The 56,546-nt window shown below is 66.6% G+C and carries 51 protein-coding genes and 1 pseudogene (2 of these 52 running past the window's edge); 36 read left to right on the plus strand and 16 right to left on the minus strand.

Annotated features, from left to right (window positions below):
* The 3 genes from katG to BMZ43_RS19730 form a co-directional block, all read left to right on the plus strand.
* Nucleotides 1-1,042, plus strand: partial view of a catalase/peroxidase HPI gene (gene katG / locus BMZ43_RS19720; protein WP_064309441.1) — the 3' portion only. The gene continues 1,220 nt to the left of window position 1, outside the view; 1,042 of the gene's 2,262 nt are visible here — the last part of the coding sequence; the start codon falls outside the window, past its left edge; it ends in the stop codon at nt 1,040-1,042.
* 235 nt (nt 1,043-1,277) lie between these two features.
* Entirely contained in the window at nt 1,278-5,273 is a 3,996-nt protein-coding gene (locus BMZ43_RS19725) for a Pls/PosA family non-ribosomal peptide synthetase (RefSeq protein ID WP_093255958.1), read from the plus strand.
* A 67-nt stretch (nt 5,274-5,340) separates the two neighbouring features.
* Nucleotides 5,341-6,264: an SdiA-regulated domain-containing protein gene (locus BMZ43_RS19730; protein ID WP_093255960.1), complete on the plus strand. Its 924-nt coding sequence runs from the start codon at nt 5,341-5,343 to the stop codon at nt 6,262-6,264.
* Nucleotides 6,265-6,279: 15 nt separating this feature from the next.
* Here BMZ43_RS19730 and BMZ43_RS19735 read toward each other — a convergent pair whose 3' ends face one another.
* The 3 genes from BMZ43_RS19735 to BMZ43_RS19745 form a co-directional block, all read right to left on the minus strand.
* On the minus strand, nt 6,280-6,936 hold the full coding sequence (locus BMZ43_RS19735; RefSeq protein ID WP_093255964.1) for a nucleotidyltransferase domain-containing protein: 657 nt from the start codon (nt 6,934-6,936) through the stop codon (nt 6,280-6,282).
* Nucleotides 6,937-7,461: an ankyrin repeat domain-containing protein gene (locus tag BMZ43_RS19740; protein WP_017639794.1), complete on the minus strand. Its 525-nt coding sequence runs from the start codon at nt 7,459-7,461 to the stop codon at nt 6,937-6,939.
* A gap of 275 nt (nt 7,462-7,736) precedes the next feature.
* Entirely contained in the window at nt 7,737-8,828 is a 1,092-nt protein-coding gene (locus tag BMZ43_RS19745) for a hypothetical protein (protein ID WP_093255967.1), read from the minus strand.
* A gap of 278 nt (nt 8,829-9,106) precedes the next feature.
* On the opposite strand from BMZ43_RS19745, the gene selA reads away from it, so the two are divergent.
* Nucleotides 9,107-10,516 carry an L-seryl-tRNA(Sec) selenium transferase gene (gene selA, locus BMZ43_RS19750; protein WP_093255969.1) on the plus strand — a complete coding sequence of 470 codons (1,410 nt, stop codon included), beginning with the start codon at nt 9,107-9,109 and terminating at the stop codon, nt 10,514-10,516.
* Between the two features lie 139 nt (nt 10,517-10,655).
* On the opposite strand, the gene phnE is transcribed toward selA, so the two are convergent.
* The 5 genes and pseudogenes from phnE to BMZ43_RS19770 form a co-directional block, all read right to left on the minus strand.
* A complete protein-coding gene (gene phnE / locus BMZ43_RS26965) occupies nt 10,656-11,387 on the minus strand; it encodes a phosphonate ABC transporter, permease protein PhnE (RefSeq protein WP_231893118.1) in 732 nt (243 codons plus the stop codon).
* A 51-nt stretch (nt 11,388-11,438) separates the two neighbouring features.
* A pseudogene (locus tag BMZ43_RS26970) lies at nt 11,439-12,251 on the minus strand (PhnE/PtxC family ABC transporter permease); the annotation flags it as partial.
* Nucleotides 12,245-13,054 (minus strand): phosphonate ABC transporter ATP-binding protein, encoded by an 810-nt coding sequence (locus tag BMZ43_RS19760; RefSeq protein WP_017639790.1) that lies wholly within the window; start codon nt 13,052-13,054, stop codon nt 12,245-12,247. The gene BMZ43_RS19760 and the pseudogene BMZ43_RS26970, both read right to left, overlap by 7 nt.
* Nucleotides 13,051-13,899 carry a putative selenate ABC transporter substrate-binding protein gene (locus tag BMZ43_RS19765; protein ID WP_064309435.1) on the minus strand — a complete coding sequence of 283 codons (849 nt, stop codon included), beginning with the start codon at nt 13,897-13,899 and terminating at the stop codon, nt 13,051-13,053. The genes BMZ43_RS19760 and BMZ43_RS19765 overlap by 4 nt, the downstream gene beginning before the upstream one ends.
* A 195-nt stretch (nt 13,900-14,094) precedes the next feature.
* On the minus strand, nt 14,095-16,023 hold the full coding sequence (locus BMZ43_RS19770) for a transglycosylase SLT domain-containing protein (RefSeq protein ID WP_093255972.1): 1,929 nt from the start codon (nt 16,021-16,023) through the stop codon (nt 14,095-14,097).
* A gap of 220 nt (nt 16,024-16,243) precedes the next feature.
* Between BMZ43_RS19770 and BMZ43_RS19775 the strand changes: the two genes are divergently transcribed.
* Nucleotides 16,244-18,148: an ATP-binding cassette domain-containing protein gene (locus BMZ43_RS19775; RefSeq protein ID WP_093255975.1), complete on the plus strand. Its 1,905-nt coding sequence runs from the start codon at nt 16,244-16,246 to the stop codon at nt 18,146-18,148.
* A gap of 18 nt (nt 18,149-18,166) precedes the next feature.
* Here the strand turns inward: BMZ43_RS19775 and BMZ43_RS19780 are convergent, their stop codons facing one another.
* Complete coding sequence (locus tag BMZ43_RS19780; RefSeq protein WP_017639786.1) at nt 18,167-18,607, minus strand: universal stress protein; 441 nt, start codon at nt 18,605-18,607, stop codon at nt 18,167-18,169.
* A gap of 414 nt (nt 18,608-19,021) precedes the next feature.
* On the opposite strand from BMZ43_RS19780, the gene fadB reads away from it, so the two are divergent.
* The 6 genes from fadB (at nt 19,022) to BMZ43_RS19810 (ending at nt 26,387) form a co-directional block, all read left to right on the plus strand.
* Complete coding sequence (fadB, locus tag BMZ43_RS19785; RefSeq protein WP_093255978.1) at nt 19,022-21,169, plus strand: fatty acid oxidation complex subunit alpha FadB; 2,148 nt, start codon at nt 19,022-19,024, stop codon at nt 21,167-21,169.
* Between the two features lie 15 nt (nt 21,170-21,184).
* Nucleotides 21,185-22,363 (plus strand): acetyl-CoA C-acyltransferase FadA, encoded by a 1,179-nt coding sequence (fadA, locus tag BMZ43_RS19790; RefSeq protein WP_093255981.1) that lies wholly within the window; start codon nt 21,185-21,187, stop codon nt 22,361-22,363.
* A gap of 72 nt (nt 22,364-22,435) precedes the next feature.
* Nucleotides 22,436-22,687, plus strand: a complete 252-nt coding sequence (locus tag BMZ43_RS19795; RefSeq protein ID WP_026083700.1) for a DUF1653 domain-containing protein — start codon at nt 22,436-22,438, stop codon at nt 22,685-22,687.
* A gap of 149 nt (nt 22,688-22,836) precedes the next feature.
* Nucleotides 22,837-25,443: a type I DNA topoisomerase gene (gene topA / locus BMZ43_RS19800; RefSeq protein WP_064309432.1), complete on the plus strand. Its 2,607-nt coding sequence runs from the start codon at nt 22,837-22,839 to the stop codon at nt 25,441-25,443.
* 58 nt (nt 25,444-25,501) lie between these two features.
* On the plus strand, nt 25,502-26,020 hold the full coding sequence (locus BMZ43_RS19805; protein WP_017639781.1) for a DUF6586 family protein: 519 nt from the start codon (nt 25,502-25,504) through the stop codon (nt 26,018-26,020).
* Nucleotides 26,021-26,150: 130 nt separating this feature from the next.
* Nucleotides 26,151-26,387 (plus strand): hypothetical protein, encoded by a 237-nt coding sequence (locus BMZ43_RS19810; RefSeq protein WP_007162387.1) that lies wholly within the window; start codon nt 26,151-26,153, stop codon nt 26,385-26,387.
* Nucleotides 26,388-26,450: 63 nt separating this feature from the next.
* Here BMZ43_RS19810 and sulA read toward each other — a convergent pair whose 3' ends face one another.
* Both sulA and lexA read right to left on the minus strand, forming a co-directional pair.
* Complete coding sequence (sulA, locus tag BMZ43_RS19815; RefSeq protein ID WP_017639780.1) at nt 26,451-26,951, minus strand: SOS-induced cell division inhibitor SulA; 501 nt, start codon at nt 26,949-26,951, stop codon at nt 26,451-26,453.
* Between the two features lie 184 nt (nt 26,952-27,135).
* A complete protein-coding gene (gene lexA / locus BMZ43_RS19820; RefSeq protein WP_026083698.1) occupies nt 27,136-27,747 on the minus strand; it encodes a transcriptional repressor LexA in 612 nt (203 codons plus the stop codon).
* Between the two features lie 236 nt (nt 27,748-27,983).
* On the opposite strand from lexA, the gene BMZ43_RS19825 reads away from it, so the two are divergent.
* The 3 genes from BMZ43_RS19825 (at nt 27,984) to BMZ43_RS19835 (ending at nt 30,519) form a co-directional block, all read left to right on the plus strand.
* Entirely contained in the window at nt 27,984-28,694 is a 711-nt protein-coding gene (locus BMZ43_RS19825; protein WP_017639779.1) for a TetR/AcrR family transcriptional regulator, read from the plus strand.
* Nucleotides 28,695-28,774: 80 nt separating this feature from the next.
* A complete protein-coding gene (gene nagZ, locus BMZ43_RS19830; RefSeq protein ID WP_093255984.1) occupies nt 28,775-29,767 on the plus strand; it encodes a beta-N-acetylhexosaminidase in 993 nt (330 codons plus the stop codon).
* Between the two features lie 11 nt (nt 29,768-29,778).
* Nucleotides 29,779-30,519 (plus strand): S-methyl-5'-thioinosine phosphorylase, encoded by a 741-nt coding sequence (locus BMZ43_RS19835; protein ID WP_093255987.1) that lies wholly within the window; start codon nt 29,779-29,781, stop codon nt 30,517-30,519.
* A 45-nt stretch (nt 30,520-30,564) separates the two neighbouring features.
* On the opposite strand, the gene mfd is transcribed toward BMZ43_RS19835, so the two are convergent.
* Nucleotides 30,565-34,014: a transcription-repair coupling factor gene (mfd, locus tag BMZ43_RS19840; protein WP_093255990.1), complete on the minus strand. Its 3,450-nt coding sequence runs from the start codon at nt 34,012-34,014 to the stop codon at nt 30,565-30,567.
* A 154-nt stretch (nt 34,015-34,168) separates the two neighbouring features.
* On the opposite strand from mfd, the gene BMZ43_RS19845 reads away from it, so the two are divergent.
* A complete protein-coding gene (locus tag BMZ43_RS19845) occupies nt 34,169-35,611 on the plus strand; it encodes a glyceraldehyde-3-phosphate dehydrogenase (RefSeq protein ID WP_017639775.1) in 1,443 nt (480 codons plus the stop codon).
* Nucleotides 35,612-35,820: 209 nt separating this feature from the next.
* On the plus strand, nt 35,821-37,215 hold the full coding sequence (gene sthA / locus BMZ43_RS19850) for a Si-specific NAD(P)(+) transhydrogenase (RefSeq protein ID WP_093255992.1): 1,395 nt from the start codon (nt 35,821-35,823) through the stop codon (nt 37,213-37,215).
* A gap of 270 nt (nt 37,216-37,485) precedes the next feature.
* Here the strand turns inward: sthA and BMZ43_RS19855 are convergent, their stop codons facing one another.
* From BMZ43_RS19855 to BMZ43_RS19865, 3 genes are read right to left on the minus strand one after another with little or no spacing between them, the layout of a single operon-like run.
* Nucleotides 37,486-38,202, minus strand: coding sequence for a glycerophosphodiester phosphodiesterase (locus BMZ43_RS19855; RefSeq protein ID WP_093255995.1), 717 nt, complete (start codon nt 38,200-38,202; stop codon nt 37,486-37,488).
* 15 nt (nt 38,203-38,217) lie between these two features.
* On the minus strand, nt 38,218-38,508 hold the full coding sequence (locus BMZ43_RS19860) for a phosphodiesterase (RefSeq protein WP_093255998.1): 291 nt from the start codon (nt 38,506-38,508) through the stop codon (nt 38,218-38,220).
* The gene (locus BMZ43_RS19865; protein WP_093256001.1) at nt 38,505-39,056 is read right to left on the minus strand and encodes a PilZ domain-containing protein; all 552 of its coding nucleotides are present in this window, start codon (nt 39,054-39,056) and stop codon (nt 38,505-38,507) included. Before BMZ43_RS19865 ends, BMZ43_RS19860 begins: the two co-directional genes overlap by 4 nt.
* Nucleotides 39,057-39,163: 107 nt before the next feature.
* On the opposite strand from BMZ43_RS19865, the gene BMZ43_RS19870 reads away from it, so the two are divergent.
* The 16 genes from BMZ43_RS19870 (at nt 39,164) to BMZ43_RS19945 (ending at nt 52,803) form a co-directional block, all read left to right on the plus strand.
* Nucleotides 39,164-40,414, plus strand: a complete 1,251-nt coding sequence (locus BMZ43_RS19870) for a lipoprotein-releasing ABC transporter permease subunit (RefSeq protein ID WP_093256004.1) — start codon at nt 39,164-39,166, stop codon at nt 40,412-40,414.
* Nucleotides 40,407-41,108 carry a lipoprotein-releasing ABC transporter ATP-binding protein LolD gene (gene lolD / locus BMZ43_RS19875; protein ID WP_026083696.1) on the plus strand — a complete coding sequence of 234 codons (702 nt, stop codon included), beginning with the start codon at nt 40,407-40,409 and terminating at the stop codon, nt 41,106-41,108. The genes BMZ43_RS19870 and lolD overlap by 8 nt, the downstream gene beginning before the upstream one ends.
* A 7-nt stretch (nt 41,109-41,115) precedes the next feature.
* Nucleotides 41,116-42,357, plus strand: a complete 1,242-nt coding sequence (locus tag BMZ43_RS19880; protein ID WP_093256007.1) for a lipoprotein-releasing ABC transporter permease subunit — start codon at nt 41,116-41,118, stop codon at nt 42,355-42,357.
* 104 nt (nt 42,358-42,461) lie between these two features.
* Nucleotides 42,462-44,702, plus strand: a complete 2,241-nt coding sequence (locus BMZ43_RS19885) for a DNA internalization-related competence protein ComEC/Rec2 (protein WP_093256010.1) — start codon at nt 42,462-42,464, stop codon at nt 44,700-44,702.
* A gap of 48 nt (nt 44,703-44,750) precedes the next feature.
* Nucleotides 44,751-45,386 (plus strand): MotA/TolQ/ExbB proton channel family protein, encoded by a 636-nt coding sequence (locus BMZ43_RS19890; protein ID WP_064309423.1) that lies wholly within the window; start codon nt 44,751-44,753, stop codon nt 45,384-45,386.
* Nucleotides 45,383-45,823, plus strand: coding sequence for an ExbD/TolR family protein (locus tag BMZ43_RS19895; protein ID WP_064309422.1), 441 nt, complete (start codon nt 45,383-45,385; stop codon nt 45,821-45,823). The genes BMZ43_RS19890 and BMZ43_RS19895 overlap by 4 nt, the downstream gene beginning before the upstream one ends.
* Entirely contained in the window at nt 45,820-46,827 is a 1,008-nt protein-coding gene (lpxK, locus tag BMZ43_RS19900; protein WP_064309421.1) for a tetraacyldisaccharide 4'-kinase, read from the plus strand. Before BMZ43_RS19895 ends, lpxK begins: the two co-directional genes overlap by 4 nt.
* Before the next feature lie 14 nt (nt 46,828-46,841).
* On the plus strand, nt 46,842-47,027 hold the full coding sequence (locus BMZ43_RS19905) for a Trm112 family protein (protein WP_059232294.1): 186 nt from the start codon (nt 46,842-46,844) through the stop codon (nt 47,025-47,027).
* Nucleotides 47,024-47,788, plus strand: coding sequence for a 3-deoxy-manno-octulosonate cytidylyltransferase (kdsB, locus tag BMZ43_RS19910; protein WP_064309420.1), 765 nt, complete (start codon nt 47,024-47,026; stop codon nt 47,786-47,788). The genes BMZ43_RS19905 and kdsB overlap by 4 nt, the downstream gene beginning before the upstream one ends.
* A 6-nt stretch (nt 47,789-47,794) precedes the next feature.
* On the plus strand, nt 47,795-48,262 hold the full coding sequence (locus BMZ43_RS19915) for a low molecular weight protein-tyrosine-phosphatase (protein WP_177344834.1): 468 nt from the start codon (nt 47,795-47,797) through the stop codon (nt 48,260-48,262).
* Complete coding sequence (murB, locus tag BMZ43_RS19920) at nt 48,252-49,274, plus strand: UDP-N-acetylmuramate dehydrogenase (RefSeq protein ID WP_064309418.1); 1,023 nt, start codon at nt 48,252-48,254, stop codon at nt 49,272-49,274. Before BMZ43_RS19915 ends, murB begins: the two co-directional genes overlap by 11 nt.
* On the plus strand, nt 49,271-49,849 hold the full coding sequence (gene petA, locus BMZ43_RS19925) for a ubiquinol-cytochrome c reductase iron-sulfur subunit (protein ID WP_017639761.1): 579 nt from the start codon (nt 49,271-49,273) through the stop codon (nt 49,847-49,849). The genes murB and petA overlap by 4 nt, the downstream gene beginning before the upstream one ends.
* Nucleotides 49,846-51,039 (plus strand): cytochrome b, encoded by a 1,194-nt coding sequence (locus BMZ43_RS19930; protein WP_064309417.1) that lies wholly within the window; start codon nt 49,846-49,848, stop codon nt 51,037-51,039. Before petA ends, BMZ43_RS19930 begins: the two co-directional genes overlap by 4 nt.
* Nucleotides 51,036-51,701: a cytochrome c1 gene (locus BMZ43_RS19935; protein WP_064309416.1), complete on the plus strand. Its 666-nt coding sequence runs from the start codon at nt 51,036-51,038 to the stop codon at nt 51,699-51,701. The genes BMZ43_RS19930 and BMZ43_RS19935 overlap by 4 nt, the downstream gene beginning before the upstream one ends.
* A 71-nt stretch (nt 51,702-51,772) precedes the next feature.
* On the plus strand, nt 51,773-52,387 hold the full coding sequence (locus BMZ43_RS19940; RefSeq protein ID WP_017639758.1) for a glutathione S-transferase N-terminal domain-containing protein: 615 nt from the start codon (nt 51,773-51,775) through the stop codon (nt 52,385-52,387).
* An 11-nt stretch (nt 52,388-52,398) separates the two neighbouring features.
* Nucleotides 52,399-52,803: a ClpXP protease specificity-enhancing factor gene (locus BMZ43_RS19945; protein ID WP_017639757.1), complete on the plus strand. Its 405-nt coding sequence runs from the start codon at nt 52,399-52,401 to the stop codon at nt 52,801-52,803.
* A gap of 95 nt (nt 52,804-52,898) precedes the next feature.
* Here the strand turns inward: BMZ43_RS19945 and suhB are convergent, their stop codons facing one another.
* Complete coding sequence (suhB, locus tag BMZ43_RS19950) at nt 52,899-53,714, minus strand: type III secretion system regulator SuhB (RefSeq protein WP_007162415.1); 816 nt, start codon at nt 53,712-53,714, stop codon at nt 52,899-52,901.
* 140 nt (nt 53,715-53,854) lie between these two features.
* Here suhB and trmJ point away from each other — a divergent pair, with 140 nt between their 5' ends.
* From trmJ to iscU, 4 genes are all read left to right on the plus strand, one after another.
* Nucleotides 53,855-54,643: a tRNA (cytosine(32)/uridine(32)-2'-O)-methyltransferase TrmJ gene (trmJ, locus tag BMZ43_RS19955; RefSeq protein WP_017639756.1), complete on the plus strand. Its 789-nt coding sequence runs from the start codon at nt 53,855-53,857 to the stop codon at nt 54,641-54,643.
* A gap of 84 nt (nt 54,644-54,727) precedes the next feature.
* A complete protein-coding gene (gene iscR / locus BMZ43_RS19960; protein WP_017639755.1) occupies nt 54,728-55,225 on the plus strand; it encodes a Fe-S cluster assembly transcriptional regulator IscR in 498 nt (165 codons plus the stop codon).
* A 31-nt stretch (nt 55,226-55,256) separates the two neighbouring features.
* Nucleotides 55,257-56,471 (plus strand): IscS subfamily cysteine desulfurase, encoded by a 1,215-nt coding sequence (locus BMZ43_RS19965; RefSeq protein WP_017639754.1) that lies wholly within the window; start codon nt 55,257-55,259, stop codon nt 56,469-56,471.
* Nucleotides 56,472-56,498: 27 nt separating this feature from the next.
* Nucleotides 56,499-56,546 carry the beginning of a Fe-S cluster assembly scaffold IscU gene (gene iscU / locus BMZ43_RS19970; RefSeq protein ID WP_007162419.1) on the plus strand. Its footprint extends 339 nt past the window's final position, so 48 of the gene's 387 nt are visible here — the first part of the coding sequence; it begins with the start codon at nt 56,499-56,501; the stop codon falls past the right edge of the window.

Raw genomic sequence — 56,546 nt, forward strand, 5'->3', positions numbered from 1 at the left:
AAAGATCTCCCGCCGCTTCCTGGAAAACCCGGACCAACTGGCCGACGCCTTTGCCCGTGCCTGGTTCAAGCTGACCCACAGGGACATGGGTCCCCTGGCCCGCTACCTGGGCCCGGAAACCCCGAACGAAGAGCTGCTGTGGCAGGACCCGCTGCCCAAGGCCGCAGGCGCGCCCCTGGGCGAGGCCGAGGTCAAGGCGCTCAAGGACAAACTGGCCGCGTCCGGTCTGAGCGTGTCCGAACTGGTCGGCACCGCCTGGGCGGCTGCCTCCACTTTCCGCGGTTCCGACAAGCGCGGCGGGGCCAACGGTGGCCGTCTGCGCCTGGCGCCGCAAAAGGACTGGGAGGTCAACCAGCCGGCGCAACTGGCCAAGGTGCTGGGCGTGCTGGAAGGCATCCAGCGTGACGTCCAGGGTCAGGGCAAGCAGGTCTCCATCGCCGACCTGATCGTGCTGGCCGGTAGCGTCGGGGTGGAAAAGGCCGCCCAGGCGGCGGGTCATTCGATCAGCGTGCCCTTCAACCCGGGTCGCGTGGATGCCTCCCAGGAGCAGACCGACGTTCATTCCTTCGGGCATCTGGAGCCCTGGGCCGATGGCTTCCGCAACTATGTGGGCGGGGAGTTCAAGGTCAAGCCGGAATTCCTGCTGGTGGACAAGGCGCACCTGCTGAACCTGACCGCGCCCGAGTTGACGGTGCTGCTGGGCGGCTTGCGCGTGTTGGACATCAACGTGAACGGGGCCAAGCATGGCGTCTTCACCCAGCGGCCGCAGACCCTGACCAACGACTTCTTCGTCAACCTGTTGGACATGGCCACCGAATGGAAGGCTACCGGTCCGGACAAGGCCACCTTCGAAGGTCGTGATCGCCAGAGCGGCGCGTTGAAGTGGACCGGCACCCGGGTCGATCTGGTGTTCGGTTCCCATGCCCAGCTGCGCGCCCTGAGCGAGGTCTACGGCAGTGCCGACGCCCAGGAGAAGTTCGTCAAGGACTTCGTCAAGGTCTGGACCAAGGTGATGGAGCTGGACCGTTTCGATCTGCGTTGATCGCCAAGCGGTAACTGAAAACGCCTCCTCCGGGAGGCGTTTTTTTGGGGGCCGTGCAACCGAACCTCCATTCATCGCCGATCAATGGAAGGCCAGTTGAAAGGCTCATCTTAGAGGTGCTCAGGCTTCGGGGTCGCCAAGTCAGGCCAGCCTTAAGCAAACCCTAAGCGCGCCTTAAGGAGCGCGCGTAACTCGGGAGATACACACTGCGCTAAACACCCAGAGGCTGTCCCCCATGGAAGCGCTTGCCGAACTCTCCCTCAGTCTGGTCGAAGGCCCCATCCGCCCCGATCTGTGCCGCGATGAAGTCCTCGCCGATCTGTTCGAGGCCACCGCGGCGCGGGCGCCCGAGCGGCCCGCCCTGCTCGAAGGCGAGCGCAGCCTGAGCTATGGCGAACTGAACGCCTGGGCCGATCGCGCCGCCTCGCGGCTGCTGGCCGCCGGTGCCGGGCCTGGCCGCGTGGTCGGCCTCTGGCTGCCGCGCGGTATCGAGCTGCTGGTGATGCAGCTGGCCATCGCCAAGACCGGCGCCGCCTGGTTGCCCTGCGATGCCGAAACCCCGGCCGATCGCGTGGCCCTGTGCCTGGAAGATGCCCAGGCGGTGGGCGTGATCACCGGGGCACCCTTCGCCGATCTGCTGGCGCGTCCCGGGCTTGGCTGCTGGACCCCCGACGAGCTGAGCGTCGCCCTGGCCCAGGGCGAGACCCTGCGCCGGCGTGGCCAGGTCTCCCCGGACCACCTGGCCTACCTGATCTACACCTCCGGCTCCACCGGCAAACCCAAAGGCATCGGCATCCGCCAGGACAGCATCTGCCACTTCCTGCGCAGCGAGAATTCGCTGCTCGGCATCGAGGCCGGCGACCGGGTCTACCAGGGTTTCTCGGTGGCCTTCGACATGTCCTTCGAAGAGATCTGGATCAGCTACCTGGTGGGCGCCACCCTCTGGCTGGCGCCGCGGGAGATCACCGCCGACCCCGAGGCCCTGGCCCGCGCCCTGACCGCCCATCGCATCAGCGTGCTGCACGTGGTGCCGACCCTGTTGGCGCTGTTGCCGGAAGACGTCCCCAGCCTGCGCCTGATCAACCTCGGCGGCGAAATGTGCCCCGAACCCCTGGTGGCGCGCTGGAGTCGGCCGCAGCGGCGGCTGTTCAACACCTATGGCCCGAGCGAGGCCACTGTCTCGGCGAGTCTGGCGCAACTGCAACCGGGCGAGCCGGTGACCATCGGCCGGCCGCTGCCCAACTACAGCCTGCTGGTGGTGCACGCCGATGCCAGCCTGCCGCTGGCGCTGCTGCCACGCGATCAGGTGGGCGAACTCTGCATCACCGGTCCGGGCGTGGCGGATGGCTACCTGGGGCGGCCGGAACTGACCGCCGAGAAATTCCTGCCCAATCCCTGGAGCACTGGCAGCCACGACCTCAAGCTCTATCGCACCGGTGACCTGGCGCGGGTCGACGAACACGGCCAGGTGCACTGCCTGGGCCGCGTCGACGATCAGGTGAAGATCCGCGGCTATCGCGTCGAGTTGGGTGAGATCGAGGCTACTCTGGCGCGGCAACCCGGCGTCGGGACCGTGGCCGTGGTGCTGCGCGAAGAGGGCGGGGTGGAGCAACTGGTGGCCTTCCTGGTCGGTGATGGCGGTCCGCTGCCGCGCAGCGACCTGTTGCGGACCGAGCTGGCCGGCTGCCTGCCGCTGTACATGGTACCCAGTCGCTTCGAGTGGCTCGGCGAGATGCCGCGACTGAATTCCGGCAAGATCGACCGCAAGCAACTGCGGGCCCGCCCCCTGGCCATCGCTGCCGTGGCGCCGGTCGCCCCGGCCAGTGGCGCCCTGGGTGCGATGCTGGAGGCCACCGCCGAACTCTTCCCCGGTCAGCCGCTGCACGCCGAGATGGATTTCTTCGACGACCTGGGCGGGCACTCGCTGTTCGCTGCCCGCCTGGTCTCGCGCCTGCGTGACAATCCGCGCTATGCCACCGCCACGGTCAAGGCGGTCTATGCCGGCCGCACCCTGGGCGCCATCGCCGAGGCTCTGGAAGCCGACGCCGCCGAGGCAGGCGCGGCGACGGCCACCGAGGCCTGGGCACCGCCCAGCCGCTGGCGGCGCTGGCGCTGTGGCCTGGCCCAGGCAGTGGCCCTGCCGCCGCTGCTGACCCTGCGCCTGGGACGCTGGTTGGCACCCTTTCTGGCCTTCCCGCTGCTGATCCATTCCGGCACCGCGCTGCCCCTGGCCATGCTCACCGCACTCGGTCTGTTCGTCCTGGCCATCGCCCTGGAATTCGCCGTGGCGCTGCTGGGCAAGCGCCTGACCGGGCGCCTGCAGCCCGGTCGTTATCCGCTGTGGGGCCTGACCTACTACCGCTGGTGGCTGGGTGAGCGCTTTCTCGCCCTGGCGCCGACCTACCTGCTCAGTGGCTCGCCGTTGGCCCGTGGCTGGCTACGGCTGCTGGGTGCCCAGGTCGGTGCCGAGGCCTTCGTCGGCACCCTGACCCTGCGCGTCCCCGAGTTGCTGACCCTGGGGCAGGGCGCCAGCCTGGGCAACGGCGTCAACTTCGAAAACGCCCGGGTGCTGCGCGGCGAACTGCTGCTCGGCGCCGTAACCCTGGGTCGCGAAGCCCAGGTCGGCTCCTATGCCATCCTCGAAGGCGACACCGCCCTCGGAGACGGCGCACGCCTACAGGCCCAATCCGCCCTGCGCAGCGGGCAGCGCGTCCCGGCCGGACGCCACTGGGGCGGCGCGCCGGCCCATGACCAGGGCGCCGCCGGTGCCCGCGTCCTGCCGCCGACCCCGGTGTCCCGTGCCCAGCGTGCCGTACTGAAAGGGCTCTATGCCCTCAGCGGTCTGGTGGTCTCGGTGCTGTTCTTCATGCCGCTGTTTCCCCTGGCGCTGCTGATCGACGAACTGGAAAGCTTTGGTGGACTGCCCTGGTGGCACACCTCTTCGCTGCTGCTCGATGCCCTGCAATACGGCGTACTGGCCCTGCCGCTGGGCGTGGTCAGCGTCGCCCTGACCCTGCTCGGCTGCGCCCTGGCGCGCCGGCTGATCCTGCCGCGGCTGGACGAAGGTCAGTGGTCGGTCGACAGCCTCTTCTACTGGCGCAAATGGCTGGCCAACCTGATCCAGGAGTCGGCACTGCAAAGCCTGCAGGGCCTCTATGCCACCGTTTATTCGGCGCTCTGGTATCGCCTGCTGGGTGCCCGGGTCGGCCGTGATGCCGAGATTTCCACCGCCCAGGGCCCGGTCTCCTCGCTGCTGGAACTGGGCGCCGAGACCTTTATCGCCGATGCCGTGATGCTCGGTGACGAACAGGTGGCCCAGGGCTGGATGACCCTCAGACGCACCTCCATCGCCCGCCGCAGTTTCGTCGGCAACGGCGCCTATGTCGCCGACGGCTGCCACCTCCCTGAGGACGCCCTGATCGGTGTCCTCGGTCGGCTCGACGAAGGCGTGCCCTTGCGCCAGGGCGAAACCTGGCTCGGCTCGCCGGCGGTCCGGCTGCCGGCGCGGGAGACCCTGACCGGCTACCCGGAAAGCCTGACCTTCCGCCCGGCACCCTGGCGCCGGGTGGCGCGTGGTCTAATCGAGGCTCTGCGCATCGTGCTGCCCACCGGCTTCACCGTCGCGGCCGGCTGCGCCATCGCCGAAGCCCTGGTACCGCTGTGGCAGGCCGGTGCCTGGCTGCTACTGCTCGGCGAGACCCTGCTGGCCGGCAGCGCCTTCGCGCTGGCCAGCTTCCTGGTGGTACTGGGGCTCAAGTGGCTGGTGGTCGGTCGTTATCGCCCACGTTCGGCGCCCATGTGGACCTTTTTCGTTTGGCGCAGCGAAGCCATCACCAGCCTCTACGAAACCCTGGCGGTACCCAATCTGCTCGGCACCCTGCGCGGCACGCCCTGGCTGCCGCTGGCGCTGCGCCTGCTCGGCGCCCGCCTGGGGCGCGGCACCTACCTGGATACCACCGACCTCACCGAATTCGACTGCGTGCGCCTCGGTGACCACGGCGAACTCAACGCCCTGGCCGGTCCCCAGACCCACCTGTTCGAAGACCGGGTGATGAAGGTCGGCGAAGTCGAGCTGGGGGCCGGGGTCAACCTGGGGCCGCGCAGCGTGGTGCTCTATGGCGCCCGCGTCGGCGACGACGTGGAACTGGGCCCGCTGTCGCTGGTGATGAAGGGCGAAACCCTGCCGGGTCGCTCGCGCTGGGAGGGTAACCCCGTTCAGCCCCGGCGCTAGGACTGTCACACAACCATAAAGACAGCCCTGGATACTCCGCCCCGTACAACGATGACGGGGCAAGGCGATGACGGCGTGGGTACGACGGATCAGGATCGGACGGACCGGCTGGCTGCTGGGCCTGGCCCTGCTGCTGGCACTGGGGGTGACCCAGGGCCTGCGCAGCAGCCACCTGGACAGCCAGTTGCTGTTCTGGCTTGGCCAACAGTGGCAGAGCGAACCCCGAACCTCCCTGGAACTCGGTCGCTACCGGGTGGCGGTGGAAGCCAAGCCGGTGGCCGGCGTCACCGAGAATCTGTCCGACCTCAGCTATGACCCGGAGCGGGATCGCCTCTGGGCGGTGGTCAACAATCCGCCGGAGTTGCTGGCCCTGAGCCGGAACGGCGAGCTGCTGCAACGTCATCGCCTGGAAGGCTTCGATGATGTCGAAGGCGTGACCTATCTGGGCAACGACCGCCTGCTGCTGGCGGAAGAGGGCGCCAACGCCCTGACCCTGGTAGGCATCCCCGAGGGCGACGATGTGCTCCGGCGCAAGGACTATCGCAGCCTGACCCTGGATCTCTTCCCCCGCGCCAACCAGGGCTTCGAAGGCCTGGACTACGACGCCGCCCGCGATCGGCTGTTCGTGGTCAAGGAGCACTCGCCGCGCAAGCTCTATGAAATCCGTGGCCTGCTCAGGAGCTTCGACGGCGACTTCGCCCTGCGCATCATCGATCGCCAGGCCTGGCTGGACCAGGCGCCCAGCACCGGCGACCTGTCCGCGGTCCATGTCGATCGCCGCACCGGCCACCTGCTGCTACTCAGCGACGAGTCGCGGGTGCTGATCGAACTCGATGACCAGGGCCATACCCTGGATACCCGTTCCCTGGTGGCGCCCTTCGGCGGCCTGTCACGGCGGATCCGCCAGCCCGAGGGTGTCACCCTGGATACCGCCGGCAACCTCTATGTGGTCAGCGAGCCTAACCTGTTCTATCGCTACCAGAAGCGCTGAAACAGGTGCTTGGACTCAAGACTGCTCGATACCGGTGGAGGGGTCGTAGATCAAGCTAACCAGATCGGCCACCTCGGTTAGCGAGCCCCTCATCGCCATCGCTCGATCAAAGCCATGAAAGTGCTTAGGCGCACCTTGGCGCAAAAAGGCAAAAGCCGCTTTCGGACCCGGATAATAGAGTCCCCGCACCGCGAAATAGTCTTCCAGCAGGGAGAACAGCAGCCAGTGAAGCCGATAGTGACCTTCGGCATCGTCGCGTGCTGCCCGGCGCAACATGCGCCGCGCCCACTGTTGCCGGTGGAGACGTTCATCGGTTGACAGCGCTACGGTCTGTTCTGCTACTAGCTCTTCCACCTGGGCAAGCACCTGCTCGCCAAACCGTTCGCGCTGGAACAAGACTCGGCCGCCCTTTAGCCGAACCCAACTGGCATTGGGTCGTGCAGCGGTCGCATCAATCCAGCCATCCACATATAGGCCCTGCCAGTCCGTGGGCAAGCGGATCGGGGCGTCCGTATCCCGGAACCCTAGTACATCCAGATCGCTGTCAGGCTCCCAGTCGCCACGAGCGCGCGAGCCGTAGAGGATAGCGGTATGACAGCCGTAGTCGTGGCGCAGCACTTTGGCAAGGGCTGCCACCAGCGTGGCGTTGTCCGCCGCTGAACAACGAGCCATTCAGACGCCGCCCAGTCGCTCCAGCACGGCGGGGGTGTCCTGGGCGCCCATGGCGCGGGCCACGCTCAGCGCCGTGTTGCCGGCGGCGTCCCGGGCCTTGGGATCGGCGCCGCGGGCGACCAGCAATTCCACCATCTGCACGTGATTGAACATGGCCGCCATCATCAGCGCGGTCTTGCCGTCGGGCATGGCGCCCTCCACGGCGGCGCCGTGCTCCAGCAGCAGTTCGGCCATCGGCAGGTTGTTCTTGAAGGCCGCCCCGGCCAGGGGCGACTGGCCCATGTCGTTGGCCAGATTCGGATCGGCCCGGTGCTCCAGCAGGACGCGACTGGCCTCCAGGTGACCGTGGTAGCTGGCCAGCATCAGCAGGCTGTCGCCCTTGTGATTGCGCAGATTGGGCGTCAGCCCCTTGTCCAGTACCAGGGCCAGCACCTCGGCATTGCCGGTGCGCGCAAGGTTGAACACCTCGGTGGCGAATTCCTGGGCTTCTTCATCGGTCATGCGCTGGGGACCGTCTGCGGTCATGGTGCTCTCCTGGGCTAAGGCGGGCGGGACCCTCGGGATCCCGGACGATAGGAGGGCAGACCCGAACGGCAAGGGGGAGTTCTCTCGCGACGGCGAAAGAAGCCCGCCGCAAAGGCGTGAGTCGGTTATAAAACGTCGCGAGCGGTTGTCAGACAGGTGTGTGCGGCGCGCAGGAACCGGACCGGGCTCGCGTACGAGTGTACGAGTAGTACATGAGGATTCCGAGCACCGCACGTGCCTGTATGGCGGACGCGCAGTAGTTTTATAAGCGGCTCTCAGCCGAAGGTCGCATGGGTCTCGGAAAAGGCCTGCAACTCCGCCACGCTGTAGTTGCCGACCATCAGCACCGGACCATGGGCCGTGCCGATCTGTGCCGGCAGGGTGTCGAGAAAGCCACCGGTCGGGGTCACTCCCAGGTTGGTGTATTCGGCGGCCGGCAGATGGAATTCGGCGATCAGGCGCGCCGCTTCGGCGATCCCGGCGGCCACGCTGACCGGATGCAGGGCCACCCCCAGCGGATTGACCTGGCCGCCGTTGTCGCCGCTGAACAGGTGGCCCACCTTGGCCGCCGCCTCGGCCAGGTCCTGCTGATCCGCCTGGGCGCCGATCAGGAACAGCGAGCCATAGTGCGGCAGGCTGCCACCGCCCTCGGCCTGACTGACGAAGCTGGGCGCGAAGGGCTGCTCGCCGCGGATGTCGGAGCTGTAGTTGGCCACCGGATCGCCGAGGGTGACCACATTGACGAAGTTGCCTCCGTGACCCGCCGCGTGCGCATCGCGGGGAATGCCCGAGGCCTCGAAGCTGATGCCGCCAAGACCGGTCTGCTGGGCGACGTAGGCCGCCGAGATGCCGCCCAGGGAGTGGCCGGTGACGAAGATGTCCTGGGTGCCATAGCCCTGCTTGGCCGCCGCCTCGATCACCTGGTGGGCGAAGTCCAGCGACTGGCGCTGGGCGCTGGAGACCTGCTGGCCGAGGATCTGCAGATCGCTCAGCAGACCACCGGCGGTGGACAGGGGATCGATCAGCAGATTCTCGCCTCTGGTAGTGCCGGCATAGCTGATGAGCACCTGGTTCTCGGCGGTGATCCAGGTGTGGGCCGTCGCGCCGTTGAGCGAGTTGTGCAGCGTCAGCTGCTGGCCATCGACCAGGAACGGCCGCATGCCGTCGGGCGTGCCACCCAGCACGTACTCGCTGATGGCGCCGTTGAGGAATTCGCTGACGGTTGGGGTGCTGGCCGAACTGGTCTGCGCCAGCGGCGTGACCGCGGCGCTCTTCAGCGTGTGCAGGTAGGTGAAGTTGCCGAGGCTGACGATGTCGCTGTTGTCGAGCAGGCCATCGCTGGCCCAGGGGGAGGTTTTCTTGGACATGACGGCACCTTTGTTATTGTCGTGAGGTGGACGCGGTGGCCAGGGCCTTCCACGCCAGGACCACGGTAGGCGCCAGGGAAAAGCCCGCGAAAACCATCCTAGGACGGGCTCTGGCACGCGGCAAGCCGGGAACCCGGGGGTCATTTCCGGACGCCCCGGGTCCGGGTTCGGGCCACCCCACGCCGGGACGGGCCAGGTCTGCGGCAGCGCGGCGCGCCCTGGTCGACCCGCCGCGGGTTCCGGCTACACTGGGGGTCGAATCGATCCAAGAGGCTCCCATGACCGCCATTCGCCTGCCGTCCATCGACCGCCTGCTGCGCCATCCCGCTTCGCGTCCGCTGGAGGAGCGCCACGGTCGCCAGCTGGTCCTTGGCGGCTATCGTTCGCTGCTGGACGATCTGCGGGACGCCCTGAGAGCCGGCACCCTGACCGCCGTGGAGGTGGAGGAGGGCGTGCTGGCCGGTCGCCTGGGCGAGCGCCTGGCGTTGCATAGCCAGCCGCGGGTGCGGCGGGTGTTCAATCTCACCGGCACGGTGCTGCACACCAACCTGGGACGGGCGCTGCTGGCGGAAGAGGCGATCGCCGCGGTGACCGAGGTCGCGCGTCAGCCGATGAATCTGGAATTCGATCTGGCCACCGGCAAGCGCGGCGATCGCGACGACCTGGTCGCCGACCTGGTGCGCGAACTCACCGGCGCCGAGGCGGTGACCGTGGTCAACAACAATGCCGCGGCGGTCCTGCTGGCCCTGCATGCCATAGGCGCGCGCAAGGAAGGGGTGCTGTCCCGTGGCGAGCTGATCGAGATCGGTGGTGCCTTTCGCATCCCCGACATCATGGCCCGGGCCGGGGTCAAGCTGGTGGAGGTGGGCACCACCAATCGCACCCATGCCCGCGACTACGAGGCCGCCATCGGCCCGCGCACCGCGCTGCTGATGCGGGTGCACACCAGCAACTACAGCGTCCAGGGTTTTACCGCCAGCGTGGCCACGGCGGAGCTGGCCGCCATTGCCCGCGCCCATAACGTGCCGCTGCTGGAAGACCTGGGTAGCGGCACCCTGGTGGACCTGACCCGCTGGGGGCTACCCGCCGAACCCACGGTGCAGCAGGCCCTGCGCGATGGCGCCGACCTGGTGACCTTTAGTGGCGACAAGCTGCTGGGCGGCCCCCAGTGCGGCCTCATCGTCGGTCGCCGCGACCTCATCGAGCGCATCAAGAAGAATCCGCTCAAGCGGGCGCTGCGGGTCGACAAGCTGACCCTGGCCGCCCTGGAAGCGACCCTGGCGCTCTATCGCGATCCGGATCGACTGGCCGAGCGGTTGCCCAGCCTCAGGCTGCTGTCGCGCTCGGCCGAGGCCATCACCACCCAGGCCGAGCGGCTGCTGCCGGCCTTCGCCGCCGTGCTAGGCGCGACCTATGCGGTCAGCGTGGAGCCGGCGCTGGGCATGATCGGCAGTGGCGCCCAGCCGGTGGCACGGCTGCCCGGGGCGGCGCTGTGCTGTCGCCCCCAGGTCAGCAAGCGCCTGCGTGGGCGCGCCCTGCGGCAATTGGAAGAGGGCCTGCGCCAGCTACCCATTCCGGTGGTGGGGCGCATCGACGCCGATGCGCTCTGGCTGGATTTGCGTCAGCTCGACGACGAAGCCGCCTTTCTCGCGCAATTGCCAGCGCTGCTGCTGCCGGAGATTCGCTAAGAGCCTGTTCAAAGGCTCGCGAGCTAGAGCCAAACAAGGCGAAAAGACCTGAGGAAGCGGAGTTTACGAGTAGTAAATGAGCATTCCGATGGTCTTTTCAACGCCGTTTGGCCGACGCGCAGCAGCCTTTGAATAGGCTCTAACGAACGACCCAGCGCTGCCGGGCCCAGTTACTCAGCAGATCCACGCCCAGCACCAGCACCAGCATGCCGAGGATCACGGTGGCGGCCTGGGCCTGCTGGAACAGGCTCAGGCTGAAGTACAGCTGCTGCCCCAGGCCGCCGGCGCCGACGAAGCCGAGGATGCTGGCCATGCGGATGTTGTTTTCCCAGCGATAGAGCAGATAGGCCAGCAACTGCGGCCAGACTGCCGGCAGGGTGCCGTAGAGAAAGGCCGCCAGCGCGCCACCGCCGGCCAGGCGAATGGCTTCGGCAGGCGCCTTGGGGGTGTTTTCCAGGGCTTCGGCGAACAGCCGGCCAAGCACCCCGGCGGTGTGTAGGGCCAGCGCCAGGGTGCCGGCATTGGGTCCCAGGCCGGCGGCCAGCACCATCAGCGCCGCCCAGACCAGTTCCGGCACGGCGCGCAGGGCATTGAGCAGCAGCCGCGCCAGCGCCAGGGCGGCCAGGCCGAAGCGGCCGGCCGCCAGCAGCGCCAGCAGGATGCCCAGTAGCCCGGCGAGCAGGGTACCCAGGGCCGACATCGCCAGGGTTTCCACAGCGCCCCGGGCCACGGCCGACAGCTGGGCGAGGGAGAAATCCGGCTTGAGGAAATCGGCCAGGAAGCTACCCATCTGACCCAGGGCGCGGGCGCTCAGCAATTCGCCAAAGGCGGTGCCCAGGTAGCTGATGGACGCCAGCAGGGCGGTGCCCATCGCCACTACCGTCAACAGCCCGGGGCCACGGCCTCGGCCGCGCTCCACCTGGCGCAGCAGCCGGCTCAGCACATCGGCCAGCAGCACCAGCACCAGGAAGGTCAGCAGCAGGCTGGCCACCTCGCCACCGGCGAACATGCGTAGCGACAGGTCGACCTGCTGGCCGAGGCCGCCAGCGCCGACGAAGCCCATCACCACCGAGGCGCGGATGGCGCACTCCCAGCGGTAGACGCTGTAGGAAATCATCTCGCCCGCGGCATTGGGCAGCACGCCATAGACGAAGGCCTGCAGGCGACCGGCGCCCTGGAGCAGCAGGGCCCGCGCCGGGCGGGGATCGACCGATTCGAAGATCTCCGCATAGACCTTGCCCAGCATGCCGCCGTAGGTGATGGCGATGGCCAGCACCCCCGCCGTGGGGCCCAGGCCGACGGCGCGGACGAACAGCAGCGCCCAGACGATCTCCGGCACGCTGCGCAGGACGATCAGTACCCCGCGGACCAGCCCGCGGAGCAGGCGCGGCAACCGACCGGGGCGACCGGCGCGGGGCAGGGCGGAAATCGACAGCGCGCGGGTGGCCAGCAGGGCAGCGGGCAGGGCGATCAGTGCCGCCAGGGCCATGCCCAAGGTGGCGATGGCCAGGGTTTCCAGGGTGGCGCGACCCAGCACGGCGAGAAAGTCGGCGTCATGGGCCGGGGGCCAGAAGCCGGCGAGAAAGTTGCCCATGGTGCGGGCATTGTCGCCGGTGAAGAGGCCCAGCAGATCGAATTCCGCCAGGCGCAGCGTCGGCCAGGCCAGCACCAGGGCCAGCAGGGTGAGCAGCAGGCGGGGCCGGGCAGCGGGGTCCCGACGAGGCGGATTCAGCATCGTGGCAGATCGAGCGGTGTCTCGGCCGGAGTCGGCGCGGCGGGCGCTAGGGTGGTACTCAGGCCGTCATTGGCATAGAGCGCCGCGAGATCGGCCTCGCTCACCGCGCTGGCGGGCTTGTCCCACAGCAGCCGACCGGCACGCAGACCGAGGATGCGCGGAAAGCGCTGCAGCGCCAGTTCGACGTTGTGCAGGCTGGTGACCAGGGTGCTGCCCTGGCGCCCGGCGGCGTCGCGCAGCACCTCCAGGGTATGGCCGGCCAGCACCGGGTCCATGGCCGACACGGGTTCGTCGGCGAGCAGCAGCTGCGGTTGCTGGTAGAGCGCCCGGGCGATGCCGATGCGCTGCAGCTGGCCACCGGACAACTGATCGCAGGAGGCGTAGAGACGGTCGGCGAGATCCAGCGGCGTCAGGGCCGCAGCGGCGCCGTCACGATCCAGGGGATGCACCAGGCTGATCAGGCTACGCGCCAGCGACCACTGGCCGAGCCGTCCGGCCAGCACCGCGGTGATGACTCTCTGGCGTGCGGGCAGCGGCGGGGCCTGGTGGATGAGACCGATACGGGCGCGCAGCTGGCGCCGCGCGCGGTTGCCCAGCGTCCAGGGATCTTCCCCGAGTAGCTCCAGCTGACCCGTCACGGGCCGCAGCCCGGTGGCCAGCAGCCGCAGCAGGCTGGTCTTGCCCGCCCCGGACGGGCCGATCAGGGCGACCTGCTCACCCTGTTCCAGGTGCAGGTCGAGATCGGCCAGGGCGGGCGAGCCGTCGGCGTGTACCAGCGTCACGCCCCTGAGGGCGAGACTCACTTGAGCAGGCCGGCTGCCAGGGCGGAAGCCTCGATGCTCTTGTAGTTGTCCGGCGAGGTCGGCACGAAGCGGCTGGCCGCTTGCAGGTCGAGGATCGCCTTGTCGGCGGGCTTGGCCGGATCCAGGTCGAGGAAGGCCTGTTTGATCTTGGCTGCCAGTTGCGGATCCAGATTGCCCCGCACCGTCCAGTTGTAGTCATAGTAGGCCGGGGTGGTAGCGATCACCCGCACCTTGCTGGTGTCGACCTTGCCGGCGTCGACCAGCTTCTTCCACACCGAGGCGTTGAGCACCCCAGCGTCGGCCTTGCCCGCGGCAACCCAGGCGACGGTGGCGTCATGGGCGCCGGAATAGGCCACCCGCGAGAAGAACTGCTCGGGAGCGATGCCGTCCTGCTGCATGAAGTAGCGCGGCATCAGGCTGCCCGAAGTGGAGGAGACCGAACCAAAGGCGAATGTCTTGCCCTTGAGGTCCTGCAGGCTCTTCACGGCCGGATCGGCGGTGATGAATTTGCTGGTGAACTGCTGATCTTCCTCGCGCTGTACCAGGGGATTCATCGGCGCCTTACGCTGCGCCTGGACGAAGGTGAAGCCACCGAACCAGGCCAGGTCCAGCCGATCCGACGCCATGGCTTCCACCACGCCGGCATAGTCGGACACCGGCACGAACTTGACCGGCATGCCCAGGCGTTGCTCCAGGTATTCGCCCAGCGGCTTGAACTTGCGGATCAGCTCGGTGGGCGCCTCGTCGGGAATGGCCGAGACGCGCAGTTCGTCGGCGGCATGGGAAAGCAGGGACGTCAGGGACAGGGCCAGGCCTGCTGCCAGGGCCAGCGAACGCTTGAGCATGGGTTTCTCCGGTTCAATAGCGGAAAAAAAGGGGCTGCAGTATAGGGGGTGACGCTCGATTGCGCAGCCGTCACGGGGCCGGAGGCCTTGTTGGAACGTGCGGCGCGGCGACGGAAACGCTCTGGACGGCGCCTGCGCGGCGGACTTGAAGCAGCGTTCGAGTCCGCCAGGGAGGGGAGATTAGCCCGCAGGCGCTCAGGTCTCGTCGAAGAAGCGCTCGTTCCAGTCCACCAGGGGTTGCGGCGCATTGAGCTTCTGGCCGTAGATCACTGCGTAGGCCAGCACGTTCTGCACGTATTGCCGCGTCTCGTCGAAGGGAATGGTTTCCACCCAGACGTCGAAGGCCAGGTGGCGAGCGCCCGTCAGCCAGCGCTTCACCCGCCCCGGGCCGGCGTTGTAGGCCGCCGAGGCCAGCACGCGGTTGCCGTTGAACTGGGCATGGACCATCGACAGATAGGCGGTGCCCAGCTGGATGTTCTTTTCCGGGGTCAGCGCCTGCTGCGGCGAGGCCAGGGGAATGGCGAACTTGCTGGCGGTATGGCTGGCGGTGGCCGGCATCAGCTGCATCAGGCCCATGGCGCCCACGCCGGAGCGCGCATCGGCCATGAAGCCGCTTTCCTGGCGGGTGATGGCGAACACCCAGCTGCTGTGCAGACCGCGGGTCTGGGCCTCGCGCACGAAGCTCTCGCGGTAGGCGATGGGGAAACGGATGTCCAGGTCGTCCCAGTACTTGGCCAGGCTGATGGTGCGGATCGCCGGGAAATACCATTGCATGTCATAGGCCATGCGCGCCTGGGCCACTAGTTCGTCGCGGTTGAAGTGGCGGCTGACGTAGAACCACTCGCGGCGGGCGTTGATCGGTTCGCCGCGGGCGATGAATTCCAGGGCGCGCTGCACGCCAGGGGTATTGCGCACCTTGCGCTTGAGGGCGTCGCTGAGCATCAGCGGCTTGTTGTTGAGCTGATAGGGCGCCTTGCTGCGGTCGGCAGCGAGAAAGCCGTAATAGTCACGCTCGCGACTGACTTCGGCGTATTCGCGCAGCACCGCCGGACTCTGCGGCTGCATCAGCTCCAGGGTGCGGGCGCGCCAGTATTCCCAGCGATTGGCCTTGGCCAGGCTGGGCGGAAAGCGCTCGATCAGGGCATGGGCATCGCTCCAGCGACCCAGGCGCAGGAGCAGTCGGGCGCGCCATTCGCTGACGTCGTCATCACGCAGCTCGAGATCGTAACGCTCCATCAACGGCAGGGCGCGCGGATCGAAGTTCTTCGCCAGGGTCAGGCCGATCTGGCGGGCGATGGCGACCTTTTCGTCGCGGGTGAAGGGCATGCGCTGGCTGTAGACATCCAGCAGACCCATGGCCTGTTCCGGATCCTGGCGCGCCAGTTTGCGCAGTCCCAGGCCGACCACGTCGGCGAGGCTCTCGCTGGCCGGGGCGAAAGCCTGGACATTGGCGATCTGCTGCGGCTTCTGCGCTACGTCGATCAGCCGCTGGGCCTGGCCGGACAGCGTCGGCAACTGGGCGGAGAGGGTGCGCACCAGGCCGTATTCGCCCTTGTCGGCGGCTAGCTTGGCGCGCTCCCAGACCCGCTCCTCGGTGAGCTGGCCGCGCGCCGCCCAGGCCTGGAACAGGCCGTCGCAGCTGGTCGGCTGGGCCTTGCCCACCAGCCAGTACTTCTCCGCCAGCTTGAAGCCCTCGCTGGCATTGCCTTGGGCGATCAGGTACTGGCCGTGCAGGCAATCCAGTTCGGTGAAGTTGTAGTCGGGCGAATAGTATTTCTCGAAGCGATTCCAGTCGCCGCGATCGGCCAGGCTGCGCAGCCAGCGCAGACGCAGCCAGTTGGACTGCGGCAGATCGCCGTGCTCGGCGAGAAAGGTCTCGATCTCGGCGTCGCTGGCGCCGGGGACGCGCTTGATCAGCTCGTCGTAGGCCAGGTAGGGCTCCAGCGGATAGGTGCGCAGTTCGCCGCGATTGGCCAGGTAGACGCTGGCGTCGCCGCGATCCAGCGCCGCCTTGGCCTGGTCGTAGAGTTGCCGCTGCTGCTCCAGGGGAGCGGCTTGCGAGGTGGTGGAGCCGATCAGGGGAGCGAGGAGCAGGGGCAGGATGACGAACAGGCGACCGCGCATGGGAATTCCGTAAAAGCTGAATGCGGAGGAGGCGGCGCGCCAGGCTCAGGGCCAGCGGCCGACCGTCACGGGGCAGTCTAGCTTACGTGCCGGCGCCAGGCGGCGAAAGCGTCGGCCATGGCCTGCCGTCGGGCGGTCCGGGCGTTTCGCCGGGTCGTGTCGACCGGCGCCGGGGTAGGCGTCTCTGCTAGACTGGCTGGCCTTTTTCGCGGAGAAACCCATGGCGCTGCTCAAGTTCACCAACGTATCCCTGGCCTTTGGCGTCACCCCCTTGCTGGACGGGGTGTCCTGGCAGATCGAACGGGGCGAGCGGGTATGCATCATCGGCCGCAACGGCACCGGCAAATCCAGCCTCTTGCGCATCGTCAAGGGCGAGCAGCAGGCCGACGACGGTGAGGTCTGGCGCGCGCCGGCACTGAAGATCGGCGAGCTGCCGCAGGAATTGCCGCGCGCCGACGACCGCTCGGTGTTCGACGTGGTGGCCGCCGGCCTGGCGGGCGTCGGCGAGCTGCTCGCCGAATACCATCACCTGACCCAGGACACCAGCGGTGAACTGGACATGGACCGCCTCATGCACGTCCAGCAGGAACTGGAAGCCCGCGACGGCTGGCGCCTGCAGCAACTGGTGGAAAGCACCCTGAGCCGGCTGCAGCTGCCGGCGGAAAAGACACTCGCCGAACTGTCCGGTGGCTGGCGGCGGCGCGTGCTGCTGGCTCAGGCCCTGGTGGCCGAGCCCGATCTGCTGCTGCTCGACGAACCCACCAACCACCTGGACATCGGTGCCATCGCCTGGCTGGAAGACGCCCTGCGCGGCTATCCCGGTGCCGTGCTGTTCATCACCCACGACCGGGCCTTCCTTCAGGCGCTGGCCACCCGCATCCTCGAACTGGACCGCGGCAACCTGATCGACTGGCAGGGCGACTACGCCAGCTTCCTGGTGCACAAGGAGCAGCAGCTGGCGGCGGAAGAGACCGCCAATGCCCTGTTCGACAAGCGCCTGGCCCAGGAAGAGGTCTGGATCCGCCAGGGCATCAAGGCCCGGCGGACCCGCAACGAAGGCCGGGTCCGTGCCCTCAAGGCCATGCGCAACGAACGCAGCGAGCGCCGCGAGCGCCAGGGCAAGGCCAATCTATTGCTGGAAACGGCCGACAAGTCCGGCAAGCAGGTCATCCTCGCCGAGCACATGAGCTATGCCCACCCCGGCGGCGAGCCGCTCATCCGCGACCTGACCCTGCTGATCCAGCGTGGCGATCGCATCGGTCTGCTCGGCCCCAATGGCTCGGGCAAGACCACCCTGCTCAAGCTGCTGCTGGGTGACCTGCAGCCCACCACCGGCAAGATCCAGTACGGCACCAAGCTGGAGATCGCCTACTTCGACCAGCTGCGCCTGCAACTGGAGCCGAAGAAGACGGTGATCGACAACCTCGCCGAGGGTCGCGAATTCATCACCATCAACGGCCAGGATCGCCATGTGCTGAGCTACCTGGGCGATTTCCTGTTCAGCCCCCAGCGTGCCCGTACCCCGGTCAAGGCACTGTCCGGTGGCGAGCGCGCGCGCCTGCTGCTGGCCAAGCTGTTCAGCAAGCCGGCCAACCTGCTGGTGCTGGACGAACCCACCAACGACCTCGACGTCGAGACCCTGGAACTGCTCGAAGAGGTGCTGCTGAGTTTCGAGGGCACCGTGCTGATGGTCAGCCACGACCGGGCTTTCCTCGACAACGTGGTGACCAGCACCCTGGTGTTCGAAGGGGAAGGGCGGGTACGGGAGTACGTCGGTGGCTACCAGGATTGGCTGCGCCAGGGTGGCTCACCGCGCCTGCTGGGCGTACAAACCCGCGAAGACAAGCCGGTACAGCCGGCCGCCAAGGCCGAGCCTACTCCTGTGGCGGCACCCGCAGCCGCGCCGGCCAAGCGCAAGCTCAGCTACAAGGAGCAGCGTGAGCTGGACGCCCTGCCAGGCGCCATCGAAACCGCGGAGATCGAACTGGAAGCCCTGCAGACCGCCATTGCCGATCCCGGCTTCTACCAGCTGCCGGGCGAGGTCACCCAGGCCAAGCTGGCCCGCATGGACGCGCTGCAGGCCGAACTGGATCGCCTCATCGAGCGCTGGGCCGAGTTGGAGTGATCCAACCCGGCCGCGGGATCAGGTCTTATCCTTGTTCAGGGCCACCGCCAGGGTATCGCAGGGCGCGCCGTGCAGCAGGTCGTTGGACGTCGAGCCCAGCAGCAGCGCCAGGCCGTGACGACCATGGCTGCCGACCACGATCAGGTCGCAGCCCTGCTCCTTGGCCATGCGGTGGATCTCCTGGCGCGGCTGCCCATAGGCCAGCACGCAATTGCCAGCCAACTCGGCGTACTGGGTGGTGAAGCCATCCAGTCGTTCGCGGGCCTGCTCGATCTGCTGCTGCTGCAGCGACGACAGATCCATGGGCACATCACCGCCAAAGGCCATGGCCATGGGCTCGACCACGTGCACTAGGGACACCTTGCTGCCACAGCACTGACCCAGGGCCACGGCGCGGCGGATCACCGGCTGGCAATCGTCGGTCAGGTCGACGGCAACCAATATGTGTTGGTAGGCCATACACATCTCTCCTTCGTGATGGGGCGCCAGGCCGTACCGTGGCTGGCGCTCGATTCGCAGGCTTCAGGTTCTGCCTGGAAAGAACCGGCTGTCGCTGGCAGCTGTTCAGGCAGAGGCTCGCCCACTTGTAGTTTCGACTCCAGGAGTCGGGGATAGCTCCACGGCTATCTTGCACAGAAGCGCGCCAAGCTCAAGCGCCCACCACGCGAACCCCCGGTTGCGCTTTCCCCGCGTGTCCCAATTGACAAGCGCCCGCTTTTGCCAGAAGGTTGTGCGAGCCGTTCAAACGGTTGTATGAATTTTCGCCCCGGCCCGGCCGGTGCCCTCCACAGAACAATATCGGGGCTGGCGATTTTCGGCTTCCACCCGAAGCTGCCGCCCGCCTCGCGACCAGGACTCAAGGGAGACCCGCTGATGATTTTCGAAGGCAAAGCCCTTTCGGTGCGCGACGTGGAGGACGGCATCGCCGAACTTCGCTTCGACCTCCAAGGCGAATCGGTCAACAAGTTCAGCGCCATCACCCTGCGTGAATTCCGCCAGGCCGTGGATGCCCTGAAAGCCCACGCCGGCCTGCGCGGCGTCATCGTCACCAGCGGCAAGGACGTCTTCATCGTCGGCGCCGACATCACCGAATTCGTCGAGATGTTCGGCCGGCCGGCCGAAGAGCTGCAGGCCGGCATCGCCGAGATCAACCGCATCTTCAACGACTTCGAAGACCTGCCGGTGCCCACCGTGGCCGCCGTGGGCGGCATCGCCCTGGGTGGCGGTTGCGAGATGACCCTGACCGCCGACTATCGGGTGCTGAGCACCGCGGCACGCATCGGCCTGCCGGAAGTCAAGCTGGGCATCTATCCGGGCTGGGGCGGCACCGTCCGCCTGCCGCGCCTGATCGGCAGCGACAACGCCATCGAGTGGATCGCTTCCGGCAAGGAAAACGACGCCGCCACCGCTCTAAAGGTCGGCGTGGCCGATGCCGTGGTCGCCCCCGAGCACCTGTTCGACGCCGCCCTGGACCTGGTCCGCCGCGCCGCCGCCGGCGAGCTGAACTACCGCGCCAAGCGCAAGCCCAAGCTGGAAAAGCTGCAGCTCAATGCCATCGAAGCCATGATGGCCTTCGAATCGGCCAAGGGCTTCGTCGCGAGTCAGGCCGGTCCGCACTATCTGGCACCGCTGGAAGCCATCAAGGCCATTCAGAATTCCGCCAACTACGGCCGCGACAAGGCCCTGGAAGTCGAAGGCGCCGGTTTCGCCAAGATGGCCCAGACCTCGGTCTCCGCCAGCCTGGTCGGCCTGTTCCTCAATGACCAGGCGCTCAAGCGCAAGGCCAAGGTACTGGAAAAGCAGGCCGCGCCGGTCAAGCTGACCAGCGTGCTGGGCGCCGGCATCATGGGTGGTGGCATCGCCTACCAGTCCGCGCTCAAGGGCACCCCGATCCTGATGAAGGACATTCGCGACGAAGCCCTGGAGCTGGGGCTGAGCGAAGCCAGCAAGCTGCTCAACAAGCGCGTCGAGAAGGGCCGCCTGGAGCCGGCGAAGATGGCCGAGGCGCTCAATCGCATCCGTCCGACGCTGTCCTATGGCGACTTCAAGAGCGTCGACCTGGTGGTCGAGGCGGTGGTCGAGAACCCCAAGGTCAAGCAGGCCGTGCTGGCCGAAGTGGAAGGCCAGGTACGCGAGGACGCCATCCTCACCTCCAACACCTCCACCATCTCCATCAGTCTCCTGGCCCAGGCGCTCAAGCGTCCGGAAAACTTCTGCGGCATGCACTTCTTCAACCCGGTGCACATGATGCCCCTCGTCGAGGTGATCCGTGGCGAGAAGACCAGTGAAAGAGCCATCGCCACCACCGTGGCCTACGCTCGCCAGATGGGCAAGAACCCCATCGTGGTCAATGACTGCCCCGGCTTCCTGGTCAACCGCATTCTCTTCCCGTACTTCGGCGGCTTCGCCGCGCTGCTGGCCCAGGGGGCCGATTTCCAGCGCGTCGACAAGCTGATGGAGAAGTTCGGCTGGCCCATGGGCCCGGCCTACCTGATGGACGTGGTCGGCATGGACACCGCCCACCACGCCCGCGACGTCATGGCCGAGGGCTTCCCCGAGCGCATGAAGGAAAGCCGCAAGACCGCGGTGGACGCCCTTTACGAAGCCCATCGCTTCGGCCAGAAGAACGGCAAGGGCTTCTATGTCTACGAGACCGACAAGAAGGGCAAGCCGAAGAAGGTCGCCGATCCGACCGTGGCCGAGGTGCTGGCACCGGTCACCTACGAACAGCGTGAATTCACCGACGAGGAGATCGTCGAGCGGATGATGGTGCCGCTGTGTCTGGAAGCCGTGCGCTGCCTGGAAGACGGCATCGTCGAAAGCGCCGCCGAGGCCGACATGGGCCTGATCTACGGCATCGGCTTCCCGCCCTTCCGTGGTGGTGCGCTGCGCTACATCGACAGCCTTGGCGTGGCCGAATTCGTCGCCATGGCCGACAAGTACGCCGACCTCGGGCCGCTGTACCACCCGACCCCCAAACTCCGCGAAATGGCCGCCGCTGGCCAACGCTTCTTCGGTTGAGCCTGGAGTAAAGAAATGAGTCTGAATCCGAGAGACGTCGTCATCGTCGACTTCGCCCGCACGCCCATGGGCCGTTCCAAGGGCGGCATGCACCGCAACACCCGCGCCGAGACCCTGTCCGCGCGGCTGATCGACGCGGTCCTCGACCGCAACCCCCAGGTCAACCCGGCCGAGGTGGAAGACGTGATCTGGGGCTGCGTCAACCAGACCCTGGAACAGGGCTGGAACATCGCCCGCATGGCCTCGCTGCTGACCCGCATCCCCCATACCAGCGGCGCCCAGACGGTGAGCCGCCTGTGCGGTTCTTCCATGAGCGCCCTGCACACCGCCGCCCAGGCGATCCAGACCGGCAACGGCGACGTCTTCGTCGTCGGCGGGGTGGAGCACATGGGCCACGTCGGCATGATGCACGGCGTCGATCCGAATCCCCAGCTGTCGCTGCACGCCGCCAAAGCCTCCGGCATGATGGGCCTGACCGCCGAGATGCTGGGCAAGATGCACGGCATCACCCGCGAAGCCCAGGACCAGTTCGGCTACCGCTCTCATCAACTGGCCTGGAAGGCCACCCAGGAAGGCAAATTCAAGGACGAGATCATTCCCCTGGAAGGTCACGACGAGAACGGCTTCCTCAAGGTCTTCAGCCAGGACGAGACCATCCGTCCGGAAACCACCCTCGAAGGACTGGCGGCCCTGAAGCCGGCCTTCAACCCGAAGGGCGGGACCGTGACCGCCGGCACCTCCTCGCAGATCACTGATGGCGCCTCCTGCATGCTGGTCATGTCCGCCCAGCGCGCCCAGGACCTGGGCCTGCAACCGCTGGCCAAGATCCGCTCCATGGCCGTGGCCGGCGTGGATCCGGCGATCATGGGCTACGGTCCGGTGCCGGCCTCGCAGAAGGCGCTCAAGCGCGCCGGCCTGACCATCGCCGACATCGATTTCATCGAACTCAACGAAGCCTTCGCCGCCCAGGCCCTGCCGGTGCTCAAGGACCTCAAGGTGCTCGACAAGATGGAGGAAAAGGTCAATCTGCACGGGGGCGCCATCGCCCTGGGTCACCCCTTCGGTTGCTCTGGCGCCAGAATTTCAGGCACGCTGTTAAATGTCATGAAACAGAATCACGGCACCTTCGGCCTGGCCACCATGTGCGTGGGGCTCGGCCAGGGCATCACCACGGTGTTCGAACGCCTGCGCTGATCCGCCGCAGCGTGCGTCATCCGACCGGGGCGCCCCCAGGGCTGCCCCGGTTTTCTTTTTTCGAGGTGGAACATGGCATTGCAGACGGGACTCTACCGGCACTACAAGGGTCAGCAGTATCGGGTGCTGGGTCTGGCCCGGCATTCGGAGACCGAGGAAGAGCTGGTCATCTATCAGGCGTTGTATGGCGAATATGGTCTCTGGGCCCGCCCCTTGAGCATGTTTCGCGAGAGCGTCCAGGTCGATGGCGAGCAGGTGCCGCGCTTCGCGCTGATCAGCGTCGAAGCCGATCCCTTGGGTCTGGATGCCACGCCGCAGCCTTGACCTTGCCGACATCGCCACTATATATAGCGGTGCCGCGTTGGCCGACCGCCCCCGGCGCACCAGACTGAAGTCGTTCTGGTCCTCCATCCGCCGTATTGGCGCTCGCCTTTCGCTCGCTCACCGCTTTCAAGCAGGAATCTGACTCTCCCATGGGTAAATCGCTGGTCATCGTGGAATCCCCGGCCAAGGCCAAGACCATCAACAAGTATCTGGGTAACCAGTACGTGGTGAAGTCGAGCATCGGCCACATCCGCGACCTTCCCACCAGCGGCGCCGGCACCGCCAAGGAGCCCGCCGCCAAGACGCGCAAGACCGCCGCCGAGGCGCCCGCGCTGTCACCCAAGGAAAAGGCCCGGCGTCAGCTGTTCGCCCGCATGGGTGTCGATCCCGAGCATGGCTGGAAGGCGCACTACGAGATCCTGCCCGGCAAGGAAAAGGTGATCGAGGAACTGCGCCGCCTGGCCAAGGACGCCGACACCGTCTATCTCGCGACCGACTTGGACCGCGAAGGGGAGGCCATCGCCTGGCACCTGCGGGAAGCCATCGGCGGCGACGACTCGCGCTACAAGCGCGTGGTGTTCAACGAGATCACCAAGAAGGCCATTCAGGAGGCCTTCTCCCAGCCCGGCGAACTGGACATCAATCGCGTCAACGCCCAGCAGGCGCGCCGCTTCCTCGACCGCGTGGTCGGCTACATGGTCTCGCCGCTGCTGTGGTCGAAGATCGCCCGTGGCCTGTCCGCCGGTCGAGTTCAGTCGGTAGCGGTCAAGCTGGTGGTGGAGCGCGAGCGCGAGATCCGCGCCTTCGTCCCCGAGGAATACTGGGAGATCCACGCTGACCTGGCCACGCCGAAAAAGGCCCAGGTGCGTTTCGAAGTGGTGCGCGAGAAGGGTGAAGCCTTCAAGCCGCTGAACGAAGCCCAGGCCAAGGCCGCCCTGACCAAGCTGGAAAAGGCCGCCTATCGCATCGCCAAGCGCGAAGACAAGCCGACCAGCAGCAGGCCCTCCGCACCCTTCATCACCTCCACCCTGCAGCAGGCGGCGAGCAATCGCCTGGGCTTCGGGGTGAAGAAGACCATGATGATGGCCCAGCGTCTCTATGAGGCCGGCTACATCACCTACATGCGTACCGACTCGACCAACCTGTCGGGCGATGCCATCGCCATGGCCCGTGGCTACATCGAGAGTGAATTCGGCAAGCAGTACCTGCCGGAAAAGGCCAACGTCTACGGCAGTCGCGAAGGCGCCCAGGAAGCGCACGAGGCCATCCGCCCCTCCGACGTCAACGTCAAGCCCAACAGCCTGTCGGGCATGGAGCGGGACGCCGAGCGCCTGTACGAACTGATCTGGCGCCAGTTCCTGGCCTGCCAAATGCCGCCGGCCGAATACCTGTCCACCACGGTGACCGCCGCGGCGGGCGACTTCGAGCTGCGTGCCCGTGGCCGCATCCTCAAGTTCGACGGCTACACCCGTGTCCTGCCCCAGCAGAGCAAGCCGGGTGACGACGACGTCCTGCCGGAGATGAAGCAGGGCGAGGACCTCGGCCTGGTCAAGCTCGACCCGAGCCAGCACTTCACCAAGCCGCCGGCCCGCTTCTCCGAAGCCAGCCTGGTCAAGGAGCTTGAGAAGCGCGGCATCGGCCGGCCGTCCACCTACGCTGCCATCATTTCCACCATCCAGGATCGCGGCTACGTGACGGTGCACAATCGCCGTTTCTATGCCGAGAAGATGGGCGACATCGTCACCGATCGCCTCAACGAAAGCTTTGCCAACCTGATGGACTTCAGCTTCACCGCCAACATGGAAGGCAATCTGGACAACGTCGCCCAGGGCGAGCGGGACTGGAAGAATCTGCTCGACGAATTCTATGGCGACTTCAAGCAGAAGCTGGAGAGCGCCGAAGCGGGCGAGAAGGGCATGAGGGCCAATCAGCCCACCCTGACCGACATTCCCTGCCAGCTCTGCGGCCGGCCGATGATGATCCGGACCGCCTCCACCGGGGTCTTCCTCGGCTGCTCGGGCTATGCCCTACCGCCCAAGGAACGCTGCAAGGCCACCATCAACCTGGTGCCGGGTGACGAGATCGCCGAAGACGACGAGGGTGAGTCCGAATCGCTGGTCCTGCGTGGCAAGCATCGCTGCCCCATCTGCAGCACCGCGATGGACGCCTATCTGATCGACGAGCATCGCAAGCTTCACGTCTGCGGCAACAATCCGGACTGCCCGGGCTACGAGATCGAAGAGGGCAGCTATCGCATCAAGGGCTACGAAGGCCCGTCGCTGGAATGCGACAAGTGCGGCAGCGAGATGCAGCTCAAGACCGGCCGTTTCGGCAAATTCTTCGGCTGTACCAATCCGGCCTGCAAGAACACCCGCAAGTTGCTCAAGAACGGCGAGCCGGCGCCGCCGAAGATGGACGCCGTGCCCATGCCTGAGCTGCGCTGCGAAAAGGTCGACGACACCTATGTGTTGCGCGACGGGGCGTCGGGCTTGTTCCTGGCCGCCAGTGGCTTCCCGAAGAATCGCGAGACCCGTGCGCCGTTGGTCAGTGAACTGCTGCCCCATCGCGACGAGATCGATCCCAAGTACCATTATCTGCTGAGTGCCCCGGTGAAGGACGCCGAAGGCCGCCCGGCGGTGATCCGCTTCAGCCGCAAGACCAAGGAGCAGTACGTGCAGACCGAGGTCGAGGGCAAGCCCACCGGCTGGAAGGCCTTCTACGACGGCAAGAAGTGGCAGGTGGAAGAGAAGCGCTAGGGCCTTTGGCTCCGGCGCGAGACAGGTGGTCGGCGTGAGCCGGCCTGAGGAGAAGGGCATGGCCAACGAGCGTTACACCCGCACCAACCAGAAGCTCTATTTCGCCGGTCTGGCGCTGGACAGCTGGCGCTCGGCTCAGGCGGCACCCTCCGCACAAAGCCAGGGCCGCATCATGGCCGAGCGCGAGGCCTGCCTGTTTCACCTGCATGGCGCCCTGCTGGGGCTCTGTCAGGAGGTGGCAGGCTTCTACCGTCATCCCACCATGGAAGCCACGTCGCTCGCCGTCCTGCTCTCACCCGACGCCTTGAACGAGGCGCCCAGTCCGGAAATGGGTGAACTGGTGGAGCTGGCTGGCAATTCGGAGACTTGGCTGGCGCAGTTGATCGCCGAATACCAGCGGCTGCTGCAACCGCCCCAGGCGCCGCGGCGGCCCAAGCAGGACCCGACCTTGGCCCTCATCGAAGCGGTCAGCCTGGAACCGGCCGAGCCGGAACTGGGTCTTGAAGAAGTGGAAGCCTGGCGCGAAAGTCTCAAGCAGACGGCGCTCAGATTCCGCGGTGCCATGACCGAGTGGTAGGAGCCGTCCAGCTAGCATGCCGCAGAGGCCGTCAGGACGATGGCCTTGCAGACCGTCGAAAAAGGCTCAGGCAAGTCAGCCTCCCAGACCCCACGCTGTTACACTATCCGCTTAGCTGTGGAGATACTGAATGACTACTGCCTACCTGGAAATCGTTGAACTCTCCGATGGTCGCATCGTGTTGCGCCGTGCGGACGACGAGGAAGCCCTCGTGACCCTTGAGTTTTCCAGCGATGCCAAGGATTTCCTGCATGGACAGCAGATAGAGGTGGCCAAGGCCATGTTCAACCTGGGCGTGCAGATGGCGGGTCGCTTGGCCGAAGGCGACAGCCTTCAGCGTGACGATCAACCCCGCGTCCTGCACTGACTCTCCGCCTGATCCGGCATTCCGTGCGGGAATGCCGCCGCTACATCCCTTCCTGCCCGCTGCCTAGGCGAATCTGACGTTCAGACTCTGGCTATTGCCCTGGGCCGCGGCGCGTGCCAGTTGCTGCTTGCCCGCATCGCTGAGGTCGTGCAGCCAGCTGATCACCGTATGACTCTGCCCCTTGCGCAGCACCTCGCAGGCCAGTTGCAGCGTCTTGGCCGCGCTCGGCGTCTGCAGCAGGAGCACCCGTTCCGGATTCAGATGGGTACTGCGCAACCAGGCGTTGCTGAGCAGCGACGGCGGCGTGACCAGGGTCAGCCAGCGAGCATCGTCTTTGTCGCTCAGCTGGCGCAGGATGGGCGCCAGCAACTGCAGGCATTGTTCCTGGCTACCGTGCAGGGACATCTCGCTGAAGGTGTCCGGCAGCGGGGCGGCCGGCAGCTCCCGGGCCGGCTTGCCGGCCTTGGGCAGAAAGGCGGTCAGCTCCTGCAGCAGGAGCTCAGGTGCCAGGTCCAGCTCTTGAACCAACGAACGCGGGGCATCGAACATCAGGGGAAATTGCATGGCGACCTCCTGGAGGCGACTCGATCAAATCCACTTGACGTCATGTACCACGGATACATGACGTCACTGTGCTCAGCCTGGTCTTGAGCGCTTTTTCGGAGCGCGAACCGATACCCCCGATCAAGACTTCGGCGTAAGGCAAATAGCGGTGACAAGAGGCTGGCCCGCAGGCCAGCCCTAGACGTTAGCGGCGGATGACGCCAACGCTTAACCCTTCGATGGCGAATTCCTGGGTGGAAAGATCGACTTCGATAGGGGCGAACTCGGGATTTTCCGCCAGCAGGGTTACCTGGTTGCCCGAGCGCTTGAATCTCTTCACGGTGACTTCGTCGCCCACCCGGGCCACGACGATCTGGCCATTGTGCACCTCACGGGTCACATGGACGGCCAAGAGGTCGCCATCGAGGATGCCGACGTCTCTCATGCTCATGCCCTTGACCTTGAGCAGGTAGTCGGCACGGGGCTGGAAGAAGGCCGGGTTGATGGCGCAGTTTTCCTCGACGTTCTGCTCGGCCAGGATGGGGGCGCCCGCGGCGACCCGACCGATGACTGGCAGGCTCTCGTCGGCCTTGCGCGTGGTATCCAGCCCCGGGATGCGGATGCCACGAGAGGCGCCCGGCGTCATCTCGATGGCGCCCTTGCGGGCCAGGGCCTTGAGGTGCTCCTCGGCCGCATTCGGCGATTTGAAACCAAGCTCCTGCGCGATCTCCGCGCGGGTAGGCGGAAAGCCATTGGCTTCGAGGCAACGCTTGATGAAGGCCAGGATCTCGGCTTGTCGCGGTGTCAGTTTCAGCATGATGCACGTCGCGTCGTCTAATGATGCTGTGATTATATACAGTAACTCCAGGTGGTAGGCAAGGGCACCTGGCCCGGCTTCGGACGACAGGCCGGATTGGTGGCAAATAGCCCGCAAACAGCGGAAGGACGAGTGCTCCAGCGCTTTCAGGTCAGGCTCACCGCCCGAACTGCGATTGACTTGGATAGCGTTTGAAACATATGTTTCAAACGGAAATTCATCTATCGAGGAAGGTCATGGCGCAGTCGGATACCGTGGAGCGCATTCTGGATGCGGCCGAGCAACTGTTCGCCGAGCGCGGCTTTGCCGAAACCTCGCTGCGACTCATCACCACCCGCGCCGGGGTCAATCTGGCGGCCGTCAACTATCACTTCGGCTCCAAGAAGGCCCTGATCCAGGCGGTGTTCTCGCGCTTTCTCGATCCCTTCTGCTTCAACCTGGAGCGGGATCTGGATCAGTGGCAGCCGAAGAACGGGGAAGAGGTGAGCCTGGAGGCGCTGCTGAATCTGCTGGTGGACCACTCCCTGGCCATCAAGCCACGGCATGGCAATGACCTCTCGGTGTTCATGCGTCTGCTGGGTCTGGCGTTCAGCCAGAGCCAAGGCCACCTGCGCAAATACCTGGAACAGACCTATGGGCGTGCCTTCCGCCGCTTCCTGCTGCTGGTGAACCGCGCCGTGCCCGAGATTCCGCCCCTGGAGCTGTTCTGGCGCGCCCACTTCATGCTGGGCGCGGCGGTGTTCAGCATGTCCGGCATCAAGGCACTGCGGGCGATCGGCGAGAACGATTTCGGCGTCGATACCCACACCGACCAGGTGCTGCGGCTGATGGTCCCCTTCCTCGCCACCGGCATGCGGGCGCCGACGGCGATGCATGCACCGGAGCTGGCCCAGGCCCAGTATCGGCCGCGGCGGCCAGTCGCGGTGGAGACGGCCGAGACCTACTAGGCTGCGGCATCGAGGGTGGCTGGGGTAAGCTTGCGTCCCTTTCACGGCGCCATGCGCCGGAGCATTCGGACGAGGTACCCATGCAAGGCTCCCTGATGGTCGATATCGCTGGCACCTGGCTCACCGCCGAGGATCGTCAGCTGCTGCGCCAGCCAGAGGTGGGCGGACTGATCCTGTTCGCCCGCAACATCGAAACCCCGGGGCAGGTCCGCGAACTGTGCCGCGCGATCCGCGCGGTGCGCCCGGAGCTGTTGCTGGCCGTGGACCAGGAAGGCGGTCGCGTGCAGCGCCTGCGCCGCGACGTGGTACGGCTGCCGGCCATGGGGCAGCTGGGCGGTCGCGCGGACAGCCTGGAATTGGCCCGGCTCTGTGGCTGGATCATGGCGACCGAGATCCTGGCGGTGGGGCTGGACTTCAGCTTCGCTCCGGTGCTGGACGTCGACCATGGGCGCAGTCAGGTCATAGGCCTGCGCTCCTTCGGCGCTGCCGAGCAGGTGATCAGGCTGGGCGGTGCCTTCATCGCCGGCATGGGTGACGCCGGCATGGCCGCCACGGGCAAGCATTTCCCCGGGCATGGCTGGGCCGAAGCCGATTCCCACTATGCCATTCCCACCGACGAGCGCGATCTGGACACCCTGCTGCGCACCGACCTGCGCCCGTTCCAGGCGCTGCTGCCAGCGCTGGGTGGCGTCATGCCCGCCCATGTCATCTATCCTGCCGTGGATCCCCAGCCGGCCGGCTTTTCCCGACGCTGGCTGCAGGAAATCCTGCGCGGCGAACTGGATTACCAGGGGGTGATCTTCAGCGACGACCTGTCCATGGCCGGTGCCCATGTGGCCGGCGATGCCGGTCAGCGCGTCGAAGCGGCCCTCAGCGCTGGTTGCGACATGGGACTGGTCTGCAACGATCGCGCGGCGGCCGAGCTGGCCCTGACCCGGGTACAGCAGCTGGGCGTCTCGCCCGCGCCACGGCTGGCCAGCATGAGGGCCCGTCGCCACGTCGATCTCGATTATCGGCAACAACCGCAGTGGAGTCTTGCCCTGCAGCGGCTGCGCCAGGCTGAACTCATCTAGAGGACGTATCCATGACTACCTACGCCATCATCGGAGGCACCGGCCTCACCGCGCTCGCCGGCCTGGAGCTGGACCAGGCCCAGACCTTCGAAACGCCCTGGGGAGTGCCGTCGGCCCCCGTGCAGCGCGGTCGCTATGCTGGCCGCGAGGTGCTGTTCCTGGCGCGCCATGGCCATCCCCATCGCCTTCCACCGCACCAGGTCAACTACCGCGCCAACCTCTGGGCGCTCAAGGAGGCCGGTGCCGAGGCCATCCTCGCGGTGAATGCCGTGGGCGGCATTCACGCCGCCATGGGCAGCGGCCATCTGTGCGTGCCCCATCAGCTGGTGGACTACACCTGGGGGCGTGGCCATACCTTCTTCGAAGGCGCGGACCTCGACCATGTCACCCACATCGACTTCAGTTTTCCCTACGACGAGCCCTTGCGTCAGCGGCTGCTGGTTGCACTGCGCACGCTGCAACTGCCGCATAGCGACCACGGCGTCTATGCCGCGACCCAGGGGCCGCGCCTGGAAACGGCGGGAGAAATCGTCCGGCTGGAGCGCGACGGCTGCGACATCGTCGGCATGACCGGGATGCCGGAAGCGGCCCTGGCCCGGGAACTGAGCCTGCCCTATGCCTGCCTGGCGCTGGTGGTGAATCCGGCCGCCGGCAAGGTGCAGCGGGAAATCACCATGGCTGAGATCGAAGCCGTCCTCGCCAGCGGCATCGACGAGGTCCGGCAGGTGCTGGCCGAGGTGCTGACGGGCTGATAGCACCCGAGCCGCTCCCAGGATGACCCGGGAGCGGCTCTTCGCTCAGCTGGCGGCGGGCGTCAGGCGATCGAAGAGGGCTTCCAGGACGTTGAAGCGTTCTTCCGCCCGCTCCATCGGCACCTGGAACTTGAACAGGGTCGCGCCTTCCAGTCGATACTTCTTCGGCTGCGCCTGGATCATCTTCACCAGCACCAGCGGATCCACCTGGGTATCGGCGGCGAATTCCAGCCGCCCGCCCTGGGGTCCCGCATCCACCTTGACGATGCCCAGGCCCTCCGCACGCAGCTTGAGCAGCGTCAGGCGTACCAGGTTCTTGGTCGGTTCCGGCAGGAGCCCGAAGCGGTCGATCATCTCCACCTGCAATTCCTTGAGGGCGTCCTCGTCCGCCGCCGAGGCGATACGCTTGTAAAGGATCAGCCGCGCATGGACGTCGGGCAGATAGTCTTCCGGGATCAGCGCGGGGACGCGCATGTTGATGTCCGGACCGCCGCCCAGGGGTTTTTCGAGGTTGGGTTGCTCGCCCTTGCGGATGGCCTTGACCGCGCGCTCCAGCATTTCCATGTAGAGGGTGAAACCTACCGCCTGGATCTGGCCGCTCTGGCCTTCGCCGAGCAATTCGCCGGCACCACGGATCTCCAGGTCGTGGGTCGCCAGGATGAAACCGGCCCCCAGGTCCTGGGCACCGGCGATGGCTTCCAGCCGCTTTTCGGCGTCCGGGGTCATGCCCTTACGCGGTGGGGTGAGCAGGTAGGCATAGGCCTGGTGGTGACTACGACCGACCCGGCCGCGTAGCTGGTGCAGCTGGGCCAGGCCAAACTTGTCGGCGCGCTCGATGATGATGGTGTTGGCGTTGGGGACGTCGATACCGGTCTCGATGATGGTCGAGGCCACCAGCACGTTGAATCTCTTGTGGTAGAAGTCGCTCATCACCTGTTCGAGATCGCGTTCGCGCATCTGCCCGTGGCCGATGCCGACCCGTGCCTCGGGCACCAATTCGGCCAGCTCGCGGGCCCGCTTCTCGATGGTCTTGACCTCGTTGTGCAGGAAGTACACCTGGCCGCCGCGCAGGAGTTCGCGCAGCAGGGCTTCCTTGATCACCGCGTTCTGCTCCTCCATGACGAAGGTGCGCACCGAGAGGCGCCGTGCGGGCGGGGTGGCGATGATGGACAGGTCGCGCATGCCGGCCACGGCCATGTTCAGGGTGCGCGGAATCGGCGTGGCGGTGAGGGTGAGGATGTCCACCTCGCTGCGCAGCGATTTGAGCTGTTCCTTCTGGCGTACCCCGAAGCGGTGTTCTTCGTCGATGATGGCCAGGCCGAGATCCTTGAACTTTACATCGCCCTGCAACAGCTTGTGGGTGCCGATGATGATGTCGATCTTGCCGTCGGCCAGCTCGCGCGCGGCGGCGGCGACCTCTTGGGCCGATTTGAAGCGGCTCATCACCTCGACCCGCACCGGCCAGTCGGCGAAGCGGTCGCGGAAGCTGTTGTAGTGCTGCTGGGCGAGGAGGGTGGTGGGGACCAGCACCGCCACCTGGCGTCCACCGTGCACGGCGATGAAGGCCGCGCGCATGGCCACCTCGGTCTTGCCGAAGCCCACGTCGCCGCAGACCAGACGATCCATGGGCGTGCCCGCCAGCATGTCCTTGTGCACCGCCTCGATGGCGGCCTGCTGGTCCGGCGTCTCTTCGAAGGGGAAGCCGGCGGAGAAGGTGGCGTAGTCCACCGCCGGGTCCTTGAAGGCATAGCCCTTGCGCGCGGCGCGGCGGGCATAGATGTCGAGCAGCTCGGCGGCGACGTCGCGCACCTGCTCGGCGGCCTTGCGCTTGGCCTTTTGCCAGGTTTCGGAACCCAGCTTGTGCAGCGGCGCCAGGGCATCGTCGGTGCCCGAGTAGCGGGCGATCAGGTGCAGGTTGGCCACCGGCACATAGAGCTTGGCGTCGTCGGCGTATTCGAGCAGCAGGAATTCCTGGGGCTGATCGTCCAGCTCCAGGGTGATCAAACCCATGTAGCGGCCCACGCCGTGGTCGATGTGCACCACCGGCGCGCCTTCGCGCAGCTCGGTGAGGTTCTTGATGACGTTCTCGCCGGCGTCACGACCTTTCTCGCGGCGGCGGCGCTGCATGATGCGCTGGCCGAACAGCGGATTCTCCGGAATCAGGGCGACACCGGCGTCATCCAGCACCAGGCCCTCGTCCAGCGGCGCCAGGGCGATGGCGATGCGCTCGGCACTGGCCTGGAAGGCTGCCCAGCCTTCGACCTGGCCAGGGCGCAGATTCAGCCGGGCCAGCAATTCCAGCAGCACCTCGCGGCGACCGGCGCTTTCCGCGGTGAATAGCACGCGACCGGGGAAGTCGGTGATGAAGTGCTCCAGCGCCGCCAGGGGCTGGCTGGCCTTGGCATCGATGGCCAGATCCGGCAGCGCCCGCGCGGTAAAACGTTCGCGGCCCACACCGGATTCCAGATCGTCCGCACCGATGACCACCCGCGGCCAGGCCTTCAGCCGGGCGAAACAGTCTTCCACCGGCAGGAAGACATCGGCTGGCGGCAGCAAGGGTCGCTCCGGATCGACTCGGCGGTCTTCGTAGCGATTGCGGACGTCGGTCCAGAATTGCTCGGCGGCCTGTTCGATGCCCGGCAGGGAAAACACCTGGGTGTTGGCCGGCAGATAGTCGAAGAGCGTCGAGGTCTCGTCGAAGAACAGCGGCAGGTAGTACTCGATGCCCGCCGGGGTGATGCCGCTGGCGAGATCCTGATAGATGGGGCAACGACGGTAGTCGACGTCGAAGCGCTCACGGAATCGCGCGCGAAAGCCGGTCACGGCTTCCTTATGCAGTGGGAATTCCCGCGCCGGCAACAGGCGGATACTGTCGACCTTGTCGATGGAACGCTGCGTCTCCGGATCGAAGGTGCGCAGCGTCTCGATCTCGTCGTCGAACAGGTCGATCCGGTAGGGCAGGTTGCTGCCCATGGGAAAGAGATCGATCAGGGCGCCGCGCACGGCGAACTCGCCATGTTCGTACACCGTATCCACATATCTATAGCCGGCTGCTTCCAGGCGCGCGCGGGTGGCTTCCACGTCCAGCCGCTGGCCGACGTCCAGCACCAGGCTGCTGCCGAGCAGGAAGCGCGTGGGTGCCAGGCGGTGTAGGGCGGTCGCCAGAGGGACTACCAAAATACCGTGGGAGAGCTCCGGCAACCGATAAAGAGTCGCGACGCGCTGGGAGATGATGTCCTGGTGCGGCGAGAAGACATCGTAGGGCAGCGTCTCCCAATCGGGAAAATTCAGCACTGGCAGTTCGGGCGCAAAGAAGCGCAGTTCCTGCTCCAGGCGATCAGCGGTCTGGCTGTCCTGGGTGATCAGCAGGGTGAAGCGGCGAGTCGCGGCCTTGGCGGCTTCAGCGATGGCGAGGGCTAGCGCGGCGCCGGGCAGATTGCCCCACTGCTGGCGGCCGGCGGTTTCAGGAATTGACGGGGTACGCAAAACTGACACGCGGGCGGAACTCCGGTGGATTTTGGGAGGGTTTGGATTGTAACGACCGGGCTTTCGCGCTGTCAGTGCAGCGACGCGCGTCGATTGCCTGGGAGAGGCAGCGCGGTCATAATGTAGTTCCTTTTTTCAGCTCCTACATAGGGAAGGATTTGTCGTGAGTCAGAAGCCTGAGCAGTGCCTTGAAGAATGGATCGATCGCGAAGCGCTCGCCGAGGCCATGATTCCCCTGATTGGTCAGCTGTACCGTAACAACAATGTTGTGACCTCGATTTACGGTCGCGGTTTGGTCAACCGTTCGGTGATCTCCATTCTCAAGGCCCACCGGTTCGCCCGCCAGATCGACAACGTCGAGTTGTCCGTGCAGGACACCTACCCGCTGGTGAAGGCCCTGAGCGAGCTGGAACTGGGCGCCGCCTCCATCGACCTGGCCCGCCTGAGCCTGAAGTTCAAGGCCGAGGGTGCCGGTCGCGACCTTAAGGACTTCCTGCGCAGCGAGCTGTCCGCCGTGGTCGGCAAGCAGGGCGTCGAGCAGCGCAAGGGCAAGGACGTCGTACTCTACGGCTTCGGTCGCATCGGCCGCCTGCTGGCGCGCATCCTCATCGAGCACCAGGGTAGCGGCGACGGCCTGCGCCTGCGCGCCATCGTCGTGCGCAAGGGCGCCGACAACGACCTGGTCAAGCGTGCCAGCCTGCTGCGTCGCGACTCCGTGCACGGTTCCTTCGACGGCACCATCACCGTCGACGAAGCCAACAGCACCCTGTGCGCCAACGGCACCCTGATCAAGGTGATCTACTCCAACGATCCCACCACCGTCGACTACACCGCGTACGGCATCCAGGATGCCATCGTGGTCGACAACACCGGCAGATGGCGCGATGCCGAAGGCCTGGGCCAGCACCTCAAGTGCAAGGGCGTCTCCCGCGTGGTGCTGACCGCACCGGGCAAGGGCAGCCTGAAGAACATCGTGCATGGCATCAACCATGACACCATCACCGCCGAAGACACCATCGTTACCGCGGCGTCCTGCACCACCAACGCCATCGTGCCGATCCTGAAAGCGGTCAACGACAAGTACGGCATCGTCAACGGTCACGTCGAGACCGTGCATTCGTACACCAACGACCAGAACCTGATCGACAACTTCCACAAGGGCGATCGCCGTGGCCGCAGCGCCGCGCTGAACATGGTCATCACCGAGACCGGCGCCGCCAAGGCCGTGGCCAAGGCGCTGCCGGAACTGGCTGGCAAGCTGACCGGCAACGCCATCCGCGTGCCGACGCCCAACGTCTCCATGGCGATCCTCAACCTGAACCTGGAGAACGGCACCAGCAAGGACGAGATCAACGAGTACCTGCGTGAAATGGCGCTGCACTCGCCGCTGCACAAGCAGATCGACTTCGTGAACTCGCCGGAAGTAGTCTCCAGCGACTTCGTCGGCTCCCGCCATGCGGGCGTGGTCGACGCCGGTGCCACCATCGTCAGCGACAACCGCGTCGTGCTCTACGTCTGGTACGACAACGAGTTCGGCTACAGCTGTCAGGTCGTGCGGGTGCTGGAAGAGATGGCGGGGGTCAATCCGCCGGCCTTCCCGGCCTGAGTCTTGCGTCCTAGGCAAGGCTGACTTGCAAGAAAAAGCGGGAGCCCAGGCGGCTCCCGTTTTCGTTTTGGTCAGGTTTTGCGCCACAATAGCGGCCCGTGACAAGAGGTCGCAGCCCCCTGGGGCGATCTCGCGCCGGATCTGGCCTCTCGCGAGGCGATCCGGCTCCAGCCGTCGCCTGCGGACGGCTAACCTTCTGAGGAGAAAGCATGGCGGTCTATAGCTACGACGTGGTGGTACTGGGTTCGGGACCGGCAGGCGAGGGCGCGGCGATGAACGCCGCCAAGAATGGCCGCCGCGTGGCGGTGGTGGACAATCGCCAGGTGGTCGGCGGCAACTGCACCCATCTCGGTACCATTCCCTCCAAGGCCCTGCGCCATTCGGTCAAGCAGATCATCCAGTTCAACACCAACGAGATGTTCCGCTCCATCGGCGAGCCACGCTGGTTCTCCTTTCCCGACGTGTTGCGCAGCGCCGAGCGGGTGATCGCCCGTCAGGTGTCATCCCGTACCGGCTACTACGCACGCAACCGGGTCGACCTGTTCTTCGGTACCGCCAGCTTCGCCGACGAGAACACCATCGAGATCGTCAACCTGCGTGGCGATCTGGAGCGCCTGGTGGCCAAGCAGGTCGTCATCGCCACCGGCTCGCGGCCCTATCGCCCGGTGGACGTGGACTTCAGCCATCCGCGCATCTACGACAGCGACACCATCCTGTCGCTGACCCACACGCCGCGCCGGCTGATCATCTACGGCGCCGGGGTGATCGGCAGCGAATACGCCTCCATCTTCAGCGGCCTCGGCGTACTGGTCGACCTGATCGACAACCGCGATCAGTTGCTCAGCTTCCTCGATGACGAGATCTCCGACGCCCTGAGCTACCACCTGCAGAACAACAATGTGCTCATTCGTCACAACGAGGAATACGAGCGCATCGAAGGCCAGGAAAACGGCGTCATCCTGCACCTGAAGTCCGGCAAGAAGCTGCGCGCCGATGCCTTGCTGTGGTGTAACGGGCGGACCGGCAACACCGACCAGCTCGGGCTGCAGAACGTGGGCATCTCGGTGAACAGTCGTGGCCAGGTCACCGTGGACGAGAATTACCGGACTTCGGTTGCCAACATCTATGCGGCGGGCGACGTCATCGGCTGGCCGAGCCTGGCCAGTGCCGCCTACGATCAGGGGCGTTCGGCCTCGGACAATATCCTGCACGACAACAATGGGCGGGTGGTCAACGACATCCCCACCGGCATCTACACCATTCCCGAGATCAGTTCGCTGGGCAAGACCGAGCGTGAGCTGACCCAGGAGCGGGTGCCCTACGAGGTCGGCAAGGCCTTCTTCAAGAGCATGGCGCGGGCGCAGATCTCCGGCGAACCAGTGGGCATGCTGAAGATCCTCTTCCACCGCGAGACCCTGCAGGTGCTTGGCGTGCACTGCTTCGGCGACCAGGCCTCGGAGATCCTGCACATTGGCCAGGCGATCATGAACCAGGAAGGCGAGGCGAACAGCATCCGCTATTTCGTCAACACCACCTTCAACTACCCGACCATGGCCGAAGCCTATCGGGTGGCGGCTTTCGATGGCTTGAATCGGTTGTTTTGACCAAGACGGCTTTACTCGCCGACACAATCGCGGCCATGGGCCGCTCCTACAGGGTGTGATGCTTCTGTAGGAGCGGCCCATGGCCGCGATAATGCGAGTAGCCGTAGGTTGGGCTGAGCGCAGCGAAGCCCAACGATGCCTGGGTTCAACGCGGGCCGTTGGGCTTCGACGATGGAGCCGTCTCAGCCCAACCTACGATCCCATGCGGCACCCGTATGTTGGGCTGAGCACAGCGAAGCCCAACGATGCCCGGACTCGATTCGTCAGGTCCTACCCCAGCGTCCGCTGCGCCAGGCTTGGGAAGTCGGTGATCAGGCTGTCCGCGCCAAAGTCGGCCAGACGGCGCATCAGGCTGGCGTCGTTCACCGTCCAGACCGAGACGTGCAGTCCCTGCCGCTGGGCTTTGAGCAGCCGCTCCGGGGTGCACAGCGTCCAGTTCAGCGCCAGCAGGTGGCAATCGTAGTGGGCGGCCACCTTGAGCGGATCCAGCCAGGCGTATTCCGCCACCAGACCGCGGGCCAGATGGGGGGTATCGCGCTGCAGGGCGCCCAGGACCTCACGCGAGGCACTGGTCACGGTGATCTTCTCCTGCAGGCCGAATTCCTCGACCAGCTGGGCGATGGCCTTCACGGTCTGCGCCGCTCGCACCCGCGAGGCGCTCTTCACTTCCAGCTGCCAGTGTTCGAAGGGGCACTTCTCGAACAGCTCGCGCAGGATCGGGATGGGGCTGGGGCGTGGCCAGACCGGGCCACCCTGGCGGGCATCCAGGGCGACCAGATCGGCGACGGCCTTTTCGCTGACCTTGCCGCCCCGGCCGGTGGTGCGTTTCAGGGTCGGGTCGTGGATCACCACCAGTTCGCCGTCACGGGAAAGGTGCAGGTCCAGCTCGCAGCGCCTGACGCCCAGTTCCAGGCACAGCTCGAAACCGGCCAGGGTGTTTTCCGGGGCTTCGCCGCGGGCGCCGCGGTGTCCATAGATGAGGGTCATGAAGGCTCCTAGACGCTAGGGTGAAGGGGCGGGGCGACGCGGTTCACGAACCGCATCCAGCACCCGATCGTTTTCGAAGTAGACGCTGAAATCGCGATAGTCCCAGCGGCGAATGGGCGGGCGGCCGACCGGAGGATGCTCCTGGTCGGGCAGGCCGAAGCGCTCCAGCACCTGGCTGCGACTGTCGCCGCGCAAGGGCAGCGGTGTGTCGGCCTGGCCCTGCTGGCCCAGCGGGATCTGCAGGGTCTCGGCCCAGCTGGGCAGGGCGGTACCGAGCAGCAGGGCGGCCAGCCAGGGGCGTTTCACGCCTCGTCTCCACGGTCGGCGCGGCGTACTCGGGCCTGCTGGCGCAGGACATGACGCGCCAGCAACTGGCGCTGGGCGTCTTCCAGGTCGATGAAGCTGGTGCCGATCTCGTATCCGCCACTGACGGCCTGGCAACCGGTCACCTCGGCCAGCACCTGCAGGCCGAGGCCCTGGGGTGGCAGCGCCATGCGCAGGTCGAGCCGGGTGCCCAGGGCATAGGGCTCGGCATCGACGAAGGCCAGGCCCCCTTCGGACAGCACCACGTCGCGAGTGGCGCCGCTGTCGTGCAGCAGATTCCAGGTAAAGGCCTGGCCAAGCAGGTCGAGGCGCTTGTGCACCAGGCGCAGGCAGGCGGTGACGGCGCGATCGCGCTCGTCCAGATTGCGCAGCAGGTGACGAGATTCGAATTCCAGCTGATGCAGTTCGCTCAGGAGTGCGAACAGCGGCGCGGTCTCGCCGGGGACCCCGTCGGCAGGGCTGATTTGCAGTGCGATACGGTCGGTGATGCGATAGTATTCCCGCCGTTCACGCGCGTCTGGGGTGGTCATGTCGGGCCGCTCCGTGGGTGATGGCCCCGAGTGTAGCCGGCGAGCCGGCACGGTGTCGCCGTCCAACCCGCAGGGCGCCTACGTCTTTCCGCCGTGCAAGCGAGCCTATGTTCAGACCCCTGCCGATCTACCTTGGCCTGCGTTACGTCCGCGCCAAGCGCCGCAATCATTTCGTTTCCTTCATCTCGCTCACCTCCATGATCGGCCTGGCCCTCGGCGTGGTCGTCATGATCGTGGTGCTGTCGGTCATGAACGGCTTCGACCGCGAGATGCGCGATCGCGTCCTCGGCATGATTCCCCATGCGACGGTGGAGTCCTACCAGCCGGTCACCGACTGGCGCAGCGTGCGCGAGTTGGCCCTGCAGAACAGCCAGGTGGCCGCGGTGGCGCCCTTCACCCAGTTGCAGGGCATGCTGGCCCACGACAAGGCGGTGCAGACGGTACTGCTCAACGCCATAGACCCGGCCGAGGAATCCAAGGTCTCGATCATCGCCAGCTTCATGCGCGAGGGGAGGCTCGACGACCTCAAGCCGGGCGAATTCGGCATCATCATCGGCTCCCTGGCCGCCGAAAAACTGGGCGTCAAGATCGGTGACAAGCTCACCTACATCGCTCCGGAAGTGGCCGTGACCCCCGCCGGTATGTTTCCGCGCATGAAGAGATTCACCGTGGTGGGCATCTTCAGCGTCGGCGCCGGCGAACTGGACGGCTCGGTGGGCCTGATCGACATCGAAGACGCCGCGCGCCTGCAGCGCTGGCCGGCGAACGCGGTGCAGGGTGTGCGCCTCAAGCTGCACGACCTGTTCCAGGCGCCGGACGTGTCCTGGAACATCGCCCGCCAGCTGCCCGGCAACGACTGGTACGCCCGCGACTGGACCCGCACCCATGGCAATCTCTATCAGGCCATCGGCATGGAAAAGACCATGATCGGCCTGCTGCTGCTGCTGATCGTCGCCGTGGCCGCCTTCAACATCGTCTCCACCCTGGTAATGGTGGTGACCGACAAGAAGTCCGACATCGCCATCCTGCGCACCCTGGGCGCCACGCCCCGGCAGATCATGGCGGTGTTCATGGTCCAGGGGACCTTCATCGGCGTCATCGGCACCGCCATCGGCTGCCTGCTGGGCGTGCTCGCCGCGCTCAACGTCAGCGCCGCGCTGGCCTGGGTGCAGCGGGTCACCGGGCACCAGTTCCTCAACGCCGAGGTGTATTTCATCGACTACCTGCCGGCGCAGCTGCAGTTGCACGACGTTCTGCTGGTCTGCGGCGCGTCCTTCGCCCTGAGCTTCCTGGCCACGCTCTATCCCTCCTGGAGCGCCGCCCGTACCCAACCCGCCGAGGCCCTGCGTTATGAATGATCGAGCCGTTTTGCGTTGCCAGGACCTGGGCAAGCGCTACGAGGAAGGCCCCCAGACCGTCGAGGTGCTGAGCAACGTCCAGCTGACCCTGCAACCGGGCGAGCGGGTGTCCATCGTCGGCAGCTCGGGGTCGGGCAAGACCACCCTGCTCAACCTGCTCGGCGGCCTCGATACCCCCAGCAGCGGCAGTGTCTGGCTAGACGGCGAGGAGCTGTCGGCGCTGAACGAGAAGGCCCGCGGCCTCTTGCGCAATCGCGCCATGGGCTTCGTCTACCAGTTCCACCACCTGCTGCCCGAATTCAGTGCCCTGGAAAACGTCTGCATGCCCTTGCTGATCGGCAAGGCCTCCATCGGCGAAGCCCGTGAGCGCGCGGCCAAGCTGCTGGAACGGGTCGGCCTCGGCCATCGCCTGGGTCACAAGCCGGCCGAGCTGTCCGGTGGCGAGCGCCAGCGCGTGGCCATCGCCCGGGCCCTGGTCAACCAGCCCAAGCTGGTGCTGCTCGACGAACCCACCGGCAACCTCGACCAGCACACCGCCCATGGGATCCAGGACTTGATGCTGGAGCTGTCCACGTCGCTGCGCACGGCGTTCCTGGTGGTGACCCACGACCAGGTGCTGGCTGGCCAGATGGACCGGATGCTGCGCCTGGACGAAGGCCATCTGGTCGACGCCACGCCGGCCCGGCAGGTCTGAGGTCGTCATGTTCAGACCTCTTTCGCTGTTCATCGGCCTGAGATACACCCGCGCCAAGCGGCGCAAGTCGTTCATCTCCTTCTTCTCGCTGGTCTCCATGTTCGGCCTGGCCTTGGGCGTGCTGGCCATGATCCTGGTGCTGTCGGTGATGAACGGCTTCCAGGAAGAAATGCGCGGCCGCATCCTCGGCATGGTGCCCCATGCCTTCATCAGCGGCGCCCAGCCGCTGGACGACTGGCGCCCGCTGGCGGCCAAGGCCGAGCAGCAGCCCCATGTACTGGCGGCGGTGCCCTATACGCAGTTGCAGGGCATGCTTTCGGTGCGTGGCCGCATGCAGCCGCTGCTGGTGGACGGCATCGATCCGGCCCAGGAAAAGCGCGTGTCCATCGTCGGCGAACGCATGACCCAGGGCAGTCTCGACGCCCTCAAGCCCGGTGAATTCGGCATCGTGCTGGGCGAGATCGCCGCGCGACGCTTCCAACTGGAGCTGGGCAGCCAGGTCACGGTGATCATCCCGGAAGTGGGCGCCACTGGCAGCATCACCCCACGGCTGCGCCGCTTCACCGTGGTCGGCACCTTCAAGGTCGGCGCCGAGCTGGACGCCTCCCTGGCGCTGATCAACGTCGCCGATGCCGCGCCGCTCAAGGGCTGGCAGCCGGGGCAGGTAGAGAGCATCCGCCTGGCGCTGGACGATCTCTTTCAGGCGCCGCGCATCTCCCGTGAGGTGGCCAAGGCCCTGGGCGACGGCTACCAGGCGCGTGACTGGACGATCTCCCAGGGCAGCCTGTTCCAGGCCATGCAGATGGAAAAGACCATGATCGGCCTGCTGCTCCTGCTGATCGTCGCCGTGGCCGCCTTCAACATCATCGCCACCCTGATCATGGTGGTGGCCGACAAGAAGGCCGACATCGCCATCCTGCGCACCCTGGGCGCCACGCCCGGGCAGATCATGGCGGTGTTCATGGTCCAGGGCACGGTGATCGGCCTGGTCGGCACCCTGATCGGCGGTGTGCTGGGCGTCATCGCGGCGCTCAACGTCAGCAGTTGGATCGCCGCCCTGGAGCGGCTGGTCGGCCACAAGCTGTTCGGCGGCGACATGTACTTCATCAGCAACCTGCCGTCGCGGCTGGAGTTGGAAGACGTAGTGCTGATCGCCGTGGCCGCCCTGAGTATGAGTTTCCTGGCGACCCTCTATCCCGCCTGGCGCGCCTCCCGCACCTCGCCGGCCGAAGCACTGCGCTACGATTGATCTCCTGCCGGGCCCGGTGGCGGCTTGCACCTGGCCCTCTGGTGTCCGAACTGCTCTAATCCGCGCTTCTGAAGCCCTTTCGGCTCTCCAAGGATGGAGTCCTGATGCGCGCCGCTCTGCTGTCCTTCGCCCTCGGCGTGCTGCTCCTGCGCGCCTTCGCCTCGCTGCCGTCGTTGCCGCTGCTGGCGGCCCTCGCGGCGATGGCCCTGGGGCTGCTGCTGACCCGTTTCCTGGCCCTTGGCGCCTGCGGCCTGGGCCTGGCCTGGGCGCTGCTCAATGCCCACTGGGCCCTGGACGATCGTCTGGCTCCGGCGCTGGAGCAGCGGGTGCTGTGGATCGAAGGCCAGATCAGCGGCCTGCCCGCGGTGGACGCCGACGCGGTGGCCTTCGTGCTCGCCGGGGCGACCAGCCGCCGCGACCTGAAGCTACCGGCGCGGATCCGCCTGAACTGGCACGGTGGTCCCCGTCCGCTGGCCGGCGAACGCTGGCGCCTGGCGGCGGAGTTGCGCGGCCCCGCGGGCCTGGTCAACCCCCTGGGCCAGGATCGCGAAGCCTGGCTGCTGGCCCAGGGCATCGGCGCCACCGGCAGCGTCAAGGATGGCCAGCGCCTGGCGGCGGCCAGTGGCCTGGCGACCTGGCGCGACGGTATCCGGCAATACCTGCAGACCCGCAATCCGGCCGGGCAGGGCGGGTTGCTGGCCGCCCTGGTGGTGGGCGATGGCTCGGGCATCACCGATGCCCAGTGGCAGCTGTTCCAGGACACCGGCACCGTGCACCTGATGGTGATCTCCGGGCAGCACATCAGCCTGGTCGCCCTCAGCGTCTATGCCGGGGTGGTCCTCCTGGCGCGCCGTGGTCTCTGGCCAAGCCGGTTGCCCTGGCGCCTGTCGGCCGCGGTGCTGACGATCGCCACCGCGCTGAGCTACGGACTGCTGGCCGGCTTCGAGGTGCCGGTACAGCGCGCCTGCGTCATGGTCACCCTGGGGCTGCTCTGGCAACTCGGCCGTCAGCAGGTTCGCCTGGCAGACGCCGTCCTGCTGGCCCTGGTGCTGGTGCTGGTGGCCAATCCCCTGGTCAGTCTGCTGGCGGGTTTCTGGCTCTCCTTTGGCGCCGTGCTGTTGCTGCTCTGGAGCTTCGCCGGCCGTCTGGGCCGACTGCCCTGGTGGGCTACCCTCGGGCGGGCCCAGTGGTGCATGGCCGTGGGACTGGCACCGCTGCTCCTGGCGCTGGGCCTGCCCCTGAGCCTGAGCGGCCCGCTGGCCAACGCCCTGGCCGTACCGCTGATGGACCTGGCCATCGTGCCCCTGGCGCTGGTGGGTACTCTGCTGTCGCTGCTCTGGTCGCCACTGGGCGAGCCCGCGTTGTGGCTGGCCGGTGGCCTGTTGCAGGGACTGCTCTGGGTGCTGACCGGGTTGGCGCATCTGGCCGCCGCCTGGCAGCCCGTATTGGCGCCCGCCTGGACGCTGTGGCTGGCAGGACTGGGGGCGTTGCTGGCCCTGCTGCCCGCGGGCGTGCCGCTGCGCGGCCTTGGCGCACTGCTGATGCTGCCCGGGCTGTTTCCCCCGGTGCCTGCGCCCGGGGAGGGGCTGGCGCGGATCACCGTATTGGACGTGGGACAGGGGCTGGCCGTACTGGTGCGCACCCGTGACCATGCCCTGCTCTACGACGCCGGTCCGCGCCAGGGCAGCTATGACAGCGGCGCCCGGGTCGTCCTGCCCAACCTGAAGGCCGCCGGCATCGATACCCTGGATGTCATGCTGCTCAGTCATGCCGATGCCGACCATGCCGGCGGTGCGCTGGCCGTGGCCAGGGGGCTGCCGCCGGGCCGGGTGCTCAGTGGTGAGGTGGGTCGCCTGCAGCCGCAATTGCGCGCCCGGGATTGTGAAGACGGCGCCCGCTGGGAGTGGAACGGGGTCGGCTTCACCACCTGGTGGCGTCCCGATGCGGATTCCAATGCCGCCTCCTGTGTACTCCGCGTCGAGGCCAGGGGCGAGCGCCTGCTGCTGACCGGCGATATCGATGCTCGCCGCGAGGCGGAGTTGGTGGCCAGTGGCAAGCCCCTGGCGGCGGAGTGGCTCGTCGCCCCGCACCATGGCAGTCGCAGTGGCTCCAGCGCCGGTTTCATCGACGCCGTCCAGCCACGCGGCGTGCTGATCTCCCGCGGGCTGAACAATCGCTATGGCCATCCCCATCCCCAGGTGCTGGCGTGCTATCGCGAGCGCGGCGTGCTGCCCTACGACACCGCCGCGCTAGGCGCCCTGACCTGGACCCTCGGTCGCTGGGAGGTACCGCGTGGTCAGCGCCAGGAGCGTCACTGGTGGCGAATACCCCCGCCGACACCCTAAGGCGTTCGTGCTAGAGTGGCCGCATTTTGCGGCAGGGGTAACGGTCTCGTGTTCGAAATGGTCAAAGCTGGCGGCTGGATGATGCTGCCGATCATCCTCAGTTCCATCCTGGCCACGGCCATCATCGCCGAGCGGCTGTGGACCCTGAGGCGCGGCCGGGTCGCCCCGCCCACGCTGCTCGCCCAGGTCTGGCGCTGGATCCAGGACAAACAGCTCAACAATGAACGCCTGCGCGAGTTGCGCGCTGGTTCGCCCCTGGGCGACATCCTCGCCGCGGGCCTGACCAATTCCCGTCATGGTCGCGACATCATGAAGGAAGCCATCGAGGAAGCCGGCAGCCGCGTGGTGCACGACCTCGAGCGCTATCTCAACACCCTCGGCAGCATCGCCGCCCTGGCGCCGCTGATGGGTCTGCTCGGCACGGTGTTCGGCATGATCGATATCTTCAGCGCCTTCATGAACGACGGTATGGCCAATGCGCCCATTCTCGCCGGCGGCATCTCCAAGGCCCTGGTCACCACCGCCGCCGGTCTGCTGGTGGCGATTCCCGCGGTGTTCTTTCATCGCTATCTGCTGCGTCGGGTGGACGAGCTGGTGGTGGGCATGGAGCAGGAAGCGGTCAAGCTGGTGGACATCCTCCACGGTGATCGCGAGGTGGACGTCCGCGAAGGAGCCCCGGCGTGAAATTCCGTCGTCGCGCCGGGGGCGCCGTTCGCGAAGAGGTCTATATCAACCTGGCCTCCTTTATCGACGTCATCTTCGTCCTGCTGCTGTTCTTCGTGGTGACCGCGACCTTCAACAAACCCAGCCAGCTGAAGATCGAACTGCCCGAGGCCGACAGTGCCGCGGCGGCCGCCAACCAGGGCAAGACCCTGGAGATCAGCATCACCGCCGAAGGCCAGATGGCACTGAATGGCCAGACGTTGGCCCGCAACGATCTGACCGGCCTGACCACCGCGCTGCAGCGGGAATCCGGTGGCGACAACAGTCTGCCGCTGGTGATCACCGCCGATGGCCGCGCCACTCACCAGGCGGTGGTCATGGCCATGGATGCCGCCGGCAAGCTGGGCTTCAGCCAGCTGCGCATCACCACCCTCGAGGCCCAGGCGAAGCGTCCGTGAGTCTGGGCGAACGCCTGGTCCGCGCCTGGTATGCAGGGCATCCGGCCCTGGGTCTGCTGACACCGCTCGAAGCCCTCTATCGGCAGGTCGCCCGGCGCAAGCGCCAACGCTTCCTGGCGGGGCAGGGCAGCATCCATCGTGCGCCGGTCCCGGTCATCGTGGTGGGCAATCTCACCGTTGGCGGGACCGGCAAGACCCCCATGATCCTCTGGCTGATCGGTCATCTGCGCGCCCGCGGCCTCAGGGTCGGTGTGGTCAGCCGTGGCTATGGCGCCACGCCGCCGAGTCTGCCCTGGCGGGTGCGCGCGACCGACACCGCCACCGTCGCCGGCGACGAGCCGCTGCTGATCGTGCAGCGCACCGGGGTGGCGCTGGTCACGGATCCCGATCGTGGCCGCGCCGTCGAACGCCTGCTCGCCGAGGAGCGGCTCGATGTCATCCTCAGCGACGACGGCCTGCAGCACTATCGCCTGGCACGGGATCTGGAATTGGTCATGGTCGACGCGGTGCGGGGCTTCGGCAATGGGCGCTGCCTGCCGGCCGGGCCCCTGCGCGAGCCCCTGGAGCGTCTGGCCGAGGTGGATGCCGTGATCCACAACGGCGCCGCGACCGATCCTTCCGCTGGTTTCGGCCTGACCCTGCAGCCGGGTGCCCTGATCAATCTGTGCAGCGGCGAGGTGCAGCCGCTGGACTTCTTTCCCCCGGGGCAGCGCCTGCATGCCCTGGCCGGCATCGGCAACCCCGGGCGTTTCTTCGCTACCCTCGAAGGACTACACTGGCAGCCGTTGCCCCATGCCTTCGCCGATCACGCCACCTACAGCGCTGCGGACCTGGCCTTCACGCCCGAACTGCCGCTGGTGATGACCGAGAAGGACGCGGTCAAGTGTCGGCCCTTCGCCGCCGCCGACTGGTGGTACCTGGCGGTGGACGCCCAGCCCTCGGCCGCTTTCGTCGCCTGGCTGGATGGGCGTCTCGCTCGACTCCTGCCCGAACACTCTCACTGACGGAACAATCGCCCATGGATCTCAAGCTGCTGGACATCCTCGCCTGCCCCCTAACCAAGAGCCCGCTGATCTTGAGCGACGACAAGACCGAACTCATCAGCAAGGCTGCGGGCCTGGCCTTCCCGATTCGCGACGGCATCCCGGTGATGCTGGAAAGCGAGGCGCGCGTCATCACCACGGACGAGCGTCTGGATAAATGAGCACCGCGTTCACCGTCGTCATCCCGGCGCGGCTCGCCAGCACCCGGCTGCCCAACAAGCCACTGCTCGACATCGCCGGCAAGCCGATGATCCAGCACGTCTGGGAGCAGGCCCGCCGCAGTGGCGCCGAGCAGGTGGTGGTGGCGACCGACCATGACGACATCCTGCGTGCCTGCGAAGGCTTTGGCGCCCGGGTCCTGCTGACCCGGGCCGACCATGCCTCGGGCACCGATCGCCTGGCCGAGGTGGCCGAGCTGCTCGGCTTGGCCGATGACGCCCTGGTGGTCAACGTCCAGGGTGACGAGCCGCTGATTCCGCCCGCGGTGATCGACCAGGTGGCGAGCAATCTCGCCGGCCATCCCGAGGCCGGCGTGGCCACCCTCGCCGAGCTGATCGGGGACGTCGACAGCCTGTTCAATCCCAATGTGGTCAAGGTGAGCACCGACGTGAACGGTCTGGCGCTGACCTTCAGCCGGGCGCCGCTGCCCTGGGCGCGCAATGCCTTTGCCAGTGATCGCGCACAGTTGCCCCAGGGTTTTCCCTACCGCCGGCATATCGGCATCTATGCCTATCGCGCCGGTTTTCTCGCCGACTTCGTCAGCTGGGGTCCCTGCGCCCTGGAAGAGACCGAAGCCCTGGAGCAGCTGCGTGCCCTCTGGCACGGCGTCCGCATCCATGTCGCCGATGCCCTGGAAGCGCCCCAGGCCGGGGTGGATACCCTGGAAGACCTCGAGCGCGTCAGACGCCTGCTGGGAGCCTAGATGACCCTGCGCATCCTGTTCGTCTGCATGGGCAACATCTGCCGCTCGCCCACCGCCGAAGGCATCCTCAGGGCCAAGCTGGACGCCGCCGGCCTGGCCGAGGCGGTGGAGCTGGACTCGGCTGGCACTGGCGACTGGCATGTCGGCAAAGCCCCGGATGCCCGCGCCATCCAGGCCGCGGCGGCTCGCGGCTATGACCTCGGCGCCCTGCGTGCGCGCCAGGTAACCGCGGACGATTTCCAACGCTTCGACCTGATCCTGGCCATGGATCAGGACAACCTCGCCTGGCTGGAGCAGCTGCGCCCCGACCAGGGTGCAGTACCCGAGCTGTTCCTGGCTCGTCAGGGACTGGCGGTGGATGAAGTGCCGGATCCCTACTACGGCGGCGCGGCCGGCTTCGAGCGCGTCCTCGACCTGCTGGAAAGCGCCTGCGATGGCCTAGTCGCCGAGGTGGCTGCCCGTCATGGTCGCTGAGCTGCAACAGCAGGTCCCCTTGCAGGGGCTCAATACCTTCGGCCTGGTGGCGCAAGCCGATCGCTATCTGGAAGCCGCGAGCGATACCGAGGTCCGCGAGGCCCTGGCCCTGGCGCGGCAACTCGGCGTGCCGCTACGGGTGCTGGGCGGTGGCAGCAACCTGGTCCTGCCCGAGCGGGTCGAGGGCCTGGTGCTGCGGCTGACGTCCCGCGGTATCCGACTGCTGGCGGAGGAGGGCGATGCCCTGCTGGTGGAAGCCGAAGCCGGCGAACCCTGGCATCCCTTCGTCATGGCGACCCTGGCCAACGGCTGGTACGGCCTGGAAAATCTCAGCCTGATTCCCGGCACCGTCGGTGCCTCGCCCATCCAGAACATCGGCGCCTATGGCGTCGAATTGAAGGACAGATGCGCCGGGGTCACGGCGCTCGACCGCCACAGCGGCGAACTCCACGACCTCACCTCAGCCGATTGCGCCTTCGCCTATCGCGAGAGCCGCTTCAAGGCCGAGGCCGGGCGCTGGATCGTGCTGCGGGTACGTTTTCACCTCAGTCGCCAGCCGCAGCTGGTGCTGGACTACGGTCCCGTGCGCCAGGCCCTGGCCGAAGCGGGTGTCACCCAGCCCACGCCCGAAGCCGTCAGCGCGGCCATCTGCAGCATCCGCCAGAGCAAACTGCCCGACCCGGCGGTGCTGGGCAATGCCGGCAGCTTCTTCAAGAATCCCGTGGTGACCGCCGCCGAAGCCGCCGCGTTGCAGCAACGCTATCCGTCCCTGCCGACCTATCCCCAGGCCGATGGCACGGTCAAGCTGGCCGCCGGCTGGCTGATCGACCAGGCCGGCTGGCGCGGCCATCGCGACGGCGCCGTGGGGGTGCATGCCGCCCAGGCGCTGGTGCTGGTCAACTTCGGCGGCGCCCGTAGCCGGGATGTCCTGGCCCTCGCCGAGCGCATCCGCGCCTCGGTGCGCGAGCGCTTCGGGGTGACGCTGGAGATGGAGCCGGGAAGCCTGACGTGACCGACGATTCGCCCGATGTCCAGCGCCGCCGCCTGCTGATCGCCACCACCTCCGCCGTCGGCGGCCTGGGGCTGGTGGCGGGCAGCGTGCCCTTCGTCTGCGCCCTGCGGCCCAGTCGGTCGGCGGAGGTGGCGGCGGCACCGGTCGAGGTGGACCTCAAGGCCTTGCGCGAAGGCGAACAACTCACCGTGCAGTGGCGCGGCCAGCCGGTCTGCGTCCTGCGTCGCAGCGCCGCGGACCAGGCCCGACTCCTGGCCGACGAGGCGGGGCTGGCCGACCCGGATTCTCGGGAATCCAGCCAGCCACCCTATGTCGATCCGCGCCTGAGATCGCGGCGGCCGGACATCTTCGTCGTCACCGCCATCTGCACCCACCTGGGCTGCATTCCCTCCCTGGCGCCAGGCGCGGCAGAGCGGGAGGGGGGCTATCTCTGTCCCTGCCATGGCTCCCATTTCGACCTGGCCGGGCGGGTCTTTCGCGACCAGCCGGCACCGCTGAATCTGGCCGTGCCCCCCTATCATTTCCGCGGCGACACCCTGCTGGTGATCGGCAGCGACGAGGAGGGAGCGACATGAAGAGCGACGAGCCCGGCTGGCTGGAGCGACGGCTGCCCATGGGCGCCTTCTGGCGACGCCATATCAGCGACTACCGGGTGCCGCGCAACCTCAACGTCTTCTATCTGTTCGGTTCGCTGCTGGTCTTCATCCTGGCGCTGCAGGTGCTGACCGGGCTCTGGCTGTTGTTCGGCTACGAGCCGACGGTGAAGGGCGCCTTCGCCTCGGTCCAGCTGTTCATGCGCGAGGTGCCCTTTGGCTGGTTGATCCGCTATCTGCACGCGGTGGGCGCCTCGGCGCTGTTCGTCTGTCTCTATCTGCACATGCTGCGCGGCCTGCTCTATGGCTCCTATCGCGCGCCGCGGGAGCTGGTCTGGAGCTTTGGCGTGCTGCTCTATGTGCTGCTGCTGGCCCAGGCCTTCTTCGGCTATCTGCTGCCCTGGGGCCAACTGTCCTACTGGGGCGCCCAGGTGTCCCTGAGCGCGGTCGAGGCGCTGCCCCTGGTAGGCCCGACTCTGGCCGACCTGCTGCGGGGCGGGGTGGTGCTGTCCGATGCCACCCTGCGGCGCTTCCAGGCCCTGCATGTGGTCGGGCTGCCGCTGCTGATCCTCGCGCTGGTGACGCTGCACGTCGTCGCCCTGCGCCAGACCGGCTCGAACAATCCCGAAGGTGATGAGCGCGATGTCAGCGGTGCGGCGGGGGTACCTTTCCACCCCTACCTGACGCTCAAGGACCTCTGCGGCCTGGCGGTTTTCCTGCTGGTGTTCCTGGGCGTGGTACTGCTGGCGCCGGACCTGGGTGGGCTGGTGCTGGAGCCGGCCAACCAGCAGCCGGCCGATCCCTTGGTGACCCCCGCGCACATCGCGCCGCCCTGGTACCTGGCGCCCTTCTATGCGCTGTTGCGGGCGGTGCCGAGCAAGGCCGGCGGTCTTGGCCTAGCGGCCCTGGCCATCGCCCTGCTGTTCGTGCTGCCCTGGCTGGATCGCAGCACGGTCCGCTCGGTGCGCCACAAGGCCTGGCCGGCGCGGCTGGGGCTGTATCTGGGCTGTCTGGCCTTTGCCGCTCTGGGCGTGCTGGGCGTGGTCGCGCTTACCGAACAGCGCCTGCTGCTGGCGCGCCTGGCGGCTGGCGTCTATTTCGCCTGTCTGCTGGGCATGCCCTGGTACAGCAGGCTGGGGCGTCCGCGAACGCTGCCGGAGCTCGGCTCATGATGCGTTGCCTGCTCCTGGGTCTGCTGTTGCTGTGCAGCGGTCTGGTCATCGGTGCCGAAGGCGATCCCCGAGCCGGTGCCCTCACCTTCGGTCGCTATTGCCTGGCCTGCCACGGCCAGGAGTACCAGCGCTTCGATCGCGTCGCCGCCGATCTTCACCTGGACCTCGCCAGCTGGGCGCCCGGGCGCACCGCTAGTGCGCCCATGCTCGGCCTGCTCAAACCCGAGGATGCCCGCCGCGCCTTCGGCAGCGTACCGCCGGACCTCACCCTGATCGCCGCGGTGCGCGGCGAAGCCTGGTTGCGCGCCTTCCTGCAGGAATTCTATGTGGCGCCCGGACGTCCGCTCGGGGTCGACAATCTCGCAGCGCCCGGCACCCGCATGCCCGACGTCCTGGCCGCCCTGCGCGGTCGCCAGCTGCGCGACTGCCACGAAGGGCGCTGCGTGCTGCGCCTGGAGGCGGGCAGTGGCGCCCAGACCCCCGAGCAGTTCGCCCGTACCGTCGACGATCTGGTCGCCTACCTGGGCTATTCCGCCGCACCCGAACGTAGCCTCGCCTGGCGGCTCGCACCCTGGGTGCTGGGCTATCTGGTGCTGTTCGCCATCCTGGCCTTCTGGCTCAAGCGCGAATTCTGGCGGCGATTGCCCGACAGTGAGCGATGAGACTAGGTGGCAGGCGGCAAGGTGCGAGATAATCCCCCTTTGCAGCTTCGCCCCTGACGGGGGAGGGACCCATGGGCGCCATAACCCGCCTGACCTGTTTCCATGATCCCGAGGATCACTACAGCCATCGGATCCGTCTGATCCTGGCGGAAAAGAACGTCGAGTGCGAGCTGATCGCCGTGCGCCGTGGCGAGTGCCCGCGGCAGCTGGCCGAGCACAATCCCTATGGCACCGTGCCGACGTTGATGGATCGCGACCTGGTGCTCTATGGCACCGAGGTACTCATGGAGTACCTCGAGGAACGCTATCCGCATCCGCCGCTGCTGCCGGCCTATCCGGTCACCCGGGGTCAGTCGCGGCTGCTGATGCACCGTATCGGGCGCGACTGGTGCACCCTGGTGGACAGTATCCTGCAAGCCGCGCCGGGCGCCGACCTCGCCGCCGCGCGCAAGGAACTGCGGGAAAGCCTGACCGGCGTGGCGCCCATCTTCGCGGAAAAAGCCTTTTTCCTGAGCGACGACTTTTCCCTGGTGGACTGTTGCCTGCTCCCCATCCTGTGGCGATTGCCGCGCCTGGGCGTCGAATTGCCCCGGGCCGCCAAGCCGCTGCAGGACTACATGGATCGCATGTTCGCACGCGACAGTTTCCGATCCAGTCTTTCGGTCACCGAGCGTGAGATGCGCTAGAGGAGAACCCCATGAATTCCAGTCGCCCCTACCTGGTCCGCGCGCTCTACGAGTGGATCGTGGACAACGACTGCACGCCCCATCTGCTGGTCAACGCCGACTATGCCGAGGTGCGCGTGCCGCCGGGCTATGCCAACGACGGCCAGATCGTGCTGAACGCCTCGCCCAGTGCCGTGCGTGACCTGCACATGGACAACGAAGCGGTGAGCTTCAACGGCCGTTTCGGTGGCGTCGCCTACAACCTCTATGTCCCGATCGGTGCCATCCTGGCCATCTACGCCCGGGAGAACGGCCAGGGTATGGTCTTCGACAGCGAACCCAGCCCGCCGGATGACCAGGGTCCCGACAACGGCGGCAGCAAGCCCGAGGCGCCCAAGCCGACACCGACGCGGCCGAGTCTGAAAGTCGTCAAGTAAGCCTGGCCGACACCTGCTGCAGGGCCTTCTGCAGCAGGCATGAAAAAGCCCCTGTCGGCAGTGCCGGTAGGGGCTTTTTCGTTAGCCTTGCAAACTCAGCGCTTGAGCGAGGCCGGCAGGTGCGGCTGGATCTGGGTCAGCAGACCGCGGAAGCACTTGGGGTTGCCGGCGACGATGTGGCCCTTCTCGAGGAAGTCGTGGCCGCCATTGAAGTCGCCGATGAGGCCACCGGCTTCCTGCACCAGCAGGGCGCCTGCCGCCATGTCCCACTCCGACAGGCCCATTTCCCAGAAGGCGTCGAAGCGACCGGCGGCGACATAGGCCAGGTCCAGGGCGGCGGAGCCGGCGCGGCGGATGCCGGCGGTCTGGCCGATCAGGCTGCGGAACATGCCCAGGTAGTTGTCCAGGTGGTCGACGTCATTGGCACGGAAGGGGAAGCCGGTACCCAGCAGAGCGCCTTCCAGGCTGCGACGGTTGGTGACACGGATGCGCCGGCCGTTCAGGGCGGCACCGCGGCCACGGCTGGCGGTGAATTCTTCCTGACGCACCGGATCCAGGACCACGGCATGTTCCAGGCGACCCTTGTACTTGCAGGCGATGCTCACCGAAAAGTGCGGGACGCCACGAATGAAGTTGGTGGTGCCGTCCAGCGGGTCGACGATCCAGACATAATCAGCGCCTTCGCCTTCGCCCGCCAGGTAGCCGGATTCCTCACCGTAGAAACCATGGGTGGGATAGGCCTTGCGCAGGGTGGCGAGGATGGTCTGCTCGGCGGCACGGTCGACTTCGGAGACGAAGTCGTTGGCGCCTTTTTCGTCGACGGCGATCACGTCCAGGCGCTCAATCGAACGGAAAATCAGTTCACCGGCGCTGCGGGCCGCGCGCAGTGCGATGTTCAGCATGGGCTGCATGGATAAATCACCTGGGTTGTATAAGGAAAGCCGGCAATGATAGCAGACTTCGCGGCGCTGGAAGGGGTATTCGTGGCCAGCGGGCGCGTGTGGGCGTAGTATACGGCGCCGATTTCCCGCGTCCGTTCGAGGATAGCCACGTGCTGCACAACATCCGCGTCGTTCTGGTCAATACCAGCCATCCCGGCAATATCGGCGGTGCCGCCCGGGCAATGAAGAACATGGGCCTGTCGCGCCTCTATCTGGTCGATCCCGAGGACTTTCCCAGCGGCGAGGCCAATGCCCGCGCGTCCGGGGCCAATGACGTGCTCGACGCCGCCATCGTGGTCGACACTCTGGAAGAGGCCCTGACCGGCTGCAGCCTGGTGCTGGGCACCAGCGCCCGCGACCGCCGCATCCCCTGGCCGCTGCTGGATCCGCGCGAATGCGCCACCACCTCCCTGGCCCAGGTGGAGCAGGGCGGCGAGGTGGCCCTGGTGTTCGGTCGCGAATATGCCGGCCTGACCAACGAAGAGCTGCAGCGCTGCCACTACCATGTGCACATCCCCTCGGATCCGGCCTTCGGCTCGCTCAATCTCGCCGCGGCGGTCCAGGTGCTGGTGTACGAGGTGCGCATGGCCTGGCTCGCGGCGCAGAACCAGCCGACCAAGATGAACAAGGTCGAAGCCACCGCCATGCTCAACACCCAGCCGGTGACGGTGGAGGAGCTGGAACTCTACTACGAGCACCTGGAGCAGACCCTGGTGGAGATCGGCTTCCTCGATCCGGCCAAGCCGCGCCACCTGATGAGTCGGCTGCGGCGGCTCTACGGTCGTGCCGGCATCAGCAAGCTGGAGATGAACATCCTGCGCGGCATCCTCACCGAAACCCAGAAGGCCGCCCGCGGCGAATCCCACCCGCGGACTATCCCCCCGATAGATAATGCCTGAGTGATTTGGTCGGTTTTAAAGTTGACCTTTTTTGTCGGGAATCCGATAATCAGGGTCATCCGATGCAACCCGCTCGAGTTCATCATGAGACTGACCACCAAAGGCCGCTATGCCGTAACCGCCATGCTCGACCTGGCGCTGCACGCCCAGCGGGGGCCGGTGTCGCTGGCCGACATTTCCGAGCGGCAGGGCATTTCGCTGTCCTATCTGGAGCAGCTGTTTGCCCGGCTGCGCCGCGGCGCGCTGGTCAACAGCGTACGCGGTCCCGGCGGCGGTTATCAGCTGGCGCGCGACATGGGCGGTATCCATGTGGCCCAGGTGATCGATGCCGTCAACGAATCCGTGGATGCCACCCGTTGCCAGGGCGGTGGGGGCTGTCACCAGGGCGATACCTGCCTGACCCACCACCTCTGGTGCGATCTGAGCGATCAGATCCACACCTTTTTGAGTGGCATCACCCTGGCCGACCTGGTCGCCCGCAACGAGATCCAGCAGGTGGCCAAGCGTCAGGACACCAAGGCCTGTGCCAGTAAGCAATCGCCCTTAGCGGTCGAAAAAATCGAAGCGTCCACCATCGACTGAGCAGAGACGCCCGTCTGATTAGGAGTAACCGATGAAATTGCCGATCTACCTAGACTATTCCGCCACCACGCCCGTCGATCCGCGCGTCGCTCAGAAGATGAGCGAGTGCCTGCTGGTGGACGGCAACTTTGGCAACCCCGCATCGCGCTCCCACCTGTTCGGCTGGAAGGCCGAGGAGGCCGTGGAAAACGCCCGTCGTCAGGTGGCCGAACTGGTCAACGCCGACCCGCGCGAGATCGTCTGGACCTCCGGTGCCACCGAGTCCGACAACCTGGCCATCAAGGGCGCCGCGCACTTCTACCAGAACAAGGGCAAGCACCTGATCACCTCCAAGATCGAGCACAAGGCGGTGTTGGATACCACCCGCCAGCTCGAGCGCGAAGGCTTCGAGGTCACCTATCTCGAGCCGGGCGAAGACGGCCTGATCACCCCCGACATGGTCGAGGCGGCCCTGCGTGACGACACCACCCTGGTGTCCATCATGCACGTCAACAACGAGATCGGTACGGTCAACGACATCGCCGCCATCGGCGAGCTGACCCGCTCCCGTGGCGTGCTCTTCCATGTCGACGCCGCCCAGTCCACCGGCAAGGTCGAGATCGATCTGGAAAAGCTCAAGGTCGACATGATGTCCTTCTCGGCGCACAAGACCTATGGTCCCAAGGGCATTGGCGCCCTCTACGTCCGCCGCAAGCCGCGCGTGCGTATCGAAGCCCAGACCCACGGCGGTGGCCATGAGCGTGGCATGCGTTCGGGTACCCTGGCGACCCACCAGATCGTCGGCATGGGCGAGGCCTTCCGCATCGCCAAGGAAGAGATGGTCCAGGAAAATGCCCGCATCAAGGCCCTGAGCGATCGCTTCTACCGTCAGTTCGAAGGCCTGGAAGAGGTCTACCTGAACGGCAGCCTGATCCATCGTGTGCCGCACAACCTGAACCTGAGCTTCAACTACGTCGAAGGCGAGTCGCTGATCATGGCGCTCAAGGACCTGGCGGTCTCGTCCGGTTCGGCCTGTACCTCGGCGTCCCTGGAGCCGTCCTACGTCCTGCGTGCCCTGGGCCGCAACGACGAGCTGGCACACAGCTCCATCCGCTTCACCTTCGGCCGCTTCACCACCGAAGAAGACGTTGACTACGCCGCGAGCAAGGTCACCGAAGCCGTCAACAAGTTGCGCGAATTGTCTCCGCTGTGGGACATGTTCAAAGAAGGCGTAGACCTGAGTCAGGTCGAGTGGCAAGCCCACTGACCCACCCTGATAAGCGAGGATTGAACCATGGCATACAGTGAAAAGGTCATCGACCACTACGAAAACCCGCGCAAC

Origin of the sequence: Pseudomonas sp. Snoq117.2 (assembly GCF_900110545.1) — a bacterium.
GTDB classification, from domain to species: domain Bacteria; phylum Pseudomonadota; class Gammaproteobacteria; order Pseudomonadales; family Pseudomonadaceae; genus Chryseomonas; species Chryseomonas benzopyrenica.

Excerpts from the sequence above, each read along its gene's own strand:
- BMZ43_RS19725 (WP_093255958.1), top strand. The coding sequence starts at position 1,278 with ATGGAAGCGCTTGCCGAACTCTCCCTCAGTCTGGTCGAAGGCCCCATC.
- BMZ43_RS19730 (WP_093255960.1), top strand. The coding sequence starts at position 5,341 with ATGACGGCGTGGGTACGACGGATCAGGATCGGACGGACCGGCTGGCTG.
- BMZ43_RS19735 (WP_093255964.1), bottom strand. The coding sequence starts at position 6,936 with ATGGCTCGTTGTTCAGCGGCGGACAACGCCACGCTGGTGGCAGCCCTT.
- BMZ43_RS19740 (WP_017639794.1), bottom strand. The coding sequence starts at position 7,461 with ATGACCGCAGACGGTCCCCAGCGCATGACCGATGAAGAAGCCCAGGAA.
- BMZ43_RS19745 (WP_093255967.1), bottom strand. The coding sequence starts at position 8,828 with ATGTCCAAGAAAACCTCCCCCTGGGCCAGCGATGGCCTGCTCGACAAC.
- selA (WP_093255969.1), top strand. The coding sequence starts at position 9,107 with ATGACCGCCATTCGCCTGCCGTCCATCGACCGCCTGCTGCGCCATCCC.
- phnE (WP_231893118.1), bottom strand. The coding sequence starts at position 11,387 with ATGGGCACCGCCCTGCTGGCGTCCATCAGCTACCTGGGCACCGCCTTT.
- BMZ43_RS19765 (WP_064309435.1), bottom strand. The coding sequence starts at position 13,899 with ATGCTCAAGCGTTCGCTGGCCCTGGCAGCAGGCCTGGCCCTGTCCCTG.
- BMZ43_RS19770 (WP_093255972.1), bottom strand. The coding sequence starts at position 16,023 with ATGCGCGGTCGCCTGTTCGTCATCCTGCCCCTGCTCCTCGCTCCCCTG.
- BMZ43_RS19775 (WP_093255975.1), top strand. The coding sequence starts at position 16,244 with ATGGCGCTGCTCAAGTTCACCAACGTATCCCTGGCCTTTGGCGTCACC.
- BMZ43_RS19780 (WP_017639786.1), bottom strand. The coding sequence starts at position 18,607 with ATGGCCTACCAACACATATTGGTTGCCGTCGACCTGACCGACGATTGC.
- fadB (WP_093255978.1), top strand. The coding sequence starts at position 19,022 with ATGATTTTCGAAGGCAAAGCCCTTTCGGTGCGCGACGTGGAGGACGGC.
- fadA (WP_093255981.1), top strand. The coding sequence starts at position 21,185 with ATGAGTCTGAATCCGAGAGACGTCGTCATCGTCGACTTCGCCCGCACG.
- BMZ43_RS19795 (WP_026083700.1), top strand. The coding sequence starts at position 22,436 with ATGGCATTGCAGACGGGACTCTACCGGCACTACAAGGGTCAGCAGTAT.
- topA (WP_064309432.1), top strand. The coding sequence starts at position 22,837 with ATGGGTAAATCGCTGGTCATCGTGGAATCCCCGGCCAAGGCCAAGACC.
- BMZ43_RS19805 (WP_017639781.1), top strand. The coding sequence starts at position 25,502 with ATGGCCAACGAGCGTTACACCCGCACCAACCAGAAGCTCTATTTCGCC.
- BMZ43_RS19810 (WP_007162387.1), top strand. The coding sequence starts at position 26,151 with ATGACTACTGCCTACCTGGAAATCGTTGAACTCTCCGATGGTCGCATC.
- sulA (WP_017639780.1), bottom strand. The coding sequence starts at position 26,951 with ATGCAATTTCCCCTGATGTTCGATGCCCCGCGTTCGTTGGTTCAAGAG.
- lexA (WP_026083698.1), bottom strand. The coding sequence starts at position 27,747 with ATGCTGAAACTGACACCGCGACAAGCCGAGATCCTGGCCTTCATCAAG.
- BMZ43_RS19825 (WP_017639779.1), top strand. The coding sequence starts at position 27,984 with ATGGCGCAGTCGGATACCGTGGAGCGCATTCTGGATGCGGCCGAGCAA.
- nagZ (WP_093255984.1), top strand. The coding sequence starts at position 28,775 with ATGCAAGGCTCCCTGATGGTCGATATCGCTGGCACCTGGCTCACCGCC.
- BMZ43_RS19835 (WP_093255987.1), top strand. The coding sequence starts at position 29,779 with ATGACTACCTACGCCATCATCGGAGGCACCGGCCTCACCGCGCTCGCC.
- sthA (WP_093255992.1), top strand. The coding sequence starts at position 35,821 with ATGGCGGTCTATAGCTACGACGTGGTGGTACTGGGTTCGGGACCGGCA.
- BMZ43_RS19855 (WP_093255995.1), bottom strand. The coding sequence starts at position 38,202 with ATGACCCTCATCTATGGACACCGCGGCGCCCGCGGCGAAGCCCCGGAA.
- BMZ43_RS19865 (WP_093256001.1), bottom strand. The coding sequence starts at position 39,056 with ATGACCACCCCAGACGCGCGTGAACGGCGGGAATACTATCGCATCACC.
- BMZ43_RS19870 (WP_093256004.1), top strand. The coding sequence starts at position 39,164 with ATGTTCAGACCCCTGCCGATCTACCTTGGCCTGCGTTACGTCCGCGCC.
- lolD (WP_026083696.1), top strand. The coding sequence starts at position 40,407 with ATGAATGATCGAGCCGTTTTGCGTTGCCAGGACCTGGGCAAGCGCTAC.
- BMZ43_RS19880 (WP_093256007.1), top strand. The coding sequence starts at position 41,116 with ATGTTCAGACCTCTTTCGCTGTTCATCGGCCTGAGATACACCCGCGCC.
- BMZ43_RS19885 (WP_093256010.1), top strand. The coding sequence starts at position 42,462 with ATGCGCGCCGCTCTGCTGTCCTTCGCCCTCGGCGTGCTGCTCCTGCGC.
- BMZ43_RS19905 (WP_059232294.1), top strand. The coding sequence starts at position 46,842 with ATGGATCTCAAGCTGCTGGACATCCTCGCCTGCCCCCTAACCAAGAGC.
- kdsB (WP_064309420.1), top strand. The coding sequence starts at position 47,024 with ATGAGCACCGCGTTCACCGTCGTCATCCCGGCGCGGCTCGCCAGCACC.
- murB (WP_064309418.1), top strand. The coding sequence starts at position 48,252 with ATGGTCGCTGAGCTGCAACAGCAGGTCCCCTTGCAGGGGCTCAATACC.
- BMZ43_RS19930 (WP_064309417.1), top strand. The coding sequence starts at position 49,846 with ATGAAGAGCGACGAGCCCGGCTGGCTGGAGCGACGGCTGCCCATGGGC.
- BMZ43_RS19935 (WP_064309416.1), top strand. The coding sequence starts at position 51,036 with ATGATGCGTTGCCTGCTCCTGGGTCTGCTGTTGCTGTGCAGCGGTCTG.
- BMZ43_RS19940 (WP_017639758.1), top strand. The coding sequence starts at position 51,773 with ATGGGCGCCATAACCCGCCTGACCTGTTTCCATGATCCCGAGGATCAC.
- BMZ43_RS19945 (WP_017639757.1), top strand. The coding sequence starts at position 52,399 with ATGAATTCCAGTCGCCCCTACCTGGTCCGCGCGCTCTACGAGTGGATC.
- suhB (WP_007162415.1), bottom strand. The coding sequence starts at position 53,714 with ATGCAGCCCATGCTGAACATCGCACTGCGCGCGGCCCGCAGCGCCGGT.
- iscR (WP_017639755.1), top strand. The coding sequence starts at position 54,728 with ATGAGACTGACCACCAAAGGCCGCTATGCCGTAACCGCCATGCTCGAC.
- BMZ43_RS19965 (WP_017639754.1), top strand. The coding sequence starts at position 55,257 with ATGAAATTGCCGATCTACCTAGACTATTCCGCCACCACGCCCGTCGAT.